Below are 57671 nucleotides of genomic sequence, written 5' to 3'. Positions count from 1 at the left end.
GTGCTCTGCGCACCCAGCCCAGCCGATGTGCTGGTCACGATTCGCTCACGTTGCCGAATGGTTAACTTGCGCGTGCCGCCAGTTAAGGATGTCGCCGAACTGCTGATTCGTCGGGACGGTATTGAACCTGCGCTGGCGCTTGCCTCCGCCCGAGCTGCGCAGAGTCACGTCGGCATTGCGCGCCGACTGGCACGAGACGAGGGCGCGCGGCAGCGTCGCGATGAAATCGTTCGATTACCGTTACGAATGCGCGGCGTCTCTGCGGCTGCCCGAGCCGCTTCGTCACTGATGGAGCTGGCTACCGCAGAAGCTGCCTCCTCGAACGAACAGCGCGATCTAGCGGAAAAAGAACAGCTATTGCGTTCTCTTGGGGCGCCCGAGAGCGGCACCCTGCCTCCCTCCATGCGCGCCCAGATCAGACAGCTGGAAGAAGATCAGAAGCGACGTTCTAAGCGCTCCATCACCGATACTCTCGACCGGGCGCTCACAGATTTGATCTCGTTTTACCGCGATGTGCTGCTGCTGCAACTGTCGAACTCCCAAGCCAGCGACGATGAACTGGTCAATTCCGCGCTGCGTACTGAGTTAGCTGACTATGCGGAGCAGAGCAGTTCAGAAGTGAGCTTGCAAAAGATCGAAGCCATTAACGACGTCAGACGCCGGCTGCTGAGCAGTAATGTGGCGCCGTTGCTGGCCTTGGAGGCGATGACTGTCAGCCTGCTGTGAAAGGTACACAGCAGGAACACGATAGATTTGTCGGCAAGGAAAGCACGCCGGAGCAGGAGCCAAAATGAAGACGAAACGCCAGCCAAGGCTAGTGCGCCGCGCTGTGGCACCGGCCGCACTGCTAGTCATGAGCTTGGTCGCGCTGACCGCTTGTGTCCCGCTGTTCCCCGACTCCGCTCCTAACGCGGAGCAGGTCAGTCAGGATCCTGCCGTAGTGGAAGGTACGCCCGCCGAGCTCAAAGAGTTCTACACCCAAAAGGTGAGCTGGACGAGTTGTGAGCGAAATATGCGCTGCGCCAAGGTGAAAGTACCGATGGATTATGCCAAGCCACAAGGGCAAAGCATCGAGTTGGCAGTGGTGAAGTTGCCGGCCAGTTCCACCCGGAAAGGCTCACTGTTGCTGAACCCCGGCGGCCCCGGAAGCTCCGGCTACGATATGGTCGCCGATAGTTCCAGCCTTTTCTCCAGCAAGCTTCGAGGCGCCTTCGACTTGGTCGGTTTCGACCCACGTGGTGTGAAGAGGTCCGCGCCGGTGAAGTGCCTCAGCGACTCGGCCATGGATGCGGAGCGCCAGAAGAGTTATGACTTGGACACTGATAGCGGTGTCACCGACTACGAAGCACAGAACAAAGCAGACATCGCCGAATGCGTTAAGAACACCGGCCCGGTACTCGGCTTTGTCGACACCGTCTCCTCGGTCAAAGACATGGATATTTTGCGAGCCATCCTCAACCAGCGGAAGCTCGATTACCTCGGTTTTTCCTATGGCACCAAACTGGGCGCAAGCTACGCCGATCAGTTCCCGGACAAGGTCGGCAAATTCGTTCTCGACGGTGCAATGGATCCGACACTAACGGTGGAAACGCTGGGCATGGGGCAGGCTAAGGCTTTCGAGGCCGCGCTAAAGTCATGGGCAGAAAATTGCGTCCAGTCCGCTGATTGTCCTTTCCGCGGCAGCGCTGATGAGGCGGTTCAGCAGATCCGGACTCTCAATGAGAGCTACGAAAAAACCCCACAAAAGACCCGCGACGGCAGACTGCTGACCGGTGCCGGTTTCAGTTCGGGGCTTTCGCTGGCAATGTATTCCACTGATTTATGGGATGTGCTCCAGAAAGCGTTGACTGACGCCATGAACGGGGATCCGAATGGCATGATGTCCCTTGCCGACTACGCGGCCGATCGTGATCCGAATTCCGGAAAATACAATTCCAATTCCGCCTTCGCTTTTACCGCTATTAACTGCTTGGACTACCAGATGAGCACCGATATCACGGCGCTGCGCACTGAATCCAAAGCTCTGCAGGCCGCCTCCCCCACCTTCGGAAAATACCTCGGTTATTCAGGCCTGGGCTGCAAGGACTGGCCTTATCAGTCGAAGGTCACCCCGCACCCCATCACGGCGAAGGGCACCGGGCCGATTGTGGTGATTGGCACTACTCGAGATCCTGCGACCCCCTATGAGTGGGCGGAGGCGCTCAGCAAGCAATTGAGCGCTGGCGTGCTGGTGAGCTGGGATGGCGACGGCCACACCGCCTACGGTCGTTCTAACGCCTGCGTAGGCAACGCGGTTGACTCCTATTTCGTCGACGATAAAACCCCGCAAGACGGCTTAAAGTGCTGATAGCTGCGTCCTAGCCTAGCCCAAGAGTGTTCCGGCCAGGCTTAGCGCCAAAGCGAGTGCAAAGTATTCCCGGCACCGCTGAGCAAAGTTGGCAGCTCGGCCACCGAGGGGATCACATCATGTGCTCCAGCAGCACGCAGAGCCGCTTCTTGATGCGTCCCGGTGAGTACGCCGAGCACCAGTGAAGCACCAGCTCGACAGCCCGATTGAATATCGGAAGTGGTGTCCCCCACCACCAATGTCTGCCGCACATCGTCCAGATCAAGGGCGAGAATCGCGGTCAGGATCATGTCCGGAAAGGGCCCGCCACGACCCGCGTCCGCCGGACAGAGACTCAGATCAGCAAGCCCCATCCAACCCAGCGACTCCAGCATGCTGTTCTGAGTGTGCCGGGCGAATCCAGTAGTGAGACAGACCTTAATACCGGTCTCTCGCAAAAAGTTAATAGCGCTCTCCGCCCCTGGGACGGGCCGCAGCGTGCCTTCGGAAAGTGCCTCATCGTAGCCGACCTCAAAGGCACGATGCACCCTGGCTGCTTGTTCGTGATTAGCGCCAAAGAGTTGCCGAAACACATCGATCTTTGAGATCCCCATCGTCTCACGGAGATATCCCAGCATGCTTCGATAGCGCTCGCTACCTGGCTCCACTCCCTCCGGAGCGACGGCCGAGCTAAAGGCGCGCTCAATCAAACCGTCATCCGCGACGGTGGTGCCGGTCATATCCAGCACCGCGAGTTTAAGTTGCTGCCTCGAGGAGCGCACTACTTCCGTTATGCTGTCAAGACTCACGCCGCTCCGATCGTAGGTGGCGCGGCTCCTCATTAAGCCAAACACCAAGTTCTTAAGTAATAGCTTGGCTCGTCCGCCGAACTGTCGGCTGAATGCCGAGCGAAAGTCGGGTGAACAGAGGTCGAACGTTTTGACCCAGGCCGGGCTGTCACCTAGAGTTGATTCTTGCGTCATCCGCTCTTCGGGTGACCGGCCTCCTTAGCTCAGTCGGTAGAGCGTTTCACTCGTAATGAAAAGGTCAACAGTTCGATTCTGTTAGGAGGCTCAGTTTTTTTGCCAGCTCAATGTGAGCCTCAACTTGCACGGCGCGTCGCCAGGTTGCCTCTACCGAAGCCGAAGAGGCGTCTAACCTCGCCATGGCGACCGCCTCGGCCGCGGTCGCGAGTGCGGTGCCAGCCCTAGTCAGTTCACGATGTATCTCATTGAACGCTCCGGCCGGCACATCCAGTCCGGCGCTCGGCGATAAACGCTGTGCGGAAACGCAGACTGCACGCACTACTGGCAAGAGTTCAGCGAGATTGTTCGCAATCGGTATCAAGTCCTGCTGTAGCGATTCGTCATCGATTCTTTCCAGCATCTGGTGAAAACGATCCAAGCCACGCCGAAAACGATCATGGGCCCGGCGCCACAACCCCTGCCCTAGCTCGACTTCGTCTCGCCGAGCGGAAAACAGCTTGCTAAAAAGCGTCATCAGCGCCTAAAGATATTGACCTGGCGATGCCCCAGCGTCATCAGTGGCCCGCTTAACCTGCTGAGCAGTGTTGACCGGCGCCCGCTGCGGTTCGCCGTTTTCGCCGATCACCACTCCTGGCGCGATCATGGTGCCCGGCGGCAACTGGCGGAGTTGCAACTGGGCCGCAGTCTGCTGATTAGCGATTTGCTGAGCCGCCAAGGCGGTCTGGATGCCGTGGAACAAGCCTTCAAGCCAACCCACTAATTGTGCCTGAGCAATTCGCAGCTCGGCCTCAGAGGGAACTGCTTCATTGCTAAATGGCAGGCTGATGCGATGCAGCTCTTCCATTAAGTCAGGCGATAAGCCATCCTCGAGTTCTTTGATTGAACGTTCATGAATCTCGGCAAGTCGGGTCCTGGCCGCTTCATCCAGCGGAGCACTTTTTACCTCTTCGAGCAGCTGCCGAACCATGGTGCCAATCCGCATCACCTTCGCTGGTTCATCGACCAGATCCTTAAGCGCCCCCTTTGAAGAGCTGGGCTTGGCTTCTTCAACCGATTCAGCAAGCAGGCCCTCGGTGATGGCTTCTACGTTCTCATCGTGAACATCGCTCATGGCTTTATCTTCTCATGCGATTCTCAGAGCGAGCGTTCACCAGCTATCACTCGCTACAGTCATCGATTTTTCGTCGGAACCGCTCCGGACCGAATTCAATGTCGCCGTTGAGAACGGTGATAAGGCCCAAGAATCCTGATTGCATCGGCGGGAATTGGCTTTGAAATCTCAAATAGAACGGTGACCGGAGCGCCTAACGAAGTCGCAATTTTTGCCGCTAGGGCAGCAGTGCAAGAACGACGCCGGCCAGCCAATAGATGCGAGATAAAGCCCTTTGAGCAGCCAGCACTCGCGGCTAGATTGCCAATGGAAACTGACTCCTGTTGCATGAGCGCACGCAAGGTGTCAGCGCTCTTTAGCCGCATGATTCCCCCTATTGAATGGTCAAAATACGCACTAAGTGTCCCTTGGTAATTTATTAAGTGTCAATTAATGGTTTACATCTGCGATCAAAAATGGTAGACACACTCCCCGTTGAGATCCCTGAATCCCTTTAAAGATCTCGGAGGACCGGTCAGCCAAGAACAAAATTTAGTAGACGGGACAAGTAGACGGTTAGATAAGCTTTACTGAGTCAGCACAACTAGTGAGCGGCTGTGCTCCCCCCAAAGACAAGAGAGACCGCGCCGGATGCAATCGATCAGTGAGTTGATAAGAGCTGAACGTGAGAGCTCCGGCCTGTCCTATCGCGATTTGGCTAGCCGCGCAGAAAGTGTCGGTTTCAGTCTCAAATTCCAATATCTTCACGAATTAGCAAACACCGGACCTAAGAGCTGGCCCAAGAATCCAGATACCTTCCGAGCCCTTGCCGAAATATTGAAAATGCCAGTTCGAGAAATCATCCTCGCTTATGCTGTCGACCTTGGGCTTGATGTCGAAAAGACCAACTCAGAACTAGTTACTAGGATGCCAGACAGCACCGACAAACTCTCCAAGGAGATGGTCGAGGCAATTCTCACGTTGATTCGCACCGCTGTGGAGGAAAAGTCGTTCCACAAGCCTGAGGGAGCGCTTAAAGAAAATAAGGAGCAGCTCGTGTTGGCTGCCGACTCCAGCAGTAGCACAGGCAAGGAGAACGTCGACGATCTTGAGGCGCTCGGCGAGGAACCGCAGCTCGCGCGACAGCGCTGGCGCCGGAAGTAACTTCACTCCTTCCGGCTCAACGGTGTCTCAGCAGCCCTCTAGGCTTTTTTCATGTTTCATCCTTGGCGCGCTTTAAGGGATCTTCCGCATATCACCGTGGTTTGGGCCAGATTGGAACACGTCAGCGCACTAACTGATGGAATTTCCATTATCTGGCTCGACAGCCGACTTCTACAGGTGGAAAAAAGATGTTCTTTGACTCACGAACTGATACATATTGAGCGTTCTCACACCCATCGCCAGACACCGGCCGTCGAGCATCAGGTACGCGCCGAAACAGCTCGGCGATTGATCCCCTTCGAAGAGCTCCTGCGACATAAACGCTGGGCCCTTTCGATTGACGAGCTAGCCGATTGTCTATGGGTAACGCCACGGGTGCTCTGCGACCGAATCGACAATTTGAGCCCGAAAGAACGTGCCATCTTCCTGGCTGCCTACTGCGAGGATGGAGCCGATTAGCTACCCATGAGTAACTTATCTCGCTAAGGTGAAGGCATGGATGAGTTAGAGATCGACCGCGTTCGGACCATCGAGTGGCAGGATCCACTCATTGGCGCGAACCTAGCCAAGACAATGAGTGGTTTGGAATACATGCAATCAATGATTGACGGGAAGATCCCGGCACCACCAATCAGCGGTTTGATGCGGATGACGGCGGTCTCCGCGACCGTCGGCGAAGTCACCTTTAGTTGCTGGCCCGATGAATCGATGTATAATCCGATCGGCACGGTGCACGGTGGCCTAGTCTGCACTCTCTTGGATTCAGTATGCGGCTGTGCAGTTCAAACCACCCTGCCGTCGGGACAGGGATACACCTCGCTGGAGATCAAAATCAATTATTTACGCCCGGTGCTCTCCGGCACCGGTGAACTGACCGCAATCGGCAGGGTCAGCAAACCTGGCAGTAGAGCTGCCTTTGCCGAGGGGAGCGTGCTCGATTCGAACGGGAAGCTGCTTGCGACCGCCTCTAGCACGCTACTGGTCTTTCCATACTGACTCCTCGCCGGACTAGATCCAGCCTTGCTCCCAGGCAATCTTTGCCGCCTCAAAACGAGTTTGCACTGCGAGTCGAGCCATCGCCGAGGAGATGTAGTTACGCACCGTTCCCGGGGCGAGGTGCAAGGTCTTTGCCATGCTCTGCACCGTCTCCCCAGCCCGGCTCAATCTCAAGACATCGAGTTCTCGCGAGGTAAGCGGACAGCTTTCGGCGTTGAGGGCGACCGCGGCAATCTCGGGGTCAACGTATCGTCGCCCCGCCGCAACATCACGGATCACCATTGCCAGTTTCTCCGCCGGCGTTGACTTGGGCACAAACCCAGCCACCCGGCTTGCCAAGGCACGGCGCAACACACCCGGTCGCGCATGTCGGGTCACAATCACCACAGCGGTATTGACCTTAGCCAATATCTCCTCGGCCGCATAGATTCCGTCGCTCGGGGGCATCTCCAAATCAAGCAAGCAGACATCTGGCTGCAATTCCTTAGCCAGAGCAACAGCGTCGCTGCCATTATCCGCTGAGCCCACTACCAGAATGTCTTCTTCCAGTTCGAGCAAAGCCACCAGGGCACCACGGATCAGTTGCTCGTCATCAGCAATGATGAGACGGATCTGTTTCATAATGCCTCCGGCAATCTCGCTGTCACGGTAAATCTCTCTGCAGATTGAGCTACTTCCAACGAACCCCCCGCTGCCTCCAGGCGTTCTTTGAGCGCCCGAAGGCCGGTCCCCTCGGCTGTCACAACATCCTCCGTTCTGATGATTCCGTCATTACTCACCGATAGCACCAACATGGCGGCCTCAGCGCTCAACTGAATACTCACCTTGCTCGCCGCCGAGTGCCGCAAAATATTGGTGCTTGCCTCGCGCATTAGCACCCCGAAAAGGGTGCCCTGGTCTGCGCTCAGCTCCACTCCGTCGGCGCGCACAGTTGCCTGAATCGAGGCCGCCTCAAATACTTCGGCAGCGTTCCTTAGCTCGGTGGTGAAAGCTACCTGACGGTAGCCCCGCACCAGCGCCCTGGTATCTTCGAGCGCGGTTCTCGCCAGTACCTGGGCTTCGTGCACTTGCTGCCGTGCCGCTTGCGGATCACGATCCATCAGCCGCTCCGCTAATTCCGTCTTGAGCGCGATCACCTGCAAATGGTGGCCCTGGATATCGTGCAGGTCTGCGGCAAAGCGAAGTCTTTCCCGCGCCACCGAAAGCTCGGCGAAGGCACTGCGGCTGCGGTCAAGCTGCACCACAATATTCCACCACCACAGACCCATTACCAAGGTGATAGGCGCAAAGAACAGAATGAAAAAGAAATAGAACGCCAGCTGCTGGGACTCAAAACTGAACAGACCGATCGGATCGGCACCACTGAGCACCCCGGCCATTAGCCGGAGCAGGCCGATGGCTGCAGCGGCCAACAACAAACCGAACATGCGATTTTTGGGCAGCAGCGCTACCATGCAGCAGGCCGCCCACCAGGCGGGCACAGTCATCATCAGATCCCGTGGCTGTTGAAGCGAGGCGAGCACGGTCACCAAGATGGCTGGCAGTAACAAAATCAGCTGGTAACGCAGCGCAGGCAGCCCGGCGCCAAAACCGCGCCGCAACAACCAGGTATAACGCACTGCACCGATCAGGCTGAGCGCGAGTGAGCACACCAACGCCCAATCCCGCCAGCCAACAATCGGAGCCACCGCTAGCAGTTCCAGAAAAAGCAGCGCATAAGTAGCAACCAGAATGGCTACCATGGAGAAGAGCGTGTACCACCAGGTGAACATCACTCCACGCCCACCGCTTTCCGAGCTCTGCGTGGCAAGCGGTTGAGAGATCATTTTTTCTTTCCCATCTGGCCATCGTAGAGCTATGACAAAAGTCATGGTGTGCTTGGGAGATATTCAGCGGATTCAATGACATCCGGAAACTACTCTGCTCGGACCCACTCATCGATGCTGGAATTATGAACAATTTTCCCGATGATGAAGTTGCTATCGCAACCCAAGGGATGCGATGCAGCTACGGCAGCTTTGAAGCTGTCAAGGGTATTGACCTGAGGATCCGACACGGTGAATTCTTCGCGCTGCTCGGCACCAACGGAGCTGGCAAAACAACCACTATGGAGACCTTAGAAGGCCACCGACCGGCAACTGCTGGCACCGTCAGTGTGTTGGGCGCTGACCCGTTCAGACAGAAGGCGGCGTTGCGACCTCGACTCGGCATCATGCTGCAGGAGGCGGGTTTCGCCGACGATCTGACCGTAAGGGAGACGGTTGATCTCTGGTTGCGGCTGTCAAGTGGGGCTGGCTCCAAACAGCGCCGCCAAAGCACAACTGAACAGTCCCTAGAAACGTTGGAACTCTCCAGCAAGGCCTCAGTCCGAGTCAAACAACTCTCCGGAGGCCAGCGCCGCCGACTGGATCTAGTGCTTGCGACCGCAAATCGCCCCGAATTGCTCTTCCTCGACGAACCGACCACGGGGCTCGATCCGGAGTCTCGAGCCCGCACCTGGTCGGTGATCAGAGAGTTGCATAACAGCGGCACCACCGTGCTGCTCACCACTCACTACCTGGAAGAAGCCACTCAATTAGCCGAGCGGCTCGCGATTATGCATGAAGGAGAGCTCGCCTTGACCGGTTCGGTAAGCGAAGTTCTCGCCTCGGAGCCAGCACTTTTGAGCTTTTCGGTGCCTTCGGATACCAGTTTGGCTGAGCTGAATTTGGGCCAGTCGGTGGTTACCGAAGCGGCTGAATTACGGGTCAGCATCCGAACCCATCAGCTGCAAGCCGACTTGCGCGCACTACTCAATTGGGCGGATGAAAGGCGGCTCAGGCTTGACCGACTCAATGCATCGGAGGCCTCACTCGACGAGGTCTTTCGGAGGATTAGTTCCCGCCAAAGCAGCCCGGACAACTCAGCCCTCAAGCCGTCCGCAAACGATCTGGAGGTCGCCCGATGAATCCGCTAGAGCAAAGCAGCAGCAAGCAACTCAGCCCACTCTCCAGAGCGCTATCGATTGCCTGGTCGGAAGCAAAAATCACCTTCCGCAATAAGACCGTGCTCACCGGGGCGTTGATCATTCCTTTGGTGTTTGGCGCCTTTTACGTGATTTCCGGCTCGGCTGGAGGGGCGCTTGCCACCCTGCAGGTCGTCATGCTGATCACCTTGATCTCGGTGATGGGGGTCTACCTCACAGCGACCACCACGCTGGCGACCCGTCGCGAAGAACTCTTCCTGAAAAGACTTCGCAGCGGCGAGTCTTCGGACGGCTCAATCCTGGCGGGTATGTTGTTGCCCAGCATCATCTTGGCCGTCCTGCAACTCGCCATTGTGTTGGTGGCGTTCTTCTCGCGTGGTGCCGAACTGCCAGGACAGCCTTGGCTGCTAGTGATCGCACTCTCGCTGTTCATCGCTATGTGCTCCAGCTGCGGTCTCGTCACCAGTGTTTACACCCCCTCGGCTGCAGCGGCGCAAATCACCGTTATGCCATTCTTCCTTTTGGCGCTGGGCACCGCGATCTGGACAGCGGTGCTTCCGGACGGGGATTTCCGCACCTTGCAATTGCTAAGCCCGGGCGGCGCGCTAGCCATCTTGGTGAGCCAAGCCTGGGAAAGCTCACCAAGTTGGGGCGACTATCTTCCCGCGCTCGCTGTGATGCTGGCTTGGACGGTGCTCTTCGGATATTACGGCGTGAAGAAATTTCGCTGGGACAAACGCTGAGCAAAGGCTTCCGACGGTAGATTCGGAGCATGAGGTTCTCAGATCAGGTGGTCGCGGTCACCGGCGGCGCGCAAGGGATCGGAAGGGCCACTGCTGTGCGTTTCCTCTCCGAAGGTGCGCAAGTGGCCATTCTCGACTTTGCCCCGCAGCAGGCTCGCGACTTAGCTGAGAGGTTCGGCGAGCAACTCGCTCTGCTATACTGCGACGTCACTGACCCTGACTCGGTCGATCAGGCAGTGGCAAAGGTGATTGAAAAGTTCGGCGCACTGAATGTCCTGGCCTCGGTAGCGGGCGGAGAACTTCCGAGCGACGATCCTTTCGATGAGCATTACTGGGACAGCATTGTGGCGCTCAACCTGCGCGGTCCAGCGAGGATCATCCGGACATGCATCCCTCATCTCAAAGCCACCCGCGGCAACATTGTGTTGGTCAGCTCGGTCAACGCGTTACAGGCCTTCAGCAGCCTGGCCTATTCCAGCGCCAAGGCCGGGCTGGGCATCCTGGCTAAGAACCTTGCCGTAGAGCTCGGCGAGAGCGGCATACGAGTCAATGTAGTGGCGCCCGGGACGGTGCGAACCAGGGTGTGGGAGAACCAGCAAGGGGGTGCGGATCGAATGGCTCCGCTCAGTCCGCTGGGCAGAGTGGGCGAGCCCGAGGATATTGCCGCCGCCATTGCTTTCCTGACCTCAGCAGAAGCCTCTTGGATTACCGGAGTGACCTTGCCGGTCGATGGCGGCCAGACCGCCGGGCCGCTGACCGCGATGAAGTTATTGCGCTAAGTGGCTACACCGCTAACTCAGCAACACCTACCCTGCGGGTTGGCATCCTGACGATCCGCGTGATCCCGCCAAAACTGCCGCTCCGTCATTATCGGCTGGCCTGGGTGGGCCGCTAGCTGATGCGCTCGGTACTTCTGATAGGCGTCCTCCCCCATCAGCCCTTTCACGTACCAAGCAATCGCCCGGAAAATCTCCTTCATCGTCGCTTCCCTAGCTCAGTGACCAGACCGGACTGGCTGCTGATCCTTCGGCAACGCGTCCCAGGCCGCTTGGATCTCCTTTTCGGCCGGCGTCGCCAGCAGACCGGCCGGAGCGAAGATTTTCGAGGCCACCTCGGGATCCTCGTTACTGGAGACGGCTCGCGATCGGAACGCCCTGAACGTCATCAGCAACGCAACCAGAATCACCACGATAGACAGCACCACAAAGATCACCGAAAGCACGCCCTGGATCATGGTGTTGCGCACCACCGCCTCCATCGCCGCCACCGTTTTAGCGGTACCGAAGGAGGTCTTGCCATCGGCGAGCGCCTGGCTGAAAGCGGCATTCTGCGCGAAGTACCCGACCGCCGGCACCGGGGAGAAGATCTTCTGGAACGAGGCGGTAATGGTCACCACAGCGGCGAAGGCGAGCGGTAGGCCGACGATCCAGAGGTACTTCCAATTTCCGTTCCGAGCCACAATAACCAGGCAAATTGCTAATGCTATCGCTGCGAGTAATTGATTAGCGATGCCGAATAGTGGGAACAAGGTGTTGATGCCGCCAAGCGGATCGGTCACGCCCATCAGCAACACCGCTCCCCAAGCCGCCACCATAATCGCGGTGGTGAGCCATGCCCCGGGTCGCCATGAAGTGTCTTTGAGCTTCGGCACAAAGTTACCAAGGGCGTCTTGCAGCATGAAGCGCGAAACCCGAGTGCCGGCATCGACCGCGGTGAGGATGAAAAGCGCCTCAAACATAATGGCGAAGTGATACCAAAAGCTCATAAATGCCTGCCCGCCAACGAACTGGTGCATAATCTGAGCCAGCCCTACCGCGAGAGTAGGTGCGCCACCGGTACGTGAAATGACCGTTTGTTCCCCCACATTCTGGGCGGTTTCGGTGAGCATTTGCGGATCGAGGTTGACCCCCGAGAGGCCGAGCGAATTCACGAAAGCCACCGCACCTTCGACGGTGCCGCCCGTTGCTGCTGCGGAGGAGTTCATCGCGAAGTAAATGCCTCGGTCAATCGAAAGGGCAGCGACCAAAGCCATAATTGCCACGAACGATTCCATCAACATGCCGCCATAGCCAATGAACCTGGTTTGCCGTTCTTTTTCAATCAGTTTCGGCGTCGTGCCGGAGGAGATCAAGGCATGGAATCCGGAGAGTGCGCCGCAGGCTATGGTGACGAACAAGAAGGGGAAGATTGAACCTGAAAAGACCGGGCCGTTGTCCCTGCCTGCGAACTCGCTGAAGGCGGGCACGTTGATCTCGGGCCGGACGATCACGATGGCGACCGCGAGCATCACAATCACCCCGACCTTCATAAAGGTGGAGAGGTAGTCGCGTGGGGCGAGCAATAGCCAGACTGGCAGAATCGCAGCGATGAAACCGTAGATGATGATGCCCCAGGCAATTGTCACCTTATCCAAATGGAAGAAAGCCTCACCCCACTCGGTGTGGCTCACCCAGCCGCCGCCGACAATCGCGAGCATCAGCAAGATGAAGCCGATAATCGACACCTCTGTCACCTTGCCCGGACGGAAGAACCGCAGGTAACAGCCCATGAAGAGCGCAATAGGAATGGTCATTGATACCGAGAAAACACCCCAGGGGCTCTCCGCCAAAGCATTGACCACCACCAACGCCAAGATGGCAACGATGATCACCATAATCACCAAGGTGGCGATCAAGGCCGCGGTGCCGCCGATTACACCGAGTTCATCCCGAGCCATCTGGCCAAGCGACCGGCCACCTCGACGCATCGAAAAGAACATCACCAGGTAGTCCTGTACCGCACCGGCTAGCACCACACCGACGATGATCCACAACGTGCCAGGCAGATACCCCATTTGCGCGGCCAGCACCGGTCCGACCAAAGGCCCAGCTCCGGCAATTGCGGCAAAGTGATGGCCGAACAAAATACGACGATCAGTGGCCGCAAAGTCTTTACCGTCAGCCTTGTATTCGGCCGGAGTTGCCCTGCGGTCATTTGGCTTGAGCAAGTACTTTTCGATGTATTTGGAGTAGAACCGATAGGCGATGAAGTAGGTACACACTGCGGCGAAGACAAACCAAATTGCATTCACCGTCTCACCGCGCACCACAGCGATCATCACCCAGGCCACACCGCCTAGGAGAGCTATCAATGCCCAGAGCGTTATTTTGAACGGCGTCCATTTCCGATCCTCGGCCTGAAGCTGTTCCGGCGCTACCGCTACCGGTGGCGATTGCGGCCTTTCTGGCTCTGCCGCGGATGTCTTCTTGGACATGTCTCCTCCTTGAGAATCTGCTGTGTCCCAGATTACCCCGCGGGGCATACTGGGTTAATGACTCACCGCGCGATAGACCTCAATGAACGGTTTGACCAATTTAGCGAGACTTGGTCCCCCAAGGTAATCACCACACTGAACGACTACGAGATCAAGCTGGTCCGGCTCGACGGCGAATTCGTCTGGCATGCCCACCAGGACACCGACGAGCTCTTCCTGGTGCTGAGCGGCAAGCTCACCATCCAATTACGCGAGGGTGAGGTGCGGCTATCTGCCGGGCAGCTCTTCGTAGTGCCTCGTGGAGTGGAACACTGTCCGATCACCGAGGGCGGAGAAGTTCGGGCCATGCTGATCGAACCCGCGGGCGTGATCAATACCGGCGATGCTGGCGGCGAGCTGACCGCGAGTTACGACGACTCGCTCAGCTAGGCCTGCTCGGCCTGGTAGGGCTAGTCACAGAACCTTTCTATTTGAACGTGTTCAAATAATCTGCTTGAATAAGTTTTGAACACGTTCAAAAAATTGGGAGAGCCAATGACAGCCAAAAGCGAGCAGACAAAACAACTTGTCATTGACACTGCCTTGGCGATGTTCCAGGAACGCGGATATGAAAAGACCACAATGCGCGCCATCGCTCAGCGCGCCGAAATCTCACTCGGTAGCGCCTATTATTATTTCGAATCCAAAGACGATTTGGTGCAGGAGCTCTATGCGAGAATCCAGCTTGATCATCGCACCGCCGCATTGCGGGCAATCGCTGGAGAAAAGTAGCTCAGCCGGCGCCTACAACTTGTCCTCGATACCGGCTTGACCGTGATGGCGCCATACCACGATTTCGGCTCGGCCTTCCTGCAAACCGCGATCTCCCCGGGTAGCAGCGCAAGCCCCTTTCACCCTGCATCCGCTGGCTCCCGCGACGATGCGATCGAGCTGTTCAGGCAAGCCCTGACCGACGCAAATCCGAGCACTCCCAACAGTTTGCGGAACGAGCTACCGGAGCTGCTCTGGTTGGGCTATCTGGCGCTGGTCTTCTTCTGGGTGCACGATGACTCGGCGGAGCAACGACGTAGCCGCGTTTTGGCGCATGGAGCAGCCCCGCTGATCGCCAAGCTAGTTACCCTGGCCAAGCTGCCAATCGCTCGAAAGATCGTCGAAGACGCGCTTTCGCTGATGAGAAAGGTAAGTCAATGAACAAACCCCCGGTAGTAATCGCCGGAGCCAGCGGCTTCATTGGACACTATTTAGCCCGTCGGTTCAGCCAGGATGGTTGGCAGTTGAAAATGATTGGTCGCAACTCAGAGATTCAATGGGGCGATACCGAGGCAATACGCCAAGCTCTCGAAGGCGCTGAGTTGCTCATCAATCTGGCCGGGCGAAGCGTCAGCTGCCGGTACAACGAGGCCAATAAGGCCGAGATATTTGCCTCGAGAACCGAAACCACCGAGGAGCTTGGCCGGGCGCTAGAAGCGTGCCAAAATCCGCCCCGCGATTGGTTCAACGCCAGCACCGGGACCATCTACCGTCATGCTGAGGACTGCCCGCAAGACGAAGCTAACGGTGAACTTGGCAGCGGCTTCTCGGTAGAGGTTGCCAAAGCCTGGGAAGCCGCGCTGGATCAGTCGGACACACCGGCAACACGCAAGATCCCGCTGCGAATGTCGATCGTGATGGGGCCGAATGCCCGTGACCTGGGTCGGAGAGGACCCGGCGGCGCGGGCGTAATGCGACCCTTCCAGATCCTCAGCCGCTTCGGCCTGGGCGGCCGGATGGGGAAGGGCACGCAAAAATACAGCTGGGTTCACATCGAGGACCTCTATCGGGCGATCATCTTCATTCACCAGCATCCGCAGCTGCAGGGCCCGATTAATATCGCCAGCCCGGAGGTAGTGAGTAATGCCGAGTTGATGCGCCAGTTGCGCATCTCACTGAAAATTCCCTTTGGCATCCCCACTCCCGCGTGGCTGCTCGAATTGGGCGCGATACTTATCAGGACTGAGACCGAATTGGTGCTCAAAAGCAGGTGGGTTGACCCAGCCAAACTACGAGCCGCCGGTTTCAAATGGCAATATCCGCAGTTGCCAAGAGCCCTGGAAGCCATTGCTGACTATGGGAAGACGGCCAGGGAGCTGGACTGAGCCAGAGCGACCGAGCGTTAAATATTTGTTACATCCGTAATAAATTGCTGACATCTTGTTTCATTTCCAGCAGAACTGATTATTCTTGATCGAAGCATCCGCTCCAGGATCAGCTATAACCTCGTCCCAATGAAGTGGCCGAACCGTGATGGCTTCCGGATGGATGCGCCAATCCATTAGTACGCGATCATTTCACCCGCCCTGCGGGGTATCGCACCTTCAGACTGGACACCCATGCGAAAATCAGCACGAATGGGGCTAGCCACTGCTGTGGCCCTCAGCGTTGCGGTCGTCGGCTTCTCCGGCACGGCTAACGCAACACCGATCCATGCCCCGACGATCCCCAGCGAGCAAACCGCTCCCCCGACCGGCTCCGATACCAAGCCGTCAACCAACCCAGCCGCTAGCGAGCCTGCCGCGTCAAACAGCCCCGCGCCGTCAACCACGGCCAGCGCAACACCGTCGACTCCGTCCAGTACAGCCCCGCCGAGCGGTAACAGCACGCCTAGTTCAGCGCCGCCCAGCAACACCGCTAAGCCGAGCAGCAGCAAGCCTGTAGGTAAAAGTCCTCAAGCAACTAAACCTGCCGCACTTCCGCCCGGCGTCCCAGACCCACTCGACCCGACCGATCCTAAAATCTACAATTCCAGCAATCCGGCTGGCACCGGCATCCCCAAGAGCGTAGCCAATAATTTCGGTTCGGCGAGCACTCCGGGCAGCTATCAGATCGGCAGCCCTAAGCCAGGTGGCAAGAGCACCGGCGTAGTACCTGCTGGCCTGGAGAGCTACTACAGCCAATCGATCAGCTGGGAATCCTGTGCCGATTATGGCAACGGCGACTACTACACCGGGTCTGCCTATACCTGCGGTTACGCAATTGTGCCATTGGACTATGCTCAGCCGAACGGTCCGACCATCGCGGTAGCGATGCTGAAAATTCACAAGAGCGGTGGCAATGCTAAGCGACAGAATCTCTTCATGGACCCGGGCGGCCCAGGATTCCCCGGGATGAGCTTGGCCAATAATGTGGGTGGCTACTTCAGCCAGGCCAAGCTGCTCGATGACTATGATCTGATCGGTTTCGACCCGCGCGGCGTCGGCTCTTCGGCACCATCGATTCAATGCGCATCGGATACCTTCATCGATGCTCAACACCAGGGTAGCGATTTACTCACTTCAGCAGATCTCAACAAGACCTTAGAACGCAATACCCAGGCCTGCTATAACAACACCGGCAAGGGCTTTGGCATTAACGGTGAGGATTTCATCGCCAATGTAGGCACCAATAATGTGGTGAAGGACCTCGATGTGCTGCGCAGCGTGGTCGGCGATAGCCGGATCAACTATCTGGGGTTCTCCTATGGCACCTCGATTGCCTACCATTATGAATTGCAGTTCCCGGCGAATATTCGGGCCATGATCATTGACGGCGTGGTAAACCCCTTAGAGAACAACCCGGCCGAAGCAGCGAAGTTCAAGGACATCACCGGCAATTCCGAGGTGGACCCCAATGATCAGATCAAGGGGTTCCAGGCTACTTTCGAACAATTCGCGGCCTCCTGCGCGAGCAATGATGGCTTCGACTACAACGGCACGAAGGTGCCCTGTGCACTCGGTACCAGCACCGATAAAGCGACCTTGCAGGCCAACTATCAAGCAATTTCGCAGCAGGCTTGGGGAGCCCAGACCTACGGCAGCAATAGCCTCAATCGCCCTGTGAGCTTTCAGGATTTCACTAACGCCACTATTGAGGCGATGTACTCCGAAAGCCTCTGGCCTCAACTCAACGCCGGTCTGACGGCGGCGAAGAACAACGAGGACGTCGCCGATCTGCTGAGCCTTTCCGATCAGTACTGGCAGCGCAGCCCGGAGGGACGCTATCAGTCCACTACGAGTGCCGCTTTCCCCACCATTAGCTGTGTGGATAACGGTTCAACACCCCCGGTGGATGATGCGACGGCGAAGAAGAACATTTTGGAGACTTATCGAGTTGCCCCATTCACTGACCCGGGTAAGAACGCAGATGGCAGCCAACGCGGTCTGGAGCCGCAGGTCGACTGGTGCACCTATTACAAAGTGAAGGGCACCTTAGCGAAGGGTGTTGAGATCAAGGCGCTGTCAAATGTGCTGGTTATTTCGACCACCTACGATCCGGCAACTCCTTACCCCAACGGCGTGGTCCTAGCCAAGCTCACCGGTAGCACGCTGCTGACCGTTGCCGGCAATGATCACACTTCTTATTTAGGCAGCCACGATTGTGCCAATCAAATTGCTGATACCTATTTGAAGACGCTGACCATTCCAACCGATATCACCGGAGCTACGGGGGTTTCCACCAAGGACATCTACTCCAAGGTGATCACCGGTAACGAATGTCAGGTGGACACCCAGTGGCGGGCGGTGCCCAAGGCCGCCGACGCCGCCAGCTCGCCAGGTAAGCAAGTAACGCTGAGCGCAAGTGGCCTCGCTCGAGGCAGCAACTATTCGGTCACTGTGCAGCAGAAGTCGGCGCAGAGTAAGCAGCGCGCGGCCCTGCTGGCGGCGCCCGCCCCGATCATTAGCGTCAAGTCGGTAACCGCCTCTGCCGACGGCACCATCTCGTTGCCGGTGACAGTTCCTGCTGACGCTGCGGTGGGTGATTACTCGATTACCGTCACCGGGATTGAGGACATCAACCAGGTACTCGCACCGGCGATTGGCACCTTGACCTTGGTGAAGGCCACGGTCCCCAGTACCCCGACTACCACTCCGCCTACGACACCGGCCACTAGCCCTGGCAGCACCCCCGTGGTGAAGCCTGCCGGTAATATCACCGATCCTGGGCAGAACGCCGGAGGTGAATTGCCCAACACGGGTGCCGATGTGCGGTGGCCAGTGTTGGGGGCCGGTGGATTGCTGATCGCCGGGCTGGCGCTTTACCTCGGCTCACTACAACGACGCCGCGCTAAGCACTAACAACTATTGAATGGGGCTAAAAGCCCCTTAATGCGGGCAGGGCCCGGGCAAACTGCCCGGGCCCTGCCCGCAATTTCCCAGTGTGGGCTAATCTTTCAGAGCCGCTTTACTCTCAAAGGCATGTCCCTCTTCCTGGTCCAACTGGGTCGGCCCCTTATTACGGAACGCCCAAATGTAGACCGCCAGCGAAATCGCTATACAGACAGTGACATAGCTGAAGAACACGCCATCGGCCTTCGCCTCATGTAGCGCCTTGCCGATATACGGGGCGGTGCCGCCGAAAAGAGCGTTCGCAATGCCGTAGCCAAGGCCCACGCCAAGTGCCCTGATTTCACGCGGGAAGATCTCTGACTTCACTAGAGCGTTAATCGAGGTATAACCGAGCACGATCAGCAGCGCCGACATCATCAGCAGGAACGACAGCCACGGATTATTTGTACCGCTCAAGGCACTCATAATCGGCCAAGTGAGCAAAACTCCGCCAATACCGAACCACAGCAATAACGGCTTCCGACCGATCCGGTCCGAAAGCGCGCCGGCCACCGGCTGCAGCAGCATAAAGATGAACAGAGCGGCGAAGTTCACCCAGGTCACCGTCGGTTTATCTTTAATGGTGCCGTTCATCAAAATCTGCATATACGAGGTGAAAGTGTAGAAGGCCACGGTGCCGCCCATGGTCAGGCCGATCACCACTAGGAACGGCTTCCAGTGCTTCGACAACAGTCGGAAGGTGCCCGGCGCGGCCTCGCCTGCTTTGGCGTTCCGCGCCGCATCGAGCTGCGCTTGGGGTACTGATTCGACCATGCCACGCCGGATCCACATCACCGTGACCGCGGCGAGCGCACCGATCACGAAGGGAATTCGCCAACCCCATTCGCGCAATGCTTCCTGGCTCATCACAGCCTGCAGAATGATCTGCACCACGAGCGCTAAGACCTGACCGCTTACTAGCGTGACGTACTGGAAGCTAGAGAAAAAGCCCCGTTTGTTTCGGGTGGCCATCTCGGACATGTAGGTAGCACTTGTGCCGTATTCACCGCCGACCGAGAAACCCTGCAGTAGCCGGGCCAAGAACAGCACGACAGTAGCTCCGACGCCGATCTGCGCCACTCCGGGCGAGACCGCTATCAGCAGCGAACCGCCCGCCATCAGGATCACGCTCAAAGTGAGCGCGGCACGACGGCCATTTCGATCCGCATACCGGCCGAAGAACCAGCTACCCACCGGTCGCATGATGAAACTGGCCGCAAACACCCCCAAAACGCCAAGGGTGTCCTTATCCTCCGAACCGCTCGCAAAGAAAACGTGTCCGAAGTATGAGGCGAACACCGTGAAGGAGTAGAAGTCGTACCACTCCACCATGTTTCCGGCCGAACCCCTGAGAATATTTCCGACCACCGAACGAGCTTTCAGCGCCTCGCGCTCTGGATCATGAGTTATCGTCATTGGCAATCTCCACTTCATCGTTAGCTTCGCCGTCTCAGACTATTGCGCGGGGTTCACCGCCACAAAATGTCATATCGACACAAATATTGCTGACAACAGCCGGGGCCGGACGCTTGATCGCGGCTCCGCTTCCTATGAATAGCGAACAGCCCATTCACAGTATGAGCTTAGTCACGTAAGGTTTTTCACAACGACCCAGCAGGGCCGTTCTCTTTGGGGTCTGCCAGTTCAACTGGCAGCTGAGAGCAGGAATGCGTCCGCTGCGTCTACCGCAACGGGCTCCGTTGTGAAGGAAGAAGATGACCCAAGCCTCAAAAAGGCACGTGCGGACAGTCACCCTGGCTGGCCTCACCGGCATCGCGCTTCTGTGTGGCACCGGGCTGCAAGCCCAGGCAACAGAAGCACCAAAAAACTCGGTTCCGGAGTCAAACAACTCGGTGACCGTCCCAGCAGATAAGATCAGCGGAAACCTGGCCACGGCCAAGGGACCTGTCTCGGTCTTTGTGCAATTTTCCGGCCAGGGCGCTTTCGCGGCCACCCAGCCGCAAACGGTCAAAGAAAAGAGCAGTGCTCCGGTCAATGCCGCGCCCACGGTGAAAAAGATCCGCACCGGCATTGAACAGACAGCGCAGTCGGTGACCAGCCAGGCTTCAGCGAAGAAGCTTTACACCACCACTAACACCCTTCCCGGTGTCGCGATCAATGGCGATGCGGCGGCTATCCGGGATCTGGCCAAGCGCACCGACGTGGTGAAAATTACTCCGATCGTGCCGAAAAGCATTCCGGATAATAAATCAACCGATATCGACACTCGCGCCCTGAATACTTGGGCCCAGACCGGACAGACCGGTAAGGGTATCAAGATTGCCGTAGTGGATAGCGGCCTTGACTACACCCACACCGATTTCGGTGGCCCCGGCACTGCTGAGGCCTACAAGACTGCTGGCGCCTCAGCTACCCTGGTTCCGGGCACTTACGACCCGAACAAGTTCCTCGGGGGCTACGATCTGGCCGGCGATGACTACGATGCAAACCCGGACAACCCGACGTACCAACCCATCCCGCACCCGGACGCCAACCCGCTGGACTGCGTCACCGGTGGTCACGGCACTCACGTCGCTGGCACCGCGGCCGGTTACGGTGTGAACGAAGATGGTTCTACTTTCACCGCGGGCCAAAATGGTAGCCCGAAGTACTCGGACCTCACCGCGGCGCAGGTCAATGGCCTACGCATCGGCCCCGGCTCAGCTCCCGAAGCCGGGCTGTACTCCTTCCGTGTCTTTGGCTGTGTAGGCAGCACCAATCTGGTGATCGACGCCCTGGACAAGGTGCTTGATCCGAACGGTGATGGCAACTTCAGCGACCGGGCGGACATCGTGAATATGTCCCTGGGCTCCGACTACACCCCGACTGATGATCCCGAAAACGACGTCATCAACGAACTCACCAAGACCGGCGTGCTCTCGGTGGTGGCTTCCGGCAACGCTGGCGATTTCTACGATATCGGCGGTTCGCCGGGCAACGCTAAGACCTCCCTCACGGTGGCGAACTCGATTGGCTCACAAGCCGCTTTGGATCGAATTGATGTACTTGCGCCAGCCGTCGATAAGGCTGCCGGTCAGTATTCCTCGAACTTCGACTACTCAGCCCCTTCAGTTACTCCGGCACAACTCACCGGTACCGTGGTGATGGGCCCGAGTGGCGCTAACGCTGATGGCTGCGCCGCGTTCTCCGCGGAGGACGCCGCGAAGGTCAAGGGCAAGTGGGTTTGGCTGAGCTGGGACGATAACGATGCCACTCGTAAGTGTGGTTCAGCGGTACGCTACAACAACGCTCAAGCAGCAGGAGCCACCGGTGTGGTTTTCGACTCCACCCGTGACGTCTTCGCAGCCGGCATTGCCGGTAACGCAGGCATTCCCGGCGTGCAGTTCACCAAGACTTACTCCGATAAGTACCGCGCAGCCGCTGCCGCCGGCACTTTGCAGTTGCAGCTCAAATCCGCTTACCGGGGCACCGCTGGTGGTGACACCAATGCGCTAGATACTTTGAACCCAGGCTCCTCACGTGGCGTACACGGGTCGAACGGCGTGGTGAAGCCCGATGTGGCCGCGCCCGGTACCTCGATTGGTTCGGCGGGCGTTGGCACCGGCAACGGCGCAAACGTCAAGAGTGGCACCTCGATGTCGACTCCGCATGTCGCAGGCATCGCCGCTTTGGTGATGGCACAGACCAAGCTGTCTGCCCTGCAGGTGAAGTCGATCGTGATGAACACCGCCACCCACGACCTATTCAAAGGTCAGTTCGCTTTCGGCCCCAACCGGGTCGGCTCGGGCCGGGTAGATGCGCTCAACGCGACCACCACAAATGCGCTGGCTTATGCCACCGATGACCCCGAGTTGACCAGCGTGAACTTTGGGGTGCTCGAATTGGCTGATAAGCCGCTCAGCATCACCAAGTCGGTAACCGTGAAGAGCTTCGGCGGAGCTGCTCGCAACTATGCGATCAAGTACCTGCCGGCTACCACCATCCCGGGCGTTGAGTACGTGGTTAGCCCAAGCGTCAACGTGCCCAGCGGCCGTAGCGCAACCTTCACGGTGACCCTCAAGATCGCAGATCCTAAGGCACTGCGTAAGACTTTGGATCCGACAATGGACGCCACTCAGTTGGATACAGCTCGGCAGTTCATTGCCGAAGCTTCCGGCCGGGTCGAGCTCTCTAGCGTCGGCGCTCCGAGCTTGCGAGTTCCGGTTTATGCCGCTCCTAAGCCAACCTCAGCAATGACGGCTGGCAGCGCGCTGAACTTCGGCACCGGCACCAAGACTCCGGTCTCCCTTACCGGACGAGTCCTGGAGCAGGGCAATGTGGATGCCAATGGTTACAACGGCCTGGTAGCTCCCTTCGAGCTGCAGACCCAAAGCCCGCGAATCGACAAGCTCGATGAGACGGCAGCCCCCGACGCCAAGGAAAACCTGGCGATGCGGGCGATGGATCTGCAGAACGTCGGCGTTTCCTCGACCATCCCGGCGCTGAAAGAACTCGGCGGAGATGTTAAAGACGGCGAAATCGCCTTCGGCATCTCTACCTGGGGCAATTGGGCGGCACTGACGAAGTTCATGCCGGTCTATGTCGATATTGACACCAATAATGACGGCGTTGATGACTTCCAGTTGCGGACCGGCACCGCTAGCGGTCTTGATTTACCCTTGGTGATCATCTCGCAGTACCAGGCGGATGGTTCGGCCAAGGTGATTGGCAACCTGCCGCTCAACGGCGTGGATGGATCACTTGATTCCAACACCATGGATAGCAATGTGATGAAGCTATCGGTACCCGCTTCCATCCTGGGCATTGACGGTTCCAAGCCAGCGCCGTTCACCTACACGGTCACCACCTACTCCATCTACAAGGAGAAGGACGGCAACCTGGTGCCGGTCGATCAGACCGCGCCGGTGAAGTACGATCCGGTCAACCCGGCGCTGTGGTTCGAAGATGGCTCGGCGAGCACCCTCTTCTTCGACCGGACGAACGCTGGCATCAATGCCTACCGGGCACCGGGTAACACCACCGCTAAGGCGCTGTTCTTGCACTTCCACAACGCCACCGGTGACCTGAGCGCCACTGGCAACGGCGGCAAGAAGGCCGAGATCGTGCCGATCAAGGCCAGCAATCCGGCGGCGGCAAGTGTTTACCTAGCACCGTCAACCGTTTTCCAAAGCACCCTTACCGTTGCGATTGGGCAGAAATTTGCTGCCAACTCCGCGATTAAGGTAACCGCGGAGAACGGCGCCACGCTGGCAACTGGCAAGTCCGATTCACGAGGCAATGTGATCATTCTGGTCAAATTACCTAAGTCACTCGGCGCCGGCAGCCACACCCTGACGCTCACCGACGCCACCGGCAAAACTGCCTCGGCTAAGTTGACGGTCAAGGCCTGGCCGAGCTGGCCCAAGCGCTAAATCACTAGCCTGAGAGAGGGGTGCGGACCAGACGGTCTGCGCCCCTCTTCCAGTTAATCGCGAGCCCCTCGATACAGCCCGTCGAGGATCGGCGCGAACCTAGGTACATCCAGCCACTTCGCAGCCAGCAAAGGTACGCTGAGCGTTGATGGAAATCTTTCACCTACGTTATTTCGTGGCGGTTGCGGAGCACTTGAGTTTCTCCAAAGCTGCCAAGAGCTTACAGATGGCCACTTCACCGCTCAGCCAGCGCGTGCGCGACCTGGAGCGCGAGCTTGGCACAGTGCTTTTTGAACGCGACTCACGTAGCGTCAATCTGACCTCAAGCGGCGCCGTGCTGCTCCCGCTGGCTCAAGAAATACTGAGAAAATTCGATGACATCCCGATCAGGATGAACAAACCCTCAGCGCACGAACCGCTCGCGTATTTTGTCGGAATCGCACCGTGGTTGCCGCCCTCGTTACGTCAAAAACTACTCAACTTCAGCGAAGAATATTCGGACCGCTATCAGCTCAATCGCTGGCCCGCGGGAAGCCGCGAGCTGCTCACCGCAGTTCATCAAGGACGTCTAGCCTTCGCCTTAGTGCACCTGCCCGCGCAGCTGCCCGGCGTATCCAGCCAGGAGATCTACCGCGAGGAGATCGGCGCCGTGCTACCGGCGAAACAATTTGCTGGCCGTGAGTCGGTAGCGCTCACCGACCTAGTCGATTTCACCTACATTAAGACGGCTAAAGGTACTCAACCCACCTACTACGACCAACTCGAGATCAGGATGTCCGCTGCGGGCGTGCACAAGCGTGCAGTGCTGAGCACGGGTGAATTCACTAGCCCAGCCGAAGTGGTCTCCAACGGAGACGCCTTTTCACTGACCATTCTGAGCCAGAACATCTCGGTTCATTCGGTGAATAGGGACGAAGTTATCGCGCTGCCGTTTAGCGATTTCAACCCCGAGCTATCGACCGGCCTGATCTGGCGAACTGATCGCGCTGAGGCGGGTGCTGATCTTGCTGAATTAGTCGCCGCGGTGCGCACGGCTTTCACGCCAAACTGAGCGTCCGCGCTCGAAAAATCCCGAGAATCTGGACAAGAATCGTGATGACCATTCCGGTCACGCCAACGTCCTCGCAACGGTGTCGAAACTAGCTAGAGATTGATTGCCTAAGCGAACTAGTGTTAAAACTGAGCCCAGAAATAGCGACTCAACACCTTCGAATCAGAGATTCGATGAAGCTAATTGTGAGGAACGCAGTAATGACAAAACAAGCTGTCACCAGCCTTTCCGTTACCAACGCTGGACCGCTCGCCGGAATTCGAGTGATCGATATGGCAACCGTTGTAATGGGCCCCTATGCCGCCCAAGTATTGGGCGATCTCGGTGCCGATGTGATCAAAATTGAGTCACCAAATGACACCATTCGCTCGGGCCTTTACGCCAAAACCCCGGGGATGACCTCCCTGCATTTGAACGTGAACCGCAATAAGCGGAGCGTTGCTTTGAATTTGAAGTCTGACGAAGGTCACGCGGCAGCGATGGAGCTGATCGGATCAGCCGACATTCTGATCTCCAATATGCGCATCGATGCGCTCCGCCGACTTGGCATGGATTATGAGAGCCTGAGTGCTAAATTCCCGAAGCTGATTTACGTCCACGCGCAAGGCTTTCGTCCCGATTCGGATCGCGCCGGGCTCGCCGCCTACGACGAAACAGTCCAAGCCGCTTCCGGCTTGCTAGACGTCGCGCAGCGTGCTGCCGATATCGAAAAGCCAGCCGTGTTGCCCACTATTTTGGCTGATAAGGTCTCAGCTTTGACGATGGCTTACAGCGCAATGGCAGCATTAGTCCATCAACAACGGACCGGACAAGGCCAAAAGGTCGAGGTACCGATGACCGACACTATGCTCGCGTTCAATCTGGTCGAGCATCTACAGGGTCAGGCCTTCGTGCCCTCGCTGAGTCAAACCGGTTTCCCGAACTCTCTGATGAAAGGGCACTATGCTCGCCCCACCAAGGACGGCGGTCTAGTCATGGTGATCCCTTACGGCCCACAGAATTTCCGCGACTTGTTCATCGCAGCGGGCCGAGCCGAACTTGCCGAAGATCCCCGCGTCAACAACGAATTCATTGATGTCCGCAAAGACGGCAACGACCTTTCAGCGCTCCTGGATCAGGTGGTTCCCCTTTTGACTACTGAACAGTGGGCCGAGATTTGCCTTAGTAAGAGCATCCCCTTCGGGCCGGTGTTGCGTCTCGACGATGCAATGGACGACGAATATGTCCAGGACGGTCACCTGCTCGATGTAGCGGAGCACCCCAGCGAAGGATCGATTCGGATGATCGGGGTACCGATGCAGTTCTCCGCTACACCAGCTTCGATTCGACGGCATGCGCCGCTGCCCGGCGCGGACACCGAAGAGGTGCTTGCGGAGCTAGCGGCAACTAAAAACCTGGGCAAGAACGAAGAACTAGCAGGAGTCTCAGCATGAGCACACCAACTGAAACAGAGCCCGAGTCAGTACTGACCGAGGTCATCGGTAGCACCTTGGTCATCACCATCAACCGACCAAAGGCGCGCAACGCGGTGAACGGCGAGGTTGCTCTCGGCCTAGCAGCTGCACTCGATCGGCTTGAGCATGACGACGAGCTTCGGGTTGGCGTAGTAACCGGCGCAGACGGCACCTTCTGCGCCGGGATGGACCTGAAAGCGGCCGCCAGCGGCGAAAGGGTCAATGTGCCGGGCAAGGGCTTCGCAGGGTTTGTCGAGGCTACCACCAGCAAACCATTGATCGCTGCCATCGAGGGCTACGCGCTGGGCGGCGGTCTGGAAATAGCTCTCAATTGCGATCTGATCGTGGTAGCCGAGGGCGCTACTCTCGGCTTGCCCGAAGTCACCCGTGGACTCATTGCTGGCGGCGGCGGGGTGATTCGGCTGCCACAGCGCATCCCGCACCAGCTGGCGATGGAGTTGTTGCTCACCGGTTCCAGTATTGATGCGAGTCGCGCCCAAGAACTCGGCCTAGCGAATCGGGTCACCGAAACGGGCCATGCCTTGGCCGCCGCGCTCGAACTTGCCACCGTGATCAGTCAGAATGCGCCGCTAGCCTTGGCCGCCGTGAAGAAAGTTAGCAGAATCGCGGCTTCGGTCCCTGAATCTGAGGCTTTCACCGCCCAGGCAACAGAAATTCAAAAGCTCATGAAGTCCGCCGACGTCGCGGAAGGCATCAAAGCCTTCACCGAGCGCCGGGCGCCTCAATGGACTGGGAAGTAGGCAATCATGAACATCGACGAAGTACGCGCACAAATCACCACCCCCTTGAGCAGCCCAGCCTATCCCCCGGTCAGCTCCCGGTTCACCAATCGCGAATATCTCAACATCGTCTATCGCACTGACGCCGAGGTGCTCCGCTCAATCGTCCCAGAGCCGCTAGAGATCGCGGAACCACTGGTCCGTTTCGAAATTATGAAGATGGGTGATTCCACCGCCTACGGCCCCTACGTTGAGGCTGGGCAGGCCATCCAGGTTTCCTACCAAGGCGAGAAGGGCGAGTACCTGCACGCCATGTACTTGGATAATTTCGCGGCCACTGCAGCCGGACGCGAGCTCAGCGCCTACCCGAAAGTGATGGGCAAACCGGGGCTGACCGTGGACTCCGGGGCGCTACTGGGAACTCTCGACTACGGCTCAGTCCGGGTGGCGACCGCCACAATGGGCTACAAGTTCTATCCGCTGGATTTCGAACAGGCTAAGGCCCAGATCACCGTCCCCACTTTTATGCTCAAAATCATTCCGGATCTCGACGGTAGGCCGCTCTCAACGAAGCTGGTCCGCACCGAAATCACCGACATTACCGTCAAGGAGGCCTATACCGGCCCGGCCCGGCTGCAGTTCTTCGAACATGTTCTCGCGCCATTGGCCGATCTGCCGGTACTGGAGGTCATTTCAGCCAGCCATATCAATACCGACCTCAGTTTGGCCCCCGCAGTGCCGGTGTACGACTATCTGGCCGAAGCCAAAAATACGGGAGGAACTGTGAAATGAGTACTCAAGAGATTAAGAGTGTCGCCGTGGTTGGTGCAGGCACCATCGGATTGTCCTGGACCGCGCTTTTCGCCAATGCTGGGCTGAACGTCACGGTGAGTGATCCGCGGCCGGACCTAGCCGACGTCGTCCGCGATTCAATGCCAGAGCTGGCGGCTTCACTGGGCACTTCAGCTGAAGCCTTGCTGGCAAAAATCAGCATCTCTGCCTCGCTCGCCGAGGCTGTTGCCGAAGCCGATCTGGTCCAGGAGAACGGTCCGGAACGGCTCGAGTTCAAACAACAGCTCTTTGCCGAGATCGCTGCCGCGGCGCCAAAGCATGCCCTACTCACCTCCTCGAGTTCCGGCATTGTCGCTACCCTGATCGCCGCACAGCTCGACGAGGAGGCAGCTGCCCGGATGCTTATCGCGCACCCCTTCAACCCGCCGCAACTCATGCCGCTGGTGGAAATCGTACCGGGCGAACGCACCAGCGAATCCGCGACCCTGGCTGCCATCGACTTTTATCGCGCGCTAGGCAAAGTGCCGGTCCGCGAGCACAAAGAGGTTCAAGGCTTCGTCGCCAACCGGCTACAAGCCGTGGTGCTCAAAGAAGCCTTCAGCCTGGTGTTGCAGGGCGTGGTCACGGTCGAAGAACTCGACATCGCGATGAAAGCTTCACTGGGTGCTCGCTGGGCCACTATCGGGCCGTTCGAGAGCTACCATCTGGGCGGCGGCCCAGGCGGCATCCGGCACATGTTCGCCCACCTCGGAGCGAATCTCACCGGAGATGACTCCGGCGTTACCGAAGCCGACGTCGAAAAACTCATCAACGAGGTTGAACGCAGCTACGGTAGCGGCGCGGCCGCTTACGCCAAGCTGGCGGCGGCACGCGACCGAAAACAAATCGCCGTCAATAACGCCTTGAAAAGCGCTGTCGAATAACACTGCCAAGTAAGACGGTTCGCATACCTTGGCAATCAAGAACTAAAAAATTCTCTCCAGAAAGCACGTGATATCCATGGCAAGGCCAGCAAACACCAACCCCGACTACTTCGGCTTCGAGGAACTGCTTACCGACGAAGAACGCGGCGAACTCGCCCGAATCCGCGAGTTCTTAGACAGCGAGATCAAGCCGCTCGCCAAAGACGCTTGGGATAAGACCGAATTCCCCTTCGAAGTGATCGAGAAATTCGCGGAACTGAACCTGGCGGACGGACAGTTCCCGGGCTTCGCCTCCTCCGGTAAGCAACGCCGTGCCCTGATGACCGGTTTTCTGAGCATTGAACTAAATCGGATGGATCCCTCACTCGCGGTCTTCTCCGGTGTGCACACCGGCCTAGCAATGGGTTCGATCTACGGCGGTGGCGATGAAGAGCAGCGGCAGCGCTGGCTGCCAGACATGATCGCCTGGAAGAAGATCGGCGCGTTCGCGTTGACCGAGCCGGAGGGCGGCTCCGACGTCTCCGGTGGTATGCGCACCACGGCTCGCCGCGAGGGCGATGAGTGGATTCTCAACGGCGCGAAGCGCTGGATCGGCAATGGCACCTTCGCCGATCTAGTAGTGGTTTGGGCACGCGATGAGGCCGATAACCAGGTCAAGGGCTTCGTGGTGGAGAAGGGCATGCCGGGCTTCAGTTCGGCCAAGATCGAAGGCAAGATCGCGCTTCGCACGGTGCAGAACGCGGATCTCAGTTTTGATAACGTCCGAGTGCCGGAAGCCAACCGCTTGCAAAATATCAATAGCTTCCGAGATACCGCCGAGGTACTGCGGGCGACCCGTGGCGGCGTTGCCTGGCAAGCACTCGGAGTCTCTATCCGCGCCTATGAACTGGCCCGCGACTACGCCACCACTCGGGTACAGTTTGGAAAGCCTATCGCTTCCTTCCAGATGATCCAGGACCTGCTGGTCAAAATGCTCGGCAATATCTCAGCGATGTTCGGCATTGTCACCCGGCTCGCTCAACTGAGCGAGGAATTACGCGACACCCCCGAGCAGGCCGCCCTGGCTAAGGCGTACTGCACCTCGAAGATGCGCGAAACCGTAGCCTTTGGCCGCGAGCTCTTTGGTGGCAACGGCATCGTCCTTGACTACGAAATCGCCAAACTGTTTTCGGACGCCGAGGCGATCTACTCCTTCGAAGGCTCCCGTGAAATGAACACCCTGATCGTGGGCAAGAACGTGACCGGGATCAGCGCTTTCATCTAAACCGAAGCCCCCTCCAATAGCTATTACTTGAGCACCACTTTCACCCTGGAAAGTGGTGCTCAAGTGCGCATGCTCTCTTTTGACGTCCGAAAACGGTGCCAAAATTGCGAGTCGGAGAACCCTTGGGGCTAATTCTCGGGAGCGTGCGCCGCCAAGAAGTTATAAACCTCGGTCTCATCAACGCCGGGAAACACTCCGGGCGGCATCGCCGCTAATAAATGTGAATGGGCGCGAGCGCTCGGCCAAGCATTGCCGCTCCACTCCCCGGCGAGCGCCGCGGGTGGCCTTTTACAACATGATTCGTCTGGACACCGCGATTTTGATCTCTCTTGGGTGTCCCGGCCACGGAACCATTTCACGTGCGCATAGGGCACCCCAATGCTCAGGGAGAACTCACCGCCGGTGGAACGCTCGGTGCGAGCGGTACACCAGTACGTTCCGGCAGGTGTGTCAGTGTACTGGTTGTAAGCGCTGAACTTATCGCTGACATCGAAAACCTCGCGTGAGGTCCAGTACTTACAAATCGGTTGGCCTTCTATGGCGCCGGTGTGGTCGGTCGGGAAGGTGACGCCGTCGTTCTCGTAGGCCTTATAGACAATGCCGCTCTCGTGAACCTTCTGAAAATGGGTCAGGATGCCCAGATGCTCGGTGGCGAGGTTGGTGAAGCGGTGCGCCGCCGTCTCATACGACACCGCGAAAGCATCTCGGATATCCTCAACCGCGATACTCTTGGCCGCTTTAGCTCGCTGCAAAAAATCAACGGTTTGTTTCTCGGGCAACAACAGCGCGGCCGCGAAATAATTGGTAGCCACCCGTTGGGCGAGGAATTCGCCGTAGCTGGTTGGCGTCTGGTGGCCCAATACATAGTGGCCAAGGGCTTGGAGGAGTACCGAACGGGGGTCATGCTCGCTGCGAGCCGATTGGGTGAGGTAAATTCGGCGATTCTTCAAATCGGTCACACTGCGGGTGGAATGCGGCAAATCCGAGACATGATGCAGAGTGAAACCCAAGTGATTCGCGATGTCCGCGATAACGTGCTGTGAAAGTGGCCCACCGGAGTACCCGACGCCGCTGAGCACCTTGGCCGCCTCCGCCTCGTATTCACCGAAGTAGTTATTCCGCTCGCGCATTTGCAGCCGTAAGGCGGTGTTGGCGCGGCGTGCTTCCTCGGGGGTAGCGATCTGTTCATTAAGCCGCCTTTCCAGCTCCGCTTGCAAGCCGACCAGAGCTTCCAGCGCCTCCATTGAAAGCCGCGAAGAGACGCGGACTTTTGGCAATCCCAGTGACTCGTAAAGTGCCCCGCGCTGGGCACGCTCCAACTCAATTTCAAGTGCGGCCCGACGGTTTGGCGGTTCGGAGCCCAGTAGCTGCTCCATACTCACCCCTAGCGCCTTGGCAAGCGAGTGCAGCAGACTCAGTTTCGGCTCGCGCTTGCCGTTCTCGATCAGGCTCACTGAAGAGGGTGCCGCGCCGACTTTTAGCCCCAGATCATCGAGTGTCATATTGGCGCTCTTGCGCAAGTGCCGCACTCGTCGGCCAAGGCTAATCACGTCGATTTCATCATTGCCGGAATCTTGCTGTGCACCCGGATCCGGCCGTTGCCACGTTGGACTGGTCATTTCTTGATAATACGTGAAGAAATGCAAATCTTTCCAGAAAAATTTCTAGAAAGGCTGTTGAAAAGCCGGAAAAGTAGGAAGTGGGAAGAAACCCAGCAGAAGTTTAGCCCGAACTCAGTTCGAGGCGCACAACCAGAGAAGTTATGGAATGAGGCATCATGTCGGAGAATCAGCAAAACTCAGCAGAGACGCTGGAGCTGGCCAACCAACTGGAATTGGAGTGGGCAGCTAATCCCCGTTGGGAAGGCTTACGCCGCGATTACTCGGCAGCCGACGTCGTCAAGCTCGCCGGGCGCGTACAAGAAGAGGCCACGCTGGCCCGCCGCGGTTCCGAGAAACTCTGGGATCAATTGCGCAACGCCGGCCCCGAGGGCTACACCAACTCGCTGGGCGCGCTCACCGGCAATCAAGCCGTGCAGCAGGTCAAAGCCGGTCTGAAGGCTATCTATCTTTCCGGTTGGCAGGTCGCCGCTGATGCCAACACCTCGGGCAACACCTACCCGGATCAGTCCCTCTACCCGGTCAATTCGGTACCCACCGTGGTTCGCCGGATCAATAACGCGTTGCTTCGGGCGGATCAGATTGAATTCTCCGAAGGCAAACAATCCGTTGAAGATTGGCTAGTGCCGATCGTTGCTGATGCCGAAGCCGGCTTCGGCGGCCCGCTCAACGCCTACGAACTGATGAAGTCGATGATCCAGGCCGGCGCTTCGGGCGTGCACTGGGAGGACCAGCTCGCTTCGGAAAAGAAGTGCGGCCACCTCGGCGGTAAGGTGCTGATCCCCACCCAGCAGCACGTTCGAACCCTGAACGCGGCGCGTCTGGCGGCCGACGTCGCAGGTGTCCCGTCGGTCATCATTGCCCGCACCGACGCTGAGGCAGCCACCCTGATCACCTCCGACGTGGACGAGCGCGACCAGGAATTCACCACCGGCGAGCGCACCGCTGAAGGTTTCTACAAGGTCCGCAATGGCATTGAACCCTGCATCGCCCGGGCCAAAGCCTACGCTCCCTATGCGGACCTGATCTGGATGGAGACCGGCACCCCGGATCTGGAATTGGCGAAGAAGTTCTCCGAGGCGGTGCGCAGCGAGTTCCCAGATCAGATGCTGGCTTACAACTGCTCGCCGTCCTTCAACTGGAAGAAGCACCTGGACGATGCCACCATCGCTAAGTTCCAGCGTGAACTTGGCGCGATGGGCTTCAAGTTCCAGTTCATCACGCTGGCGGGATTCCACGCCCTGAACTACTCGATGTTCGATCTTGCCCATGGTTACGCCCGCAACGGCATGAGCGCCTACGTCGAACTGCAGGAAAAGGAGTTCGGCTCCGAAGACCGCGGCTACACCGCAACTAAACACCAGCGCGAAGTGGGCACCGGCTACTTCGACCTGGTCGCCACCGCGCTGAACCCCAGCGGTAGCACACTCGCCTTGGCTGGCTCCACCGAAGCCCAGCAATTCCACTAATCGATAATTCCAGCCGGTGGGGCAGCCTCGCCCGCTTTCATCCAGCATTTCCCGCAAAGGACACATCATGACTTCCCAGCAGATCACCATTACCGCTCCATCCATCGAACGTCAGGACGAGGTCCTGACTCCGGAAGCCTTGGCCTTCATCGCGGCGCTGCACCGCGCCAGCTACGGCCGTCGTCAGGAACTGCTCAAGGCACGCCAAGATCGCCGGCAGCAGATCGGCAACGGCGTTGATCCGCGGTTCTTGCGCGAGACGTCCGAAATCCGGGAGGATCCGAATTGGCGAGTCGCTCCGCCAGCTCCTGGTTTAGAGGATCGCCGAGTGGAAATCACCGGACCGGTTGATCGCAAAATGACTATTAATGCGATGAACTCGGGCGCCAAGGTGTGGCTGGCCGATATGGAGGATGCTTCCACTCCCAGCTGGCAGAACGTGATCCAGGGTCAACTCAATCTGAGCGATGCGCTGGAACGTCGAATCGACTTCAGCACCACCGTCAACGGCGTGACCAAAGAATACAAGCTCGGCGAAACCACCCCGACCATCGTGGTTCGCCCGCGCGGTTGGCATCTGCCGGAAAAGCACATGCTGATTGACAACCAGCCCATCGCTGGCGGCGTGGTCGACTTCGGACTGTACTTCTTCCACAATGCCCAGCGCCTGATCGATCAGGGTCGCGGCCCGTACTTCTACCTGCCGAAGATCGAAAACCATCTGGAAGCCCGGCTCTGGAACGATCTGTTCATCTTGGCCCAGGACTTGCTCGGCATCCCGCAGGGCACCATCCGAGCCACCGTGCTGATCGAGACCATCACTGCGGCTTTCGAAATGGAAGAGATCCTTTATGAGCTGCGGGATCACGCCGCTGGTTTGAATGCCGGGCGCTGGGACTATTTGTTCTCGGTGATCAAGAACTTCCGCACCCGGGGCCCGCGTTTCGTGCTTCCTGATCGGAACCAGATCACCATGACTGCACCGTTTATGCGTGCCTACACCGAGCAATTGGTCCGAGCCTGTCACCGCCGTGGCGCGATGGCGATCGGTGGGATGGCTGCGTTTATTCCGAATCGACGCGACCCGGAGGCTAATGAAATCGCACTCGGCAAGGTACGCGCTGATAAGACCCGGGAAGCAACCGATGGTTTTGACGGCTCCTGGGTCGCCCATCCAGATCTGGTTCCGGTGGCCCTCGAAGTTTTCGACGGCGTATTGGGCGATCCAAGTAATGGTGGCAAACCGAATCAGATCGATAAGTTGCGTGAGGACGTCGTTCCGGATGACAAGGCGTTGTTGAATATCGCCGGAACCGAAGGCAATATCACCGAGCCCGGCATCCGCACCAATATCGAGATTGGCATCCGCTACATTGAATCGTGGCTGCGCGGCAATGGAGCGGCCGCTATCCACAACCTGATGGAGGACGCCGCAACCGCCGAGATCTCTCGTTCGCAGATCTGGCAATGGATCTACGCTGAGGCGATCACCGATCAAGGTGAAGTGATCACCGAAGAGTGGGTTCGCGAGTTGACCGGCCAAGAGTTCGAAAAACTGGAGCGTCAGCAAGGCGATAGATTTGACGACGCACTGGAGATCTTCGAAGAGGTGGCGCTCGGCGAAGCCTTCCCGACCTTCCTGACGGTCCCGGCCTATGCCAGGTTCCTACACGAAGCACGGCAGTCCGAGTTGGCGACGGCCGCTGCCTAACGCTTGACCGCCCGTCGTCGTTACTGCCTCAAACGACCCGAGAGTCGGGTGTGACGGGATGGTCAGTTACTCAATGGAGCGCTTCCGCTTTGCGGGAGCGCTCCATTGGCATTTGAACGCCGCTGCAGAGACCTCACGATGAAGTGGGTTAAATTAGGCGGGCTCCCAGGCGATTTCCCCGGCGTCAAAATCCGTTATTACTTTCTCCAACCAATCCCGTTCGGCGAGTGCCAGCATGTGTGCATACTCGCTCTCAATCAACGCAGCACGCGGGGCGATTGGGATCTGATCGGCGGCGGCCAAATTCTCCGCCAACTGCTCCAGCTTGGCTTGGACGGCCTGCAATCTGAGTCGTAGCGCTTCCGCCACCTGGTGCGGCCGGAGCACCATCATAAAAGACAAGGCGGCAGGAAACTCAGGGTATTCGTTGCGCGGCGTCGAAAGCATCTTTAGCAACCAGGCCCGGGACGATTCCCGACCCGAGTTAGTGAGCGCATAACTGGTCTTCTCCGGATAGGGAGAGTCTTTGCTGCTGCCCTGTTCAGCGATTAAACCGGACTCCAGCAGCCTGGCGATCATCTTATAGAGGCTTGCCCGTTGCCCCACGTTGACGAACTCGTCCTTACCCCACTTCTTAATCAGCTGCTGAATTTTATAGGGGTGCATTGGCTCAATTTCAAGCAACCCCAGGATCGCCAGTGCTAGCGGGGAGGGCTTGAACGGCACTTTCTTAGGATCCGGCATAGCAAAAATTCTACACTAGTTGCATTTATACTAGTTTCAGTGCAACTATAGATACATCTCGTCCTCGTTTGGAGAAACTCATGAAAGTCATCGTTATTGGCGCCGGCACCGGCGGCTTAGCCCTCGCTCAATCCCTCAATCAGTCAGATATCGAGGTCGCTGTTTATGAACGCGACCGCACCCGCCGGGACGGTCTCTTTGGCTTCCGGGTCGGCATCTCCCCCGACGGCTCACGCGCCTTGGCAGAAGTGCTGCCTACCGAGCTCTTCAATATCTTCAAAGCCACCACGGCGGTTCCGCCGCGCTATTTCACTATGCTCACCGAACAGCGCAAGGAATTGCTCAGCATTGGCGGCTTCGACGAAAGTCAGCCGGGAGATCCTGGTGCTGAACGTTCGGTGAGCCGAATGACATTGCGGCAGGTGCTGCTGACCGGGCTAGAGAAGGTAGTGCATTTCGACAAGAAGTTCACTCATTATCAGGTCAATAACGACCAGAGCGTGACAGCCCATTTTGACGACGGCAGCACGGCTACCGGCGACCTCCTTGTCGGCGCGGACGGTAGCAACTCTGCGGTTCGCAAACAGTACCTACCCGAGGCAAAACTCAAGGAGACCGGGCTATTCGGCGTGACCGCAAAACTGCCACTCACCGAAGAGAGCCGCAAGTTACTCACGCCGAAGGTGCTGCGCGGCGTCACTATGGTGCAGGCTCCGGGCGGAGATAGCTCGATCATTCACGTGATGGAATTCCCCTGGGACGCTGACGGCGCACCGAAATCGGGGGCGGGCAGCAACGACGCCGAACTACTCAAGTCCTGGCCGGGAATGACTTTCGACAACACCCGCGACTACATCATGCTCGGCTTCAGTTCACACCGTAAGAACCTGCCAGAAAACTTCATGGACCTGGACAGCCAAGCGCTACACACCCTGCTCCAAGAACGCACCGCGGCCTGGCATCCGGATCTCCACGAGCTATTTCGTCGATCCGATCCGAGCAGCTGTTTCCCGCTCAATATTCGCACCACCGAACGCCTAGAACCGTGGCCGAGCAGTCAGGTGACGCTCATTGGCGACGCCATCCACACGATGACCCCCGGCTTAGGCGTGGGCGCCAACACCGCGCTGCAGGATGCTCAGATTTTAGCCAGCAATCTACGCTCCGGAATGTCGGCCATCGACTCAGTGAGCAATTACGAAACTCAGCTGCATGGCTACGCCTGGACCCAGGTCGAGGAGTCACTGAAGCGCTTCAACGCTAACGATGCTATCTACAACACCGGCTTCCGCGGTCGATTCGCCAGTTTCGCAATGCGTACCGGGATGCGACTGGTCAATGCGGTGCCGCCATTGAAGAAAAGGATGGCAGCCACGATGAATAAGGAGCGGGATCGCTCAGCGAGCAGCAATGCCGTCGGCTGATAAATTTTGATCAAAGCGTTTTGATTCGCTCTTCATCGGTCATAGACTCAGAGTATCGACCGTCGACGCTCGAACCGGAGGATGATGTGGCACTACTCAACCAGCTCTTGACCAAAATTGCCGGGCTGCCCCGTCCAGAAGGCAAGCCACCGACTCTGATCAAGGACATTCCGGCAACTATGCCCGACGGCGTCGAGCTGCTCACGGATCGTTATGTGCCACACGGGGACACTGCGGCCCGTGGGCCGGTAGTGATGATCCGGACACCCTATGGTCGTAGCGGGATTCTGACCAGATTGCAGGGCTGGATGATGGCCGCCCAGGGGCTGCAAACCGTGATTCAGAGCACCCGCGGCACGTTCGGCTCAGGCGGCGAATTCCGCCCCTTCCACCACGAACGCGAAGACGGCATTGCCACCGCGGAATGGCTCAGGCAACAACCGTGGTGTGACGGCCGCCTAGCCACCGCGGGCGCAAGCTATGTCGGCCACACCCAGTGGGCAGTTGGCCCATATCTTGAACCTCCACTGGAAGCTATGTGCCTAGCGGTGACCGCCGCCAACTTTGTACCGAACTTTTATCCGGGCGGAGCCTTTGCCGCCGACGATATGGTCGCCTGGTCCGCCGCCATTGGCAGACAAGAGGATCGGTTTAGCAGTTGGCCGAACCCAGCACAGGCCAAGCGCACTCAAGCGGCGATGCGCGGCCTACCGCTAGGCAACGCAGACCTGGCAGCGATTGGCCGCCGGGTTCAGTTCCTGCATGACGTCACCGAGCACTCCGATCCGACCGAGAACTACTGGGCAGAGAAGGCCGACCATGGGCAGAATATCGAAGAACTGACTGTACCGACCACCATGGTCAGCGGGTGGTACGACCTCTTCGTGCGTTCACAATTGGAGGATTTCAAAAGACTGCAGGCTGCCGGGCGCAGCACGCGACTCACGGTCGGCCCTTGGAATCACGGCCAGCCTGCGAGCGTCGGCATTATCTTGAATGATCAGGTGAGCTTCCTAAAAGCCATCTTCACCGCTGACCCCGCGCCGCTCCAGCGGCCACCGGTGCGGCTCTACCTGCAAAAGGCAGACCGTTGGCTCGACTTTGAGCAGTGGCCGCCAGCTAGCACAACGCAAACACGTTTTCTCGGTGCCGACCGTTCGCTAAGCGAGCAGCCTACCGCTGCGGGCTCGACCGCTTTCAGCTACTCCCCCGACGATCCGACCCCGAATATCGGTGGACCGCTGCTGGCCAGCCCAGCCAAGCAACTCGATAACGCCGAACGGGAATCTCGCCCCGATGTGCTGGTGTTCAGCAGTGAGCGCTTGGCAACCGACCTCGATGTGATCGGCGAACTACAGGCGACAGTGCATCTTCGCGCCAGCAATCCCCTGGTGGATGTTTTTGTCAGACTTTGCGACGTTGACGAGCAGGGCGTGTCCCTCAATGTTTGCGATGGCATTATTAGGTTAGCGAACGATGCCGAGCCTGAGCAGATCCGCGAGGCCACGATCCAGCTGGACCCCACCGCCTATCGGTTCCGCTCCGGCCACCGGCTGCGCGTGCAGATTTCGGCGGCTGCCTGGCCTCGCTACGATCGCAACTTCGGCACCGGCGAATCGGTGGCCACCGCCCAAGTCGGAGGTCCGAATCGGGTCGAAATCTTCAGCGGAGAGAAGCATCCTAGCAAGATCGAGTTGCCAATCTGGACCGGATAACCGGGAATGACTCAGGCACTTCCCCGGTTGGACTAGGCGTGAAGATTGAAATTTGGTCAGATATTGCTTGCCCCTGGTGCTACATAGGGAAGCGTCGCTTCGAGTCAGCCCTAGCGGAATTTCCCTACCGCGATCAGGTGGAAATCGAGTGGAAAAGTTTCCAGCTCGATCCGAGCATTCCAGAGCACTACGACGGTAGCGAACTGGACTATTTGAGCAAGCGGAAGGGCATGCCCGCCGAAAGTGTGGCTCAAATGTTCGAGCATGTGAAGTCGCAGGCCGCGGGTGAGGGACTCAATTACGACTTCGATACCCTCACAGTGGCAAATAGTCACCTAGGTCACGAACTAATTCACTTTGCCGCACTCAGCGGCAAGCAGGACGCCGCCAAAGAGCGACTGCTGAAGTTGCATTTTGAGGAAGGTGGCGACATCGGCAAGTTAGAAACTCTTATCGAAGTTGCTGCCGAGCTAGAGCTAGATGTCGCCGCCGCCAGAGAAGCCCTGACCGGGCGGGAATTCGAGGACGCCGTCGATCAGGATATCGCTGAAGCTCACACCCTCGGCATCCAGGGAGTGCCATTTTTCGTGATTGATCGGAAATACGGGGTGTCCGGCGCCCAAAGCTCGGCCGTTTTCAGTCAGACCTTGGCGGAAGCCTGGAGAGCCGGGCAGCCCCTCACGATGGCCGGCGACTCGACGGCCGAGGCTTGCGGCCCGGATGGGTGCGCAATTTAGCCAGCCCTACAGACTTTCATCACTGCTTGGCCTAGCCGCAAGAGAACGTTGCGGAGAGCTCAGATTGGGGGACAGAACTCTCCGCAACGAGTCAGAGAAGGCCGATCCTTGCTGCTCGAACGCGACCTTAGGCAACCTAACTTAGGGGAACTTATACCGGGAGTCAATCAAAAGACTGGCAGGTTTCGTCATTTGACTGAATCTAATCGGTGCTAGCTGTCGAGTTCAGTGCAGCGTCAATCATTGACGCAGAGAGCACATGATCGCTTACCATCCGGCTCGCCCCGAGTACCCCCGCCTCCGCGCCAGCGCGCGACTGTACGATTTGCAGCCGAGAGGTCGCTAGCGGCAGCGAACGGCTGTAAACCACCTCACGCACCCCCGCCAGTAGGTGCTCCCCGGCGAGCGAGAGCGAGCCACCGATCACAATAATTTGAGGGTTGAGCATACTCACGCACGTGGCGAGAACTTCCCCCACGTCTCGGCCAGCCTGCCTGATTGCTTGGACCGCCTGCACGTTCCCGGCGCGGACCAAGGCCAGCACATCTTCGCCGGTCAGCGCAGCAAATCCTGCGTCATTGAGTACCCTGGCAATCGCCGGACCGGAGGCGATCGCTTCCAAACAGCCTTCATTGCCGCATCGGCAGAAGACTCCTGCGCCGCGCTGCACGCGCACATGCCCCAGATCCCCCGCGGTACCGTCTGCACCTCGTTGCAATAGTCCGCCGCAAATCACACCAGAGCCGATACCGGTGGCAACCTTGACGAAAAGCAGTTCGTCAGCGTCAGGCCAGAAAGCAGCACGCTCACCAAGCGACATAATGTTCACATCATTATCGACCAAGACCTCGGTGGGGTAACTGCGCTGAATGTATCCGGGCACATCAAAACCATCCCAGCCCGGCATTATCGGCGGATTTGCCGGCTTCCCGGAGGCATGCTCTACCGGCCCGGGCAAACCAATGCCGATACCGGCGAGCTCGCTCGGCTTCCGCCCAGCAGCTGCCAGCAGTTCCTCGGCCTGCCGAAGTGCCAGATCCAGCACCGCCTCGGGGCCTAAGCCGATCTCGGCGCTCACTCTGCGCTGCGCGAGCATGGTGCCACTGAGATCAGTCAACCCGACGAGGAGATGAGTAGCACCGAGATCCACACCGAGAATCACCTGGGAGCCGGGCTGAAATGCCACCTTCGAAGCCGGCCGACCCCCCGAAGAAAGTGCCTCACCAGCGGGTCCGATCAAACCCAGCACGGTCAGCGCGTCGAGCCTCGCTGCCACCGTGGATCTGGCCAAACCCGTCAGCGCCACCAACTCCGCTCGAGTCCGCGGCTGGCCGTCTCGAAAGATCTGAAAGAGTTCACCAGCCCTGGTCAACGTGCCGACCGTCCCGCCCTGATTCAGCGGCTTGGGCTGACTCGGCGGCAGAATGTGCTGTGAGCTCGACATGCCCTTAGTGATAACACGAGACCTACACTAATGTCACAACTATTACCCATATTCAGCTTACTTTTGCTTGACATCTGGCAAAAGCAACATAGCGTTAGATTGAGAAAACCTCCAGCAGCAAGGATTCACGATGCCCCAGGACTTCCAGCTTCCCTCCCAGCAACTCTCGGTTCAGCTTTACACCGTGCGACGCCAACTCGAAGAAGATTTGGCCGGTACCGTGGCTAAGCTTGCCAAGCTAGGTTTTCGTTCGGTTGAGCCGTACAACTTCGTCTCTTTGGCCGAGCCGCTCTCGGACGCACTCACCAGCAACGAATTGACGGCGCCGAGCGGACACGCCCCGCTGCTGAGCGCCGATCAAGATGAGATCTTTCGGGCCGCGCAAACGCTTGGCATCGGTACCGTGATCGACCCGTTCATTGCCGAAGAGCACTGGAAAACGCGGGAAGATATTGCTAAGACGGCAACTGCACTGAATGCCGCTGCACAGCGCGGTGCAGAGTACGGTATCACCGTCGGCTACCACAATCATTGGTGGGAGCCGGGCACCGAATTGGAGGGCACCACCGCCCTCGAACTTTTTGCTGGGCTACTGAATGACGAGGTGGTACTTGAGGTCGATACCTACTGGGCCGCCGTTTCCGGACAGGACCCGGCAGCGCTGCTGCGCCGGCTAGGCGAGCGGGTGAAATTCATCCACCTCAAGGATGGGCCGCTGAGCACCGAGCCTCTTGATCAGTTGCCAGCGGGACAGGGGAAGGTCGACATCCCGGCGGTACTCGAGGCCGTACCGGGGTTACAGCTCGGCGTGGTGGAGTTCGACGACTTCCGCGGCGATATCTTCGACGGCCTGGCACAGAGCTTGAGCTACCTGAAGAAGGACTCATGAGCCCGGTCGGAGTTGGCGTTATTGGCGCCGGGGTGATCAGTAAACAATACCTGGAAAACCTCACCGCCTTCGGCGATCTCAAAGTTCATGTGGTGGCAGATCTCTTCGAAGCTGCAGCAGCCGAACGCGCGGTGGAGTTTGGCGTTGAAAATCACGGCGGCGTTGAGGCCGCGCTCGACCATCCCGATGTCGAGATCATCGTCAATCTGACCACCCCGGCCGCTCATGTCGAGGTCGCCACCGCTGCCGTTGCTGCCGGCAAGCATGTCTGGAGCGAAAAACCCTTCTCGCTGGACCGCGAAAGCGGCCAGGAATTGCTAGCCACCGCAACGGCTGCCGGGCTGCGTCTGGGCTGCGCTCCGGATACCTTTCTCGGAGCTGGCTTACAGACCGCCCGAAGGATGATTGAACGCGGCGATATCGGCCAGCCGCTCACCGCTCTCACCCTGTTTCAGTCCCCGGGACCGGAATCTTGGCACCCCAACCCAGCCTTTCTCTTCCAGCAAGGCGCTGGGCCGCTCTTCGATATGGGCCCTTACTACTTGACCGCTCTCATCCAGACCTTCGGTTCGATCTCCCGGGTGGCCGCCTTGAGTAGCAAGGCACAGCAAAGCCGCGTTATTGGCTCTGGGCCGAAAGCGGGCGAACGCTTCGACGTCGAGGTACCCAGTCACTTCGGCGCACTCTACGAGTTCGCTGAGGGCGGCTCCGGGCAGAGCATTTTCAGCTTCGATTCGGCCAAACCTCGAATGGGTTTCCTGGAAATCACCGGCACCGAGGCAACTATAGCGTTACCTGACCCCAATAATTTCGACGGCGAGATCAAGATCTGCGCCCTCGGCTCCGATGAGTGGAGCACACTCCCTAGCCGCGGGGCGGTGGCCGGTCGCGGACTGGGGGTGCTCGACATGGCTCGCTCAATCCGGGCTTCGGTGCCACATCGAGCCAGTGGCGCCCAGGCCTACCATGTGGTCGATGCCATGGTTTCGATCGCGGAGTCCGCAGCACGAAAAGAATTCGTTGAGCTAACGTCCACGGCTCCGAGCAGCCCAGCACTCGCCGAAGACTGGGATCCTTATGCGCTGACCCTGGAGAGCTAGACGATGACTGATCCCTTGGGAGTGGCGATCATTGGTTACGCCTTTATGGGCAAGGCGCACTCAGCGGCTTGGCGGAACGTGGCGGCAAGCTTCGATGTTCCGGCGTATCAGCAAAGAGTGTTAGTCGGTCGAACCGCGACGGCTGCCCGGCAGGCGGCGGAGCGCTACGGCTGGCAACAGAGCAGCACCGACTGGCGAGAGCTACTTGAGCGGGATGACATTCATATCGTCGATATCTGCACCCCCGGCTGGAACCACGCCGAAATAGCGATTGCTGCCTTGGCTGCCGGCAAACACGTCTTGGTGGAAAAGCCACTCGCGAACTCAGTGGCGGAGGCCACCGAGATGGTGCGGGCCGCCGAAGAAGCGGCGCAGCGGGGAGTCCGTTCCATGCTGGGCTTCAACTATCGCAGAATACCGGCGCTGGTGTTGGCCCGGGGGCTAGTCGCACAGGGCAGACTCGGCACCATTCGACAGGTCCGGGCAGCCTATCTGCAAGATTGGCTGAGCGACCCGGCCGCGGCGATGTCCTGGCGGCTGCGCAAGGAAACCGCCGGATCCGGGGCGCTGGGCGATATTGCCAGTCATGCCGTCGATCTGTTGCAATTCGTACTGTCCGAGCAGGCCGTCAGCGCCACCGGCCGTTTACACACTTTCGTGACAGAACGGCCTGGCCCGAACGGTCGGGAGCCGGTCACCGTGGATGACGCGGTCTGGGCGAACCTGGAGCTGGCCTCTGGGGCGATCGCTAGTGTTGAAGCAAGCAGGGTGGCCACCGGTCAGAAAAATTCGCTGCAGCTTGAGGTCTATGGCAGCGCCGGGGCGCTCCGTTTCGACTTGGAACGGTTGAATGAGCTGGAGTTCCTGGATGCCAGTCAAGCATTGCCTGAGCAAGGATTCCGCAAGATTCTATGCACCGAATCGAGCCATCCTTACTTGCAGGCCTGGTGGCCCCCGGGGCACATTATTGGCTGGGAGCATACCTTCAGCCACCAGATCAGAGACTTCTTGCTGAACATCGCTGAAGGCACCGACCCCAGCCCCTCATTTGCCGATGGCCTGCAAGTGCAACGGGTACTCGAAGCTATTAGCGATTCGAGTTCTTCCGGTGGCCAACGTAGGCAACTCTGAACGCCAGACCAGGATTTTGCTGACAAAATCGGCTAAAGTGTCTACATGCCTCGTATTTTGGCCTCCACTAACGCCGAACAACGCGAACAAACGCAGCGCAAAGTTCTCGATGCCTTCGGCGAGCTTCTGTTCAGTCACGGCCTGCCGGGCCTCACCATGACCGATGTGGCCCGTCGAGCTGGGGTGGGCAGAACCGCTATCTATAACTATTTTGCCGATCTAGAACAGCTCTTGGTGGCCTATGCACTCGACGAGACCGGACGTTTCCTGTCCGATCTGAAAACCGATTTGGCACGCCTCGACAATCCTGTCGATCAACTTGCCTGCTACGTCCGAGCCCAAATCGAAGACCTCTCGAAACGCCACCTGCCGCCTGGCCCAGCGATGCGTTCGGTGCTCTCGGCCGACTCCTTTGCCAAGCTTTCAGTGCACGTAGGCGAACTAAGCAGTCTCTTGCAGAACATCCTGCAGCGCGCTGTAGATCAGGGTTTTCTGCCACCGGCCCCCATCCCGGACCTGGCACATTTGATTCATGGTTCACTCACCGCCAGCGCTTCACGCAACACCACCGATATCGAAGACCGAATCGAAGCCACGGTGCGATTTATTCAAGCCGGCGCTGGCGCGCACTTCGATGAATTTGGCAAACCGATCAAACTTTTTAGCGGTGCAGCCTAGTAGCAACTGGCTACTCGATCACCAGATCACCGGCAAACGGCGCAATTCCGTCAGCACTATATTCGTAGTGCAGTGTCGCTGAATCGAGCAGACCGATAGCGCTGACAATTCCGCTGAACTCGAGATCTTTGCGATCCGGCGCGCTGGATGTGCAAGTCACCACCAGACCGCTCGCACTGCAGCTCCAGCCCGCTGGCAGATGCCTCCAGCCACCGAAGGACATCTGTTCGGCACCGCTCAGCGTGAATTTGACCGTCGCCGGGCCTAGTGAGTCGGTTCCCGAGGCACTGAAGTTCACCGTTACCAATTGACGGAGCGGCAAGCCGAAGCCTCGGGCGGTGCCACTGATAACAGTGGTCGGCGTCGGAGTAGCAGTTTGAGTCGGGCTCGGCGACGGACTTGCCGTCGTCGGACTGGGAGATGCTGTCGGACTGGGCGTCGGACTCGGCGACGGACTTGCCGTCGTCGGAGTAGCAGTTTGAGTCGGGCTCGGGGAGCTACTCGGGCTAGCCGAAGGAGCTACCGTCGGCAAGCTACTGGGCGGCACAACAGGTGAACTCGGCTCGATATTCGGGGTGACGCCCGAAGGATCAATGACGTTGACCGTTGGGGGCAGATCGGAGGGCGCAGGGCTGCTCTTAGGCTGGGCGGAAACCACCGGAGCCGGGCTGGGTATAGCGGGTTTTGGCTTGGCGGCAGCGGGAGCCCCGCCGGAGTCAGCATTCGGCGCCGCTGCGGGAGCCACCTCGGCTACCGGTGGCTGCGCGGCACCACCCCAAGCACCAAAACCACCGGTCGCAATCGCGGCAGTAGCCACACCGGCCGAGGCGACAATGACTGCGCCAGCGACAATGGCGACATTACCGGCATCCCGGATCCGCTCAACCGCGTTGCCGGCAAACGCCTTAGCCGGCAATAACGCAAGCGCGAGTTTTCCAGCCCCAGCTGCTGGGAAAAGAGTTAGCCATTCCACCATGCCGAAACCCACCACAGCTGGCAAAACCCAGGCGCGCATGGCGGCGCCGACATCGCTGAGATCAAGCAGCGCTGCGGTGCACCTGCTGCAGTTATCCAGGTGCTGTTTGACTTCCTCGCGACTTGAGCGGCGCAAAGTGTTCATCGCATAAGCGCCCAGCCGCGAAGCGTAAGGCGTACAAGCGTCTTCTTCGCTCGTTTGACGAACATGGCCTTGCAGATATTCCTTGCGCAAACCGTCGCGCGCCCTAATCGCCAAAGCAGAGACCGCATTGGCGGACAAACCGAGCAACGGGGCTGCTGCCGCTGGTTTCATCCCCTCGATATCGAGGTACCACAAAACGGCCTGCCAGCGTTCGGGCAGACTCTTAAAAGCCTTTGAGACCGCGGCGTTCTCAAATTCTGCCAACACGGTGTCGCCTTGCTGAACCGGAGTATCCAGCACCTGATCATCGTCGGTGCTTGAGACTTTTCCGGCAGCGACATTCCGGCGACGAGCGATCCGGGTGACCGCGGTAAGCAGGTAAGCCCGGAAAAATGTGTCCGGGCCTTTGCCCTCGCGAAGGGACTGGAAGACCGAGGAGAAAGCCTCGGAAACGGCATCCTCGGCATCGGAAGAGTTATCGGAGTTCTTGCGTGCGACAGCTAACGCCACCGCTTGGTGCCGCTTGAATAATATTTCGAACGCACCGGCGTCTCCGGCACGAACTTTGAGTATTAGCTCGCCGTCCCCCACCACTTCGGCTTCTTCTACTTGGCCGAAAGGTCCTCTTTCCTTGTCCATATCCCCAGTCCCGACTTCTCGCCTAAAAAGCGAGTACCTTCTAGTTTGACCGCCGAACCCCCAGACAAGCAAATTGACAGCGCACTACCAGATATCTCCCGCCCGAACACCCGGTCGGGCCTCGACGGATCGGCTGGGTTACTCGGTTACTCGGCATTGGCATAAACAATTCGGAGCGCAGCCCCCGAATGATTGAAAATTTTTGAGAAAACTTGTGGAACGACGTCACGATTCGTTCCACAGCCACACTTAATGAGTATGGACCTCATCAACCGTAGCGAAATAGCGCCCGCTGGGCTGTTCTCGCGACGGCTGCTGAAGCGCTGGCGTTCGCTCAGCCGCCGCTCGCACTGGCGGGTACCACAGGATTGGTGGACCCCCGAGGTTGATTCATTGCTTAGCGGCCGCCGTAACCACGAGATGCTCAGTGAATCAGCAAGACAGCTTGGCGCCGCGCGCTGTCGCCAGGGAGTTGGCGTCACCGAGGCGCTGACAGATTTCCGCTGTTATTTCAAAGCAGCGCTCAGACACACTGACCTAAACGCTATTCAGGCCTTTGTTGAGGGCTGGGTCAGCGAAGCTGAAGAAGTGGAACCAATCTCCTGCACCGACCCGTCAACCGGGCTAAGTACCAAGGCGCACTTCTCAAAGACCTTGCAGGAATTCACCGACCGGCTCGACTCGGCGGAGGCCTTGCTCGCCACGGTCACCCTGATCCCTCGACAGGAGATGACCGCCCCGCTGAGTTGGACGCAGGTAGCTGCGCTGGGCGCAATTTTTCTGGCCGCGTTCCGCGATACCGAGTCGACTCTTATGTATGAAGGACACACGGTTTATGTACTAGCGGTACGGACCCCGGAGCTTTTTTCGGCACTATTGGACTGTCAGGCACAAATCACTTTGTCTCGGGAGCTGGGAGACTTCCGTTCGACGGTCGCCTGCGAAGCCTTGCCTCAGCAAAGCAGCGGCTTCCATCAAGTGTTGAAGAGTCTGCATCGTTGATCTTGAGCGCTTGAAACGCGGACTGAGAAAAGTGATTTTTCCACGTCATGAATTCTCTTGCCGCGACACTCATTAAATGAATATGATTCAGCAAGCGTGCCTGAACGGGCCGCCCTGCTAGGGACAGGACGGCTAACTGGGCACACATATTGGGGAAAATTGGGGAAATACACGATGAGCAGCACCTTGTCTGATTGTGCGGTCGCGTCATGACGCAGCTCGATGAGCGAAGGAACACTTCGCACGCTCCTGCGCGTACCTTGCGCCACGAACGAAACAGTTCATCGCTTGGCCAACGCATTCCGGCGACCGCACTCGCCGCGAAACGGCAACGCCATTCGGCGAGGTTTATCGAGCTGCTCGTGGTGCTGGACCTTGGCATCATCCTCGCGGTGATGCTGGGATCATTAGTATGGCCTTTTGCCGATGCCCAGCAGTTCTGGTTGACCGCAGCGGCCGTGTTGGCCTGGCTTATCGCGCTCACCGCGATTAAAGGATTTTCCAAAGAGAGAGTCGGGCTACCCCGTCCACTACTTTCAGTCTGGGCCTGCAGCCTGGTCTTAGCCGGCGCCAATCTGATCAATCTGTTCGAAAACCGCGATATCGTGCTGCACCGCGCGATGATCACGGTGCTAGTGATCACCGGCTTGGATATCCTCGGCCGGCTGATACTGAAACAGTTCCGCAGCAACCATGTGATCTCGGTGGTGGATGAGAAGCAGCACGCCAGCTCCGGCTCGGATTCGCGTCGTGAAGTTCACCCCTTCGTGCTGACCGAGGAACTAAGAAGCAATCCGGACGAATTGCTCCGCAAACTGAGCAATTACATCCGCTTCACCAAAGCTACCGCGGTTGAACTGCCGGTTGGCCTGAACATCAGCCAAGAACTGATCAATATGCTCAGCTGGGAACTGCGCAAGAAACACGTCGCTATCCGGATGGTGCTGGGCGGCCAAACAATTAGTGCTAGCCGAATGCGGGCCCGCAGCGAAGGCTCAAAGACCATCATCGAGATCGACGCCCCCTATCAGCACCTGGGCACTCGGGTCGGCAAACGAGTTATGGACATCGTGGGCTCCGGCCTGCTGATCATTGCTTTCTCGCCGCTTTTCTTGGTGCTCGCGATCATCGTCAAACTCAGCAGTCCGGGGCCGGTAATGTACCGGCAAGAGCGGATTGGCATTGACGAGCGTCCCTTCAATATCTTGAAGTTCCGTTCCATGGTGGTCGGAGCTGACGCTCAGCTGCAGGCGCTTTTGAAAGCTCAGGGCAGCTCCGATAAACCGCTGTTCAAGGTCGATTCAGATCCTCGAATCACTCGTATCGGCGGCGTAATGCGTCGACTCTCCCTCGATGAGCTACCCCAGCTCTTCAATGTCTTTGGTGGCTCGATGTCATTGGTCGGCCCCCGGCCGCAGCGACCGGCCGAGGTGGCGCTCTACGACCAGGCAGCGAAACAGCGCCTTGGCGTGCTGCCAGGAATGACCGGAATGTGGCAGATCAGCGGCCGTTCCCGGTTGAGCTGGGAGCAAGCCATCGCACTGGATCGTTACTACGCGCAGAACTGGAGCCTCAGTCAGGATCTGAAGATTCTAGCCCGGACCGTTTCCGCGGTGGTCAGGGGCGATGGTGCGGTCTAGGCTCGATCCGACAAAGCGTGTTTTGCATATTACCGAGGCGATGGGTGGTGGGGTTGCCTCAGCACTTTTTGATTATCTACGCAGTACCCCCGAGCTCGAACATCACCTGCTGTATGTGAGTCGCGCGGAAACCTCGGCCTTGGGTGCGCAGTGGAAAGAATTGTTTACCAGCGTTCAGGAGTTGCCCCAGGGGCAACTCAACCGAATTCGGAAAGTGCGCTCCAGGATCAAGGAGCTCAAGCCTGGGGTAGTTCATTCGCATTCGTCCTTCGCCGGGTTCTACGCCCGGCTGGCGGCCGCGAAATCGGCCAGCTTACGTCAAGTACACACCCCGCATTGCTATGCCTTCGAACGCTTAGATCTTAAGAGGCCACTGCGGCTCGCATTGCGGCTGATTGAGTGGACGCTGAGCTTCAATACCACTGTGCTAGCTGGTTGCTCACCGCGGGAAACGGCGCTCGGAGCACGCCGCTTCCTTTCGCCGCAGCGTAGCTATCTGCCGAATCTGGCACCAGAGTTGCCGATCCGTCAGCAAACAGCGGATTCGGTTTCGGTGCGCACCGAGGTGCTGCGGGTCACCGGAGCCGGACGGCTGGGGGCGCAGAAAGATCCAGAGTTATTCATCTCCGCAATCCAGCAGCTCAGGCAAGCCGGCAATCGGGTAGTTGCCAGTTGGGTCGGTGGTGGTGACCCCGTTTTGGTTGACCGGTTGAATAGGGCTGGCGTCCAGGTCACCGGATGGCTGCCCCGGCCGGAGGCGCTCGAGCGTCTTGCCGATAACGATGTCTACTTGCACACAGCAGCCTGGGAAGGCTTCCCGCTAGCCGTGCTTGAAGCGAGTGCCCTGCACCTCGCCACCGTGGTGCGCGATATTGCCGCTTTCCAAGGACTCGGGCTGCCGGCGAAAATTACCGAAAGCAGCGAGCTGCCCGGCCTTTGGGAGCAACTCCGGGACCCGATATTTCGAGCCGAGCTGGTAGCGCAAACCCGCTATGCGCTACGTTCGAACACCCGGTCAGCGCAGCGGCAGGCCCTTCTCGAAGCCTATGCGATCGAGGCCGAATCAGGGCTTACCGGCAGCGCAGAACCTACCTCAACCGAGGCGAGGAGCGTTGCGCACTCGGGCGGATCTCGATGAGTCGCCAGCCAATGCGGTATCGCCTTAGCTGGCTATCAGTGCTCGCCGTAACGTTTCTTGCGCTGGCCGTTTCTGGTTGCACGGCCGTCAATGCGAATTCACTCGATCAGCAACTCAAGGATGCGCCCTTTCTGAACGCAGCCGACTTCAACAGCGCCCACAACGGGATTACCGTGCTGAGCGCCGCTAAGATCGGCGCTCACAGTTTCGATCTGCATGTGAGTACCGCCGCAGTTGCGGACGGTGCAACCTCAGAGGGCAATGGCATCCGAATCACCCTCCCCCTCGGATATCAGCCGACTCGGCATTACCCGGTGCTCTATTTACTGGCCGGAACCAGCCCGGACAGCTCCTATCAGGACTGGTTTAATAAAGCTGATATTGAGTCAATACTTGGTGATCGAGAGCAGATCGTGGTGATGCCTGACGATGGCATTGCAGGTTGGTACACGGACTGGAGCGCCCCTTCGGAGCTCGCTCAAAACTGGCAGCACTATCACCTGGATCAGCTCGTTCCATGGGTCGACAGTCACCTCAGCACGCTCGCCGAACGCTCCGGACGGACCGTGGCCGGGGCATCAGCCGGAGGCTATGGAGCTATTCGCTACGCCGAGGAACGCCCTGAGTTGTTCTCCTTCGCCATCAGCATCTCCGGCGCCCTTGATCTGGGCTTACCCGCTCTTCGTCAACTCATTCAGGACGAATCAAAGCATCTCACCGGTAATCCGAATATGATCTTCGGCGATGGCTCTTCAACCTCGGAGGCGCAGTGGCAGGCGCACGATCCGCTCACTAAACTGGGTGCGCTCAAAGCCACCAAGATCGCCCTCTATGCCGGGCAGGGCAGTCCCGGGACTGACTACAACGATGCGCAGCAACTTGAGTGGCAGCTGAAGCAAAGCGGCAAAGCCTTCAGCGAGCGAGCCAGCCAGTTGGGTGTTCAGCTGGTAAATGAACTGGGCAAGGCGCTTCCAGGCTGCGACGGCGGGCATAATTGGGCTTGTTGGAGCGCCGCGTTGCGCGAGCTGTTACCCGAGCTCGATCACCAAACTCTTTAAGACGAAAACTAGTAAGCAAGCTAAGGAAGCACAATGGAATCCGTTCTCGGAGAAAAGATTCGCGAGATTCTCGCCAACCACGGCAAGCTGGCGGTGGATATTGCGGAGATCACCGACACCAGCGATCTCTACGCCGCTGGCATGACCTCGCACGCCAGCGTCAATGTGATGCTGGCCCTGGAAGATACGTTCGACCTGGAGTTCCCCGAGAAAATGCTCACCAAAGCAACTTTCTCCTCGGTGCAGAGCATTGCCGAAGCTTTAACGGAGATCGGCCTTGACTGAGCTCTCCGGGAACGCTTCCGTTGCTGGGGAAGGTAGCGATTTCCGGAGAGCTCTTACCAGCATGGTCGCCGTTGCAGCAGAGAATGCCGCCGACGTCGACCACAACTCACGTTTTCCGCAGGAAGCTATTGAGGCGGCCCGCAACGGTTCGCTGCTCGGCGCCGCGGTGCCGAGCGAATTCGGCGGACTCGGCCTGAACATTGCCGAGCTTTGTCACATCGTTGAGCAATTAGGCCGGGTATGTTCTTCTACCGGCATGGTGATGGCAATGCACTATATCCAAGTACTCTGCCTGAGCCGGCACGGTCGCTCTGAGTACTTACAGCAGGTGCTGCGGCGCTGCGCCAAGGAACAACTGCTGCTGGCCTCGGCCACCACCGAGGTCAATATTGGCGGCGACAGCAGAAGCTCCTCATGCGCGGTACGGGCACTGCCGGAGGGCCAGATTGAACTGAAGAAGACCTGCCCGGTGATCTCCTACGGCCGGTTTGCGGACGCCATTCTGGTCACCGCTCGACGCAACGAGGATGCGGTAGCCAGCGATCAGGTTCTGGTTTACCTCCCGGCCGACGATTACCAGTTGAACAAGACCTTCGACTGGGACGCCCTTGGAATGCGAGGCACCTGCTCGGAAGGCTTCGAATTTGCCGGCATCACCGAGCAAGCCGGTGTGCTTGACGACTTATTCGAGAAGATTTCCGCCGAGACCATGCTGCCGGCCGCACATACTCTCTGGGCGTCAGTGTGGTACGGGATGGCCGCGAAAGCGGGCGAGAATGCCCGCACCGTGGTGCAGCGCGCAGCGCGAAAGAACCCAGAAAACCCGCCGCCTTCGGCGCTACGACTAGCCGAGCTAGAGGTCAGCCTGCAGTCGATGGCCGAGCTGGTGCGCTCCGCTATTGCGCGCTATCAGGCGGGTTGGCAGTCCCCTGAGGTGCTGGAATCGCTGCAATTCGCTATTTCAATGAATACTCTCAAGGTGGCTTCCGCGGATCTGGTCCGCAAGATCGTCGGCGATGCCATGCTGATAGTAGGTATCGCTGGCTTCGCCAACCGTTCACCGCTGAGTTTGGCCCGGCTTTACCGAGACAGCATCGCCCCCTCAGTGATGGTCAATAATGACCGGATCTACAATCACACCTCGACCCTCTTGTTAGTCTCCCGAGGAGAACGATGACGCTCAGTATTGAAGAACAACGGATTTCTTTCGGCCGCGAGCTAATCGAAGCTGGCTGGCTGATCCCCACCCTGGCTGACGGGGTCAACGGCCTCGGCGATCCGGCCGAAGCAGTCGTGGAAGGTCTGCAAGCTCAAGCCTCGCGGATCGCGAAGCAGCAGAACTATCCGGCGCTGAACACTTTGCGGTTTCCGCCGGTGAATAGTGAGCAGTTGTTGCGCCGCACCGATTACGTAGCCTCCTTCCCGCAGCTAATGGGCCTGGTCAGTACCTTTGCCGGGGAGCGTAAAGAGCATGCTGCACTGCTAGCCGCCGCGGAGGCCGGGGAAAGCTGGCAGCAGCAACTTGAACCCAGCGCCTTCGCGCTGATCCCGGCCGTCTGCCACCCGCTCTATGCGCATTTGGAAGGTCGCACCGTTGACGGCGAGTGTTACCAACTCACCGGCGACTGTTTTCGAAATGAACCCTCCGAAGACCCGTTCCGAATGGTCGCATTCCGGATGCGCGAGTACGTAGTGCTCGGCAGCGAAGCACAGGCCCGGCAGCATCGTGATCGCTGGATCGAACTCGGTGAAGAGATGCTCTCAGCCCTTGGCTTGGAGATCGTGGTGGAAAGCGCCAACGACCCGTTCTTCGGTCGCGCCGGTCGGTTGCTAGCCTCAGGCCAGCGCGAAGCGAAACTCAAGTACGAGTTACTCACCGAAGTATTCCCGGGCCACCCCACCGCGATTGCCTCCGGGAACTGGCATCAAGATCACTTCGGGGCGAATTTTTCCATCACCGCCGCCGACGGCTCGGTAGCGCATAGTGGCTGTTTTGGTTTCGGTTTGGAACGAATCATGCTCGCCCTAGTCGCCCGGCATGGTCTGGAGCTCAAGGACTGGCCCGTCCCGGTCCGCGCCCTTCTCGGCCTCTAAGCCAACTGTCCCTTACGACGCAGAATTGACCCCATCGTGAACACCCCGCGCCAACCACAAAATCCTATTGCCCAGCTTTCCGAGCTACGCCCGGAAAGCTTTCAGCCGCACCCGGTTCACGGCGCTGAGTCAGATTGGTCAAACACCAACTGTTATCTGGACGTTTGGGTTGAGGTGCTCAATTCACTAGGCCTCGATCCCATCCCAGCCTTAGCCTCAGCCTTCAGCGCCGAATTCGTCGGCGATCAGTGGGAATTCCTGAAAGTGCGCTCCGAGGATCTGGAGTTGCTCTACGGGATCCGTTTTGGCGAATACGACACCTGGAAACCGCTGCGAGAGCATCTAGTCACTCAACTACAAGCCGGGAACCTGGCAATTGTTGAGGTCGACGCCTACTACCTACCGGACACCGCGGGAGTCTCCTACCATCAGCAACACAGTAAGACCTCGATCACGCCGATCAAGCTAGATCTCAGGGCAGCTGAGCTGATTTATTTCCATAATGGCGGCTTGTACCAACTGGCGAATGAGGACTTTGAGCACACCATCGGCGCTGCCGCCGAGACCGGCTTCGTACCACGCCCCTACCTGGATCTGATCCGACTCGACGGCCTGCGCCAACTTCAGGCTGCGGATTTCCAGCGGGCGGCGCGAACCGTGCTCAGGGCTCATTTAGCCCGGCGCGAACGCTCAACCCAGTCCGATCCGATGGGCTTGCTGGTCGAGTATGTGCAAAGCCAACAAGAGACCGTTGCCGAACTGGGCCTTGAACATTTTCACCAGTTCAGCTTCGCCACCACCCGCCAGGCTGGCCTGACCGCAATGTTCGCTGCCGAACTCGCCCGCTGGTTCGCGCGGACCGAAAAGTCCGCCGCCGGACAACAATTATTGGCGGAAGCGGCTAACGCTTTCAGCGAGTGCAGCGGATCGGCGAAAAAGCTGCAATTCCAACTAGCCAGGGTCGCCGCCGGACGGCACCCCGATTTACAGGCGAGTGGCTCAACCATGCAACGAAGCTGGCAGCACGGTATGCGGCTCGTCCAGCAATGGGATGCGCTCGATGCCTGAACCGTCAGATGACCTCCTCTCAGCGGCGCACTGGACCCTGATTCGCACCCCGATTGATCTGGTCAGCAGTCCCCAAGAGCTGGCTGCCGCCGATAGCAGCCTGCTCACCAGGCTGCCTTGCCGGGTGCCCGGCACAGCCGCTGCGGCCTGGCGAGATGCCTTCGGTCTAGCAGCAGCGCTAGATTTGGATACCGATGCCTGGGATTGGTGGTTCCTCGGGCGTTTTTCAGGGCCAAACGAAAGCCTGCCGCTAAGCTTCGAGTCTGCGGGCATCGCTAGTTACGCCACGGTGTGGCTTGACGATCAGGCAGTTGCCAGCAGCAGCGGCGCTTTCGACGAGCTATCGGCCAGCCTGGAACTGTCACCCGGCCAGCATGAGATCGCCATCCACTGCCGCTCACTTTCCTCGGTGCCGGTCCCGAGCAAACCGCGGGGCCGTTGGCGGAGCGCTCTGGTATCAAACAACACCTTGCGATGGCACCGGACTCAGCTACTCGGTCACATTCGCTGGCACGGCACTGCTAAAACCGTTGGCCCTTGGGCGCCACTGCGTCTGCGGCCCAGCCCGACGTTCCAGGTGCGCAAGGTGCTTAGCACTTTGCTGGGCGACAGCAACCAAGCCGAGCAAGCCGACGGCGAGGTCAGCGTCGGGCTCGTGACCCGGCAAGCCACTAGCCTGACCGCTTCAGTCCGGGACTCCGCCGGGCAGGAAGTTGCAAGCCAGCTGTTCGATGCGCCGGCCAGCGCAGGCCTGGTGTTTAAACTCTCGGTGCCAAATCCACAGCGCTGGTTCCCGCACACCCACGGGACGCCCGAAATCTATAGACTCTCGATTTCCGATGGCGAAACCACCGAAAACTTTGACCTCGGCTTCCGGAGCGTACAGCTCAATGGGGCCGACGGTGCTTTCGAGTTGAGCGTCAACGGCAGGGCGGTGTTCTGCCGCGGCGCAGTCTGGCAACCTCTCGACCCCTTGAGTCTGAACGGCAGCGCTAGCGATTACCGAGCGGCAATCGCGTCAATGGCGAGTGCCGGGATCAATATGCTCCGAATTAGCGGCACCGGGAGCTACGAGCAACCAGCTTTTTATCAAGAATGTGACCGACAAGGAGTGATGGTCTGGCACGATTTGATGCTGGCCACCTTCGACCCGCCCGAGGACGCTGCCTGGCTGCAACATTTCGAGGCCGAGAGTCGGCGCTGGTTGCAGCGCCTCGCCGGGCATCCGGCACTGACGGTGCTAAGCGGTGGCAACGAAACTGAGCAACAGCCCACGCTCTGGGGGTTACCCGCCGAGGCGCGTGGCATGACGGTGATCGACCGGCTAATTCCCGAGCTAGTCGCGGAGGAACTGCCCGCCGCGGTGCATCTCTCGTCAAGCCCGAGCGGCGGCTCTAGTCCGGTCGAGATCAGGCAAGGAGTGAGTCACTATTTTGGTGTCGGCGCCTACAAATTGCCGCTCTCGGACGCACGTACTTCGAATGTCCGTTTTGCTGCCGAGTGTCTGGCTTTCGCTAACCCGCCCGAACCGTCTGCGGTGGAACACTGGTTCCCGGGGCTCACCGAGGCCGCCGAGTTACCGCGAGAATGGCAGCGCGGGATTGCCAGCGACCCCGGGGCGAAGTGGACCTTTGAAGACACCACGGCGCACTACGCCGAGCAATTCTTCGGCGCCGAGCCGATGGCATCCCCCGCCCGTCGAATGGACCTGCACCGCGCAGCCAGTCATCAGGCGATCTATCGCAGCCTGATCGAATGGCGTCGGCCAGCTTCGTCTTGCCGGGGCGCCATTGTGCTCTCGGCGCGGGACTTTACCCCCGGCGCAGGGTGGGGCATCACGGACAGCTCGGGCAGGCCGAAGGCAGCCTGGTATGCGGTCAAAGCCGCCAGCAGCAGCACCACGCTCACCATTGTCCCCGAACAACTCAATGGCCTTGATCTGCATCTATTCCACGATGGACCAACGACCCTTGAGGGCACTGTGGTACTCACCGTGAGTTCGGTCTCTGGAGTGGAGGTCGGACGAAGCGAATTCCCCTTCAGCTTGCCAGCCGCCAGCGCTCAACACTGGGCGGTCGACCCCCTGCTGGGCGGCTTCAGGGACTTGGATTATGTCTGGAAATTCGGCGAACGTGAATACGACTGTCTCACCGCAGTGCTGCTGGACACCAAGGGCCGAGAGCTGAGTCGTACCGTCCAGCTGCTGGGCGGAATCCAGCGCAGCCGCGAAGATGTGGGCCTGGAAGCGAAAGTAATCGATCAAGAGTGGCTTGAGGTGCGAACCAAAAAGCTGGCAACCTTTGTGGCGCTTGATTTAGCGGACCACCATCCCGAAGACAACTATTTCCATCTCGCCGCGGGTGATACCCGACGAATCCGTTGCCTAGCCATCAACCCTGAGAAATCAGCGCAGATCAACGGCACGGTGCGAGCACTCAATGATTTGGCAGCAAGCTGGCCGATACGATCAGCTGACAGCACCTCGAAAGGAAACTCTCGATGACAGAACTCGGCAACGCAACCTGGATCCCGAGCGGCGAGCGGTTCCTTTATAGCTGGGTGCATCAGCCCAGCAACGGCATGGTTAAGGGTGCTGTGCTGATCGCCCCGCCACTAGCGCGCGAGCAGGTGATTAGTTACCGGACGCTTCGAGTGCTCGCGATTCGACTCGCTGAACAGGGTTGGCTGGCTATTCGTTTCGGCTGGACCGGCACCGGGGAATCCGCC

52 protein-coding genes and 1 tRNA gene (2 of these 53 cut by a window edge) are annotated in these 57671 nt (G+C 58.6%); 40 read left to right on the top strand and 13 right to left on the bottom strand.

The window, feature by feature from the left end; genetic code table 11:
• Nucleotides 1–726: the 3' portion of a DNA polymerase III subunit delta' gene (locus tag UM93_RS15930; RefSeq protein WP_045076472.1), read on the top strand. The gene continues 429 nt to the left of window position 1, outside the view; only the last 726 of its 1155 coding nucleotides appear in the window; the start codon falls outside the window, past its left edge; the stop codon is at nt 724–726.
• 64 nt (nt 727–790) lie between these two features.
• Nucleotides 791–2347, top strand: a complete 1557-nt coding sequence (locus tag UM93_RS15925; RefSeq protein ID WP_052663856.1) for an alpha/beta hydrolase — start codon at nt 791–793, stop codon at nt 2345–2347.
• Between the two features lie 41 nt (nt 2348–2388).
• On the opposite strand, the gene UM93_RS15920 is transcribed toward UM93_RS15925, so the two are convergent.
• A complete protein-coding gene (locus UM93_RS15920) occupies nt 2389–3135 on the bottom strand; it encodes a phosphonatase-like hydrolase (protein WP_045077641.1) in 747 nt (248 codons plus the stop codon).
• Between the two features lie 192 nt (nt 3136–3327).
• Between UM93_RS15920 and UM93_RS15915 the strand changes: the two genes are divergently transcribed.
• Nucleotides 3328–3400, top strand: a tRNA-Thr gene (locus UM93_RS15915).
• Here the strand turns inward: UM93_RS15915 and UM93_RS17350 are convergent.
• From UM93_RS17350 to UM93_RS18150, 3 genes are all read right to left on the bottom strand, one after another.
• Nucleotides 3374–3826 carry a hypothetical protein gene (locus UM93_RS17350; protein ID WP_052663998.1) on the bottom strand — a complete coding sequence of 151 codons (453 nt, stop codon included), beginning with the start codon at nt 3824–3826 and terminating at the stop codon, nt 3374–3376. The genes UM93_RS15915 and UM93_RS17350 overlap by 27 nt on opposite strands.
• A gap of 6 nt (nt 3827–3832) precedes the next feature.
• Nucleotides 3833–4423: a bacterial proteasome activator family protein gene (locus UM93_RS15910; protein WP_045076470.1), complete on the bottom strand. Its 591-nt coding sequence runs from the start codon at nt 4421–4423 to the stop codon at nt 3833–3835.
• Nucleotides 4424–4518: 95 nt separating this feature from the next.
• On the bottom strand, nt 4519–4788 hold the full coding sequence (locus UM93_RS18150) for a helix-turn-helix domain-containing protein (RefSeq protein ID WP_045076469.1): 270 nt from the start codon (nt 4786–4788) through the stop codon (nt 4519–4521).
• A gap of 457 nt (nt 4789–5245) precedes the next feature.
• Here UM93_RS18150 and UM93_RS17875 point away from each other — a divergent pair, with 457 nt between their 5' ends.
• The 3 genes from UM93_RS17875 to UM93_RS15890 are packed head-to-tail and all read left to right on the top strand — an operon-like array spanning nt 5246 to nt 6562.
• Nucleotides 5246–5566: a hypothetical protein gene (locus tag UM93_RS17875; RefSeq protein ID WP_199921777.1), complete on the top strand. Its 321-nt coding sequence runs from the start codon at nt 5246–5248 to the stop codon at nt 5564–5566.
• A 51-nt stretch (nt 5567–5617) separates the two neighbouring features.
• Nucleotides 5618–6025: a hypothetical protein gene (locus UM93_RS15895; protein ID WP_045076468.1), complete on the top strand. Its 408-nt coding sequence runs from the start codon at nt 5618–5620 to the stop codon at nt 6023–6025.
• Between the two features lie 36 nt (nt 6026–6061).
• The gene (locus UM93_RS15890) at nt 6062–6562 is read left to right on the top strand and encodes a PaaI family thioesterase (protein ID WP_045076467.1); all 501 of its coding nucleotides are present in this window, start codon (nt 6062–6064) and stop codon (nt 6560–6562) included.
• Between the two features lie 12 nt (nt 6563–6574).
• Here the strand turns inward: UM93_RS15890 and UM93_RS15885 are convergent, their stop codons facing one another.
• Together UM93_RS15885 and UM93_RS15880 are read right to left on the bottom strand one after the other, a co-directional pair.
• Complete coding sequence (locus tag UM93_RS15885; RefSeq protein WP_045076466.1) at nt 6575–7183, bottom strand: response regulator transcription factor; 609 nt, start codon at nt 7181–7183, stop codon at nt 6575–6577.
• Nucleotides 7180–8388, bottom strand: a complete 1209-nt coding sequence (locus UM93_RS15880; protein WP_045076465.1) for a sensor histidine kinase — start codon at nt 8386–8388, stop codon at nt 7180–7182. The genes UM93_RS15885 and UM93_RS15880 overlap by 4 nt, the downstream gene beginning before the upstream one ends.
• A gap of 125 nt (nt 8389–8513) precedes the next feature.
• On the opposite strand from UM93_RS15880, the gene UM93_RS15875 reads away from it, so the two are divergent.
• The 3 genes from UM93_RS15875 to UM93_RS15865 are packed head-to-tail and all read left to right on the top strand — an operon-like array spanning nt 8514 to nt 11049.
• A complete protein-coding gene (locus tag UM93_RS15875; RefSeq protein WP_045076464.1) occupies nt 8514–9509 on the top strand; it encodes an ABC transporter ATP-binding protein in 996 nt (331 codons plus the stop codon).
• Nucleotides 9506–10270: an ABC transporter permease gene (locus UM93_RS15870; RefSeq protein ID WP_045076463.1), complete on the top strand. Its 765-nt coding sequence runs from the start codon at nt 9506–9508 to the stop codon at nt 10268–10270. Before UM93_RS15875 ends, UM93_RS15870 begins: the two co-directional genes overlap by 4 nt.
• Before the next feature lie 29 nt (nt 10271–10299).
• The gene (locus tag UM93_RS15865) at nt 10300–11049 is read left to right on the top strand and encodes an SDR family NAD(P)-dependent oxidoreductase (protein ID WP_045076462.1); all 750 of its coding nucleotides are present in this window, start codon (nt 10300–10302) and stop codon (nt 11047–11049) included.
• A gap of 17 nt (nt 11050–11066) precedes the next feature.
• On the opposite strand, the gene UM93_RS15860 is transcribed toward UM93_RS15865, so the two are convergent.
• Both UM93_RS15860 and UM93_RS15855 read right to left on the bottom strand, forming a co-directional pair.
• Nucleotides 11067–11249 carry a YbdD/YjiX family protein gene (locus UM93_RS15860; protein WP_045076461.1) on the bottom strand — a complete coding sequence of 61 codons (183 nt, stop codon included), beginning with the start codon at nt 11247–11249 and terminating at the stop codon, nt 11067–11069.
• Between the two features lie 15 nt (nt 11250–11264).
• The gene (locus tag UM93_RS15855; RefSeq protein ID WP_157874181.1) at nt 11265–13523 is read right to left on the bottom strand and encodes a carbon starvation CstA family protein; all 2259 of its coding nucleotides are present in this window, start codon (nt 13521–13523) and stop codon (nt 11265–11267) included.
• 57 nt (nt 13524–13580) lie between these two features.
• On the opposite strand from UM93_RS15855, the gene UM93_RS15850 reads away from it, so the two are divergent.
• The 5 genes from UM93_RS15850 to UM93_RS15835 all read left to right on the top strand — a co-directional run bounded on the left by UM93_RS15850 (nt 13581) and on the right by UM93_RS15835 (nt 18613).
• Nucleotides 13581–13952, top strand: coding sequence for a cupin domain-containing protein (locus UM93_RS15850; RefSeq protein WP_045076459.1), 372 nt, complete (start codon nt 13581–13583; stop codon nt 13950–13952).
• A 105-nt stretch (nt 13953–14057) separates the two neighbouring features.
• Complete coding sequence (locus tag UM93_RS18085; protein ID WP_324606735.1) at nt 14058–14294, top strand: TetR/AcrR family transcriptional regulator; 237 nt, start codon at nt 14058–14060, stop codon at nt 14292–14294.
• Between the two features lie 45 nt (nt 14295–14339).
• A complete protein-coding gene (locus UM93_RS18080; protein ID WP_422784962.1) occupies nt 14340–14714 on the top strand; it encodes a hypothetical protein in 375 nt (124 codons plus the stop codon).
• Entirely contained in the window at nt 14711–15658 is a 948-nt protein-coding gene (locus UM93_RS15840) for a TIGR01777 family oxidoreductase (protein ID WP_045076458.1), read from the top strand. Before UM93_RS18080 ends, UM93_RS15840 begins: the two co-directional genes overlap by 4 nt.
• A gap of 234 nt (nt 15659–15892) precedes the next feature.
• The gene (locus UM93_RS15835; protein ID WP_082057200.1) at nt 15893–18613 is read left to right on the top strand and encodes an alpha/beta hydrolase; all 2721 of its coding nucleotides are present in this window, start codon (nt 15893–15895) and stop codon (nt 18611–18613) included.
• 87 nt (nt 18614–18700) lie between these two features.
• Here the strand turns inward: UM93_RS15835 and UM93_RS15830 are convergent, their stop codons facing one another.
• Complete coding sequence (locus UM93_RS15830) at nt 18701–20059, bottom strand: MFS transporter (protein ID WP_045076456.1); 1359 nt, start codon at nt 20057–20059, stop codon at nt 18701–18703.
• A 299-nt stretch (nt 20060–20358) separates the two neighbouring features.
• On the opposite strand from UM93_RS15830, the gene UM93_RS15825 reads away from it, so the two are divergent.
• From UM93_RS15825 to UM93_RS15795, 7 genes are all read left to right on the top strand, one after another.
• Nucleotides 20359–24015 carry a S8 family peptidase gene (locus UM93_RS15825; RefSeq protein WP_052663855.1) on the top strand — a complete coding sequence of 1219 codons (3657 nt, stop codon included), beginning with the start codon at nt 20359–20361 and terminating at the stop codon, nt 24013–24015.
• Between the two features lie 148 nt (nt 24016–24163).
• Nucleotides 24164–25066 carry a LysR family transcriptional regulator gene (locus UM93_RS15820; protein WP_045076455.1) on the top strand — a complete coding sequence of 301 codons (903 nt, stop codon included), beginning with the start codon at nt 24164–24166 and terminating at the stop codon, nt 25064–25066.
• A 200-nt stretch (nt 25067–25266) separates the two neighbouring features.
• Nucleotides 25267–26499, top strand: a complete 1233-nt coding sequence (locus UM93_RS15815; protein ID WP_045076454.1) for a CaiB/BaiF CoA transferase family protein — start codon at nt 25267–25269, stop codon at nt 26497–26499.
• A complete protein-coding gene (locus UM93_RS15810; protein ID WP_045076453.1) occupies nt 26496–27281 on the top strand; it encodes a crotonase/enoyl-CoA hydratase family protein in 786 nt (261 codons plus the stop codon). Before UM93_RS15815 ends, UM93_RS15810 begins: the two co-directional genes overlap by 4 nt.
• Nucleotides 27282–27287: 6 nt before the next feature.
• Nucleotides 27288–28052, top strand: coding sequence for an acetoacetate decarboxylase (locus UM93_RS15805; protein WP_045076452.1), 765 nt, complete (start codon nt 27288–27290; stop codon nt 28050–28052).
• The gene (locus tag UM93_RS15800; RefSeq protein WP_199921775.1) at nt 28049–28975 is read left to right on the top strand and encodes a 3-hydroxyacyl-CoA dehydrogenase NAD-binding domain-containing protein; all 927 of its coding nucleotides are present in this window, start codon (nt 28049–28051) and stop codon (nt 28973–28975) included. Before UM93_RS15805 ends, UM93_RS15800 begins: the two co-directional genes overlap by 4 nt.
• Nucleotides 28976–29051: 76 nt before the next feature.
• Nucleotides 29052–30239 (top strand): acyl-CoA dehydrogenase family protein, encoded by a 1188-nt coding sequence (locus tag UM93_RS15795; protein WP_045076451.1) that lies wholly within the window; start codon nt 29052–29054, stop codon nt 30237–30239.
• Between the two features lie 128 nt (nt 30240–30367).
• On the opposite strand, the gene UM93_RS15790 is transcribed toward UM93_RS15795, so the two are convergent.
• Nucleotides 30368–31885 (bottom strand): helix-turn-helix domain-containing protein, encoded by a 1518-nt coding sequence (locus UM93_RS15790; protein ID WP_045076450.1) that lies wholly within the window; start codon nt 31883–31885, stop codon nt 30368–30370.
• Nucleotides 31886–32016: 131 nt separating this feature from the next.
• On the opposite strand from UM93_RS15790, the gene aceA reads away from it, so the two are divergent.
• A complete protein-coding gene (aceA, locus tag UM93_RS15785) occupies nt 32017–33327 on the top strand; it encodes an isocitrate lyase (protein WP_045076449.1) in 1311 nt (436 codons plus the stop codon).
• Between the two features lie 67 nt (nt 33328–33394).
• Nucleotides 33395–35038: a malate synthase A gene (gene aceB, locus UM93_RS15780; protein WP_045076448.1), complete on the top strand. Its 1644-nt coding sequence runs from the start codon at nt 33395–33397 to the stop codon at nt 35036–35038.
• A gap of 153 nt (nt 35039–35191) precedes the next feature.
• On the opposite strand, the gene UM93_RS15775 is transcribed toward aceB, so the two are convergent.
• Nucleotides 35192–35782 (bottom strand): PadR family transcriptional regulator, encoded by a 591-nt coding sequence (locus tag UM93_RS15775; RefSeq protein WP_045076447.1) that lies wholly within the window; start codon nt 35780–35782, stop codon nt 35192–35194.
• A gap of 80 nt (nt 35783–35862) precedes the next feature.
• Between UM93_RS15775 and UM93_RS15770 the strand changes: the two genes are divergently transcribed.
• From UM93_RS15770 to UM93_RS15760, 3 genes are all read left to right on the top strand, one after another.
• On the top strand, nt 35863–37206 hold the full coding sequence (locus tag UM93_RS15770) for an FAD-dependent oxidoreductase (protein ID WP_045076446.1): 1344 nt from the start codon (nt 35863–35865) through the stop codon (nt 37204–37206).
• An 86-nt stretch (nt 37207–37292) separates the two neighbouring features.
• Nucleotides 37293–38921, top strand: a complete 1629-nt coding sequence (locus UM93_RS15765; protein WP_045076445.1) for a CocE/NonD family hydrolase — start codon at nt 37293–37295, stop codon at nt 38919–38921.
• Between the two features lie 38 nt (nt 38922–38959).
• Nucleotides 38960–39658 (top strand): DsbA family oxidoreductase, encoded by a 699-nt coding sequence (locus UM93_RS15760; RefSeq protein ID WP_045076444.1) that lies wholly within the window; start codon nt 38960–38962, stop codon nt 39656–39658.
• 202 nt (nt 39659–39860) lie between these two features.
• Here UM93_RS15760 and UM93_RS15755 read toward each other — a convergent pair whose 3' ends face one another.
• Nucleotides 39861–41102, bottom strand: coding sequence for an ROK family protein (locus UM93_RS15755; protein ID WP_082057199.1), 1242 nt, complete (start codon nt 41100–41102; stop codon nt 39861–39863).
• A 130-nt stretch (nt 41103–41232) separates the two neighbouring features.
• Between UM93_RS15755 and UM93_RS15750 the strand changes: the two genes are divergently transcribed.
• Genes UM93_RS15750 through UM93_RS15735 form a run of 4 tightly spaced genes read left to right on the top strand, consistent with a single transcriptional unit; the run spans nt 41233 to nt 44900 of the window.
• Nucleotides 41233–41991, top strand: a complete 759-nt coding sequence (locus UM93_RS15750) for a sugar phosphate isomerase/epimerase family protein (protein WP_045076443.1) — start codon at nt 41233–41235, stop codon at nt 41989–41991.
• Nucleotides 41988–43091 carry a Gfo/Idh/MocA family protein gene (locus tag UM93_RS15745; RefSeq protein WP_045076442.1) on the top strand — a complete coding sequence of 368 codons (1104 nt, stop codon included), beginning with the start codon at nt 41988–41990 and terminating at the stop codon, nt 43089–43091. The genes UM93_RS15750 and UM93_RS15745 overlap by 4 nt, the downstream gene beginning before the upstream one ends.
• A 3-nt stretch (nt 43092–43094) precedes the next feature.
• Entirely contained in the window at nt 43095–44222 is a 1128-nt protein-coding gene (locus UM93_RS15740) for a Gfo/Idh/MocA family protein (RefSeq protein ID WP_045076441.1), read from the top strand.
• 45 nt (nt 44223–44267) lie between these two features.
• Nucleotides 44268–44900: a TetR/AcrR family transcriptional regulator gene (locus UM93_RS15735; RefSeq protein ID WP_045076440.1), complete on the top strand. Its 633-nt coding sequence runs from the start codon at nt 44268–44270 to the stop codon at nt 44898–44900.
• A gap of 10 nt (nt 44901–44910) precedes the next feature.
• On the opposite strand, the gene UM93_RS15730 is transcribed toward UM93_RS15735, so the two are convergent.
• Nucleotides 44911–46659 carry a sigma-70 family RNA polymerase sigma factor gene (locus tag UM93_RS15730; RefSeq protein WP_052663854.1) on the bottom strand — a complete coding sequence of 583 codons (1749 nt, stop codon included), beginning with the start codon at nt 46657–46659 and terminating at the stop codon, nt 44911–44913.
• 252 nt (nt 46660–46911) lie between these two features.
• Here UM93_RS15730 and UM93_RS17345 point away from each other — a divergent pair, with 252 nt between their 5' ends.
• The 10 genes from UM93_RS17345 to UM93_RS15680 form a co-directional block, all read left to right on the top strand.
• On the top strand, nt 46912–47661 hold the full coding sequence (locus UM93_RS17345; RefSeq protein WP_052663853.1) for a hypothetical protein: 750 nt from the start codon (nt 46912–46914) through the stop codon (nt 47659–47661).
• Nucleotides 47662–47870: 209 nt separating this feature from the next.
• On the top strand, nt 47871–49301 hold the full coding sequence (locus UM93_RS17340) for a sugar transferase (protein ID WP_052663852.1): 1431 nt from the start codon (nt 47871–47873) through the stop codon (nt 49299–49301).
• On the top strand, nt 49288–50439 hold the full coding sequence (locus tag UM93_RS15715) for a glycosyltransferase (RefSeq protein ID WP_052663851.1): 1152 nt from the start codon (nt 49288–49290) through the stop codon (nt 50437–50439). The genes UM93_RS17340 and UM93_RS15715 overlap by 14 nt, the downstream gene beginning before the upstream one ends.
• Nucleotides 50436–51497 (top strand): alpha/beta hydrolase, encoded by a 1062-nt coding sequence (locus UM93_RS15710; RefSeq protein WP_052663850.1) that lies wholly within the window; start codon nt 50436–50438, stop codon nt 51495–51497. The genes UM93_RS15715 and UM93_RS15710 overlap by 4 nt, the downstream gene beginning before the upstream one ends.
• A gap of 33 nt (nt 51498–51530) precedes the next feature.
• Complete coding sequence (locus UM93_RS15705; RefSeq protein ID WP_045076439.1) at nt 51531–51782, top strand: acyl carrier protein; 252 nt, start codon at nt 51531–51533, stop codon at nt 51780–51782.
• Complete coding sequence (locus UM93_RS15700; protein ID WP_052663849.1) at nt 51775–52959, top strand: acyl-CoA dehydrogenase family protein; 1185 nt, start codon at nt 51775–51777, stop codon at nt 52957–52959. The genes UM93_RS15705 and UM93_RS15700 overlap by 8 nt, the downstream gene beginning before the upstream one ends.
• Nucleotides 52956–53876 (top strand): aminoacyl--tRNA ligase-related protein, encoded by a 921-nt coding sequence (locus UM93_RS15695; RefSeq protein WP_045076437.1) that lies wholly within the window; start codon nt 52956–52958, stop codon nt 53874–53876. The genes UM93_RS15700 and UM93_RS15695 overlap by 4 nt, the downstream gene beginning before the upstream one ends.
• A gap of 36 nt (nt 53877–53912) precedes the next feature.
• A complete protein-coding gene (locus UM93_RS15690) occupies nt 53913–54944 on the top strand; it encodes a DUF1839 family protein (RefSeq protein ID WP_052663848.1) in 1032 nt (343 codons plus the stop codon).
• The gene (locus UM93_RS15685) at nt 54937–57447 is read left to right on the top strand and encodes a glycoside hydrolase family 2 protein (protein WP_157874180.1); all 2511 of its coding nucleotides are present in this window, start codon (nt 54937–54939) and stop codon (nt 57445–57447) included. Before UM93_RS15690 ends, UM93_RS15685 begins: the two co-directional genes overlap by 8 nt.
• Nucleotides 57444–57671 carry the beginning of an alpha/beta hydrolase family protein gene (locus UM93_RS15680; protein WP_045076436.1) on the top strand. It continues 1422 nt past the right edge of the window, so 228 of the gene's 1650 nt are visible here — the first part of the coding sequence; the start codon lies at nt 57444–57446; the stop codon falls past the right edge of the window. Before UM93_RS15685 ends, UM93_RS15680 begins: the two co-directional genes overlap by 4 nt.

It is taken from the genome of Psychromicrobium lacuslunae, from assembly GCF_000950575.1.
Classification (GTDB): domain Bacteria; phylum Actinomycetota; class Actinomycetes; order Actinomycetales; family Micrococcaceae; genus Renibacterium; species Renibacterium lacuslunae.
Note: the sequence above shows the minus strand (reverse complement) of the source record. Positions and strands in the feature narration are given on the sequence as shown.

Bases quoted from the DNA above. Each gene is read 5' to 3' on its own strand.
- aceA (WP_045076449.1), top strand. From the start codon at position 32,017: ATGTCGGAGAATCAGCAAAACTCAGCAGAGACGCTGGAGCTGGCCAAC.
- UM93_RS15870 (WP_045076463.1), top strand. From the start codon at position 9,506: ATGAATCCGCTAGAGCAAAGCAGCAGCAAGCAACTCAGCCCACTCTCC.
- UM93_RS15830 (WP_045076456.1), bottom strand. From the start codon at position 20,059: ATGACGATAACTCATGATCCAGAGCGCGAGGCGCTGAAAGCTCGTTCG.
- UM93_RS15735 (WP_045076440.1), top strand. From the start codon at position 44,268: ATGCCTCGTATTTTGGCCTCCACTAACGCCGAACAACGCGAACAAACG.
- UM93_RS15795 (WP_045076451.1), top strand. From the start codon at position 29,052: ATGGCAAGGCCAGCAAACACCAACCCCGACTACTTCGGCTTCGAGGAA.
- UM93_RS15740 (WP_045076441.1), top strand. From the start codon at position 43,095: ATGACTGATCCCTTGGGAGTGGCGATCATTGGTTACGCCTTTATGGGC.
- UM93_RS15865 (WP_045076462.1), top strand. From the start codon at position 10,300: ATGAGGTTCTCAGATCAGGTGGTCGCGGTCACCGGCGGCGCGCAAGGG.
- UM93_RS15880 (WP_045076465.1), bottom strand. From the start codon at position 8,388: ATGATCTCTCAACCGCTTGCCACGCAGAGCTCGGAAAGCGGTGGGCGT.
- UM93_RS15820 (WP_045076455.1), top strand. From the start codon at position 24,164: ATGGAAATCTTTCACCTACGTTATTTCGTGGCGGTTGCGGAGCACTTG.
- UM93_RS15695 (WP_045076437.1), top strand. From the start codon at position 52,956: ATGACGCTCAGTATTGAAGAACAACGGATTTCTTTCGGCCGCGAGCTA.
- UM93_RS15750 (WP_045076443.1), top strand. From the start codon at position 41,233: ATGCCCCAGGACTTCCAGCTTCCCTCCCAGCAACTCTCGGTTCAGCTT.
- UM93_RS17875 (WP_199921777.1), top strand. From the start codon at position 5,246: ATGCCAGTTCGAGAAATCATCCTCGCTTATGCTGTCGACCTTGGGCTT.
- UM93_RS15835 (WP_082057200.1), top strand. From the start codon at position 15,893: ATGCGAAAATCAGCACGAATGGGGCTAGCCACTGCTGTGGCCCTCAGC.
- UM93_RS15890 (WP_045076467.1), top strand. From the start codon at position 6,062: ATGGATGAGTTAGAGATCGACCGCGTTCGGACCATCGAGTGGCAGGAT.
- UM93_RS15705 (WP_045076439.1), top strand. From the start codon at position 51,531: ATGGAATCCGTTCTCGGAGAAAAGATTCGCGAGATTCTCGCCAACCAC.
- UM93_RS15770 (WP_045076446.1), top strand. From the start codon at position 35,863: ATGAAAGTCATCGTTATTGGCGCCGGCACCGGCGGCTTAGCCCTCGCT.
- UM93_RS15730 (WP_052663854.1), bottom strand. From the start codon at position 46,659: ATGGACAAGGAAAGAGGACCTTTCGGCCAAGTAGAAGAAGCCGAAGTG.
- UM93_RS15925 (WP_052663856.1), top strand. From the start codon at position 791: ATGAAGACGAAACGCCAGCCAAGGCTAGTGCGCCGCGCTGTGGCACCG.
- UM93_RS15755 (WP_082057199.1), bottom strand. From the start codon at position 41,102: ATGTCGAGCTCACAGCACATTCTGCCGCCGAGTCAGCCCAAGCCGCTG.
- UM93_RS15685 (WP_157874180.1), top strand. From the start codon at position 54,937: ATGCCTGAACCGTCAGATGACCTCCTCTCAGCGGCGCACTGGACCCTG.
- UM93_RS15710 (WP_052663850.1), top strand. From the start codon at position 50,436: ATGAGTCGCCAGCCAATGCGGTATCGCCTTAGCTGGCTATCAGTGCTC.
- UM93_RS18085 (WP_324606735.1), top strand. From the start codon at position 14,058: ATGACAGCCAAAAGCGAGCAGACAAAACAACTTGTCATTGACACTGCC.
- UM93_RS15715 (WP_052663851.1), top strand. From the start codon at position 49,288: ATGGTGCGGTCTAGGCTCGATCCGACAAAGCGTGTTTTGCATATTACC.
- UM93_RS15910 (WP_045076470.1), bottom strand. From the start codon at position 4,423: ATGAGCGATGTTCACGATGAGAACGTAGAAGCCATCACCGAGGGCCTG.
- UM93_RS15855 (WP_157874181.1), bottom strand. From the start codon at position 13,523: ATGTCCAAGAAGACATCCGCGGCAGAGCCAGAAAGGCCGCAATCGCCA.
- UM93_RS15800 (WP_199921775.1), top strand. From the start codon at position 28,049: ATGAGTACTCAAGAGATTAAGAGTGTCGCCGTGGTTGGTGCAGGCACC.
- UM93_RS15860 (WP_045076461.1), bottom strand. From the start codon at position 11,249: ATGAAGGAGATTTTCCGGGCGATTGCTTGGTACGTGAAAGGGCTGATG.
- UM93_RS15840 (WP_045076458.1), top strand. From the start codon at position 14,711: ATGAACAAACCCCCGGTAGTAATCGCCGGAGCCAGCGGCTTCATTGGA.
- UM93_RS15895 (WP_045076468.1), top strand. From the start codon at position 5,618: ATGTTTCATCCTTGGCGCGCTTTAAGGGATCTTCCGCATATCACCGTG.
- UM93_RS15885 (WP_045076466.1), bottom strand. From the start codon at position 7,183: ATGAAACAGATCCGTCTCATCATTGCTGATGACGAGCAACTGATCCGT.
- aceB (WP_045076448.1), top strand. From the start codon at position 33,395: ATGACTTCCCAGCAGATCACCATTACCGCTCCATCCATCGAACGTCAG.
- UM93_RS17345 (WP_052663853.1), top strand. From the start codon at position 46,912: ATGAGTATGGACCTCATCAACCGTAGCGAAATAGCGCCCGCTGGGCTG.
- UM93_RS15745 (WP_045076442.1), top strand. From the start codon at position 41,988: ATGAGCCCGGTCGGAGTTGGCGTTATTGGCGCCGGGGTGATCAGTAAA.
- UM93_RS18080 (WP_422784962.1), top strand. From the start codon at position 14,340: ATGGCGCCATACCACGATTTCGGCTCGGCCTTCCTGCAAACCGCGATC.
- UM93_RS17350 (WP_052663998.1), bottom strand. From the start codon at position 3,826: ATGACGCTTTTTAGCAAGCTGTTTTCCGCTCGGCGAGACGAAGTCGAG.
- UM93_RS15850 (WP_045076459.1), top strand. From the start codon at position 13,581: ATGACTCACCGCGCGATAGACCTCAATGAACGGTTTGACCAATTTAGC.
- UM93_RS15825 (WP_052663855.1), top strand. From the start codon at position 20,359: ATGACCCAAGCCTCAAAAAGGCACGTGCGGACAGTCACCCTGGCTGGC.
- UM93_RS15875 (WP_045076464.1), top strand. From the start codon at position 8,514: ATGAACAATTTTCCCGATGATGAAGTTGCTATCGCAACCCAAGGGATG.
- UM93_RS15775 (WP_045076447.1), bottom strand. From the start codon at position 35,782: ATGCCGGATCCTAAGAAAGTGCCGTTCAAGCCCTCCCCGCTAGCACTG.
- UM93_RS18150 (WP_045076469.1), bottom strand. From the start codon at position 4,788: ATGCGGCTAAAGAGCGCTGACACCTTGCGTGCGCTCATGCAACAGGAG.
- UM93_RS15815 (WP_045076454.1), top strand. From the start codon at position 25,267: ATGACAAAACAAGCTGTCACCAGCCTTTCCGTTACCAACGCTGGACCG.
- UM93_RS17340 (WP_052663852.1), top strand. From the start codon at position 47,871: ATGACGCAGCTCGATGAGCGAAGGAACACTTCGCACGCTCCTGCGCGT.
- UM93_RS15805 (WP_045076452.1), top strand. From the start codon at position 27,288: ATGAACATCGACGAAGTACGCGCACAAATCACCACCCCCTTGAGCAGC.
- UM93_RS15810 (WP_045076453.1), top strand. From the start codon at position 26,496: ATGAGCACACCAACTGAAACAGAGCCCGAGTCAGTACTGACCGAGGTC.